At 62.2% G+C, this 55,235-nt stretch carries 54 protein-coding genes (1 of these 54 running past the window's edge); 34 read left to right on the top strand and 20 right to left on the bottom strand.

The features are described 5' to 3' along the window. The 5 genes from fecI to ydfG all read left to right on the top strand — a co-directional run. Positions 1–302: the 3' portion of a ferric citrate uptake sigma factor FecI gene (fecI, locus tag ACJ8IN_RS22435; protein ID WP_033638471.1), read on the top strand. It extends 223 nt beyond the left edge of the window; the window shows 302 of its 525 coding nt (coding positions 224–525); its start codon lies off the left edge, out of view; it ends in the stop codon at positions 300–302. Continuing rightward, on the top strand, positions 299–1,255 hold the full coding sequence (gene fecR, locus ACJ8IN_RS22430) for a ferric citrate uptake sigma factor regulator FecR (RefSeq protein ID WP_033638470.1): 957 nt from the start codon (positions 299–301) through the stop codon (positions 1,253–1,255). Before fecI ends, fecR begins: the two co-directional genes overlap by 4 nt. Positions 1,256–1,369: 114 nt before the next feature. Beyond that, positions 1,370–3,721 (top strand): TonB-dependent Fe(3+) dicitrate receptor FecA, encoded by a 2,352-nt coding sequence (gene fecA / locus ACJ8IN_RS22425; protein ID WP_308325698.1) that lies wholly within the window; start codon positions 1,370–1,372, stop codon positions 3,719–3,721. A gap of 200 nt (positions 3,722–3,921) precedes the next feature. Next, on the top strand, positions 3,922–4,443 hold the full coding sequence (locus ACJ8IN_RS22420) for a GNAT family N-acetyltransferase (protein ID WP_033638468.1): 522 nt from the start codon (positions 3,922–3,924) through the stop codon (positions 4,441–4,443). A gap of 125 nt (positions 4,444–4,568) precedes the next feature. After that, positions 4,569–5,318 (top strand): bifunctional NADP-dependent 3-hydroxy acid dehydrogenase/3-hydroxypropionate dehydrogenase YdfG, encoded by a 750-nt coding sequence (gene ydfG / locus ACJ8IN_RS22415; RefSeq protein ID WP_025302722.1) that lies wholly within the window; start codon positions 4,569–4,571, stop codon positions 5,316–5,318. A 36-nt stretch (positions 5,319–5,354) separates the two neighbouring features. Here the strand turns inward: ydfG and ACJ8IN_RS22410 are convergent, their stop codons facing one another. Then, entirely contained in the window at positions 5,355–5,681 is a 327-nt protein-coding gene (locus tag ACJ8IN_RS22410; protein WP_004938563.1) for a YnfA family protein, read from the bottom strand. A gap of 148 nt (positions 5,682–5,829) precedes the next feature. On the opposite strand from ACJ8IN_RS22410, the gene ACJ8IN_RS22405 reads away from it, so the two are divergent. Both ACJ8IN_RS22405 and ACJ8IN_RS22400 read left to right on the top strand, forming a co-directional pair. Further along, positions 5,830–6,198, top strand: coding sequence for a DUF1283 family protein (locus ACJ8IN_RS22405; protein ID WP_004938560.1), 369 nt, complete (start codon positions 5,830–5,832; stop codon positions 6,196–6,198). Positions 6,199–6,287: 89 nt separating this feature from the next. Further along, positions 6,288–6,587 carry a DUF1161 domain-containing protein gene (locus ACJ8IN_RS22400; RefSeq protein WP_049199199.1) on the top strand — a complete coding sequence of 100 codons (300 nt, stop codon included), beginning with the start codon at positions 6,288–6,290 and terminating at the stop codon, positions 6,585–6,587. Between the two features lie 56 nt (positions 6,588–6,643). Here the strand turns inward: ACJ8IN_RS22400 and ACJ8IN_RS22395 are convergent, their stop codons facing one another. Next, positions 6,644–8,131: an MDR family MFS transporter gene (locus ACJ8IN_RS22395; protein WP_308325697.1), complete on the bottom strand. Its 1,488-nt coding sequence runs from the start codon at positions 8,129–8,131 to the stop codon at positions 6,644–6,646. 508 nt (positions 8,132–8,639) lie between these two features. On the opposite strand from ACJ8IN_RS22395, the gene ACJ8IN_RS22390 reads away from it, so the two are divergent. The 5 genes from ACJ8IN_RS22390 to clcB all read left to right on the top strand — a co-directional run bounded on the left by ACJ8IN_RS22390 (position 8,640) and on the right by clcB (position 13,501). Continuing rightward, the gene (locus ACJ8IN_RS22390) at positions 8,640–9,356 is read left to right on the top strand and encodes an ABC transporter permease (RefSeq protein ID WP_033638459.1); all 717 of its coding nucleotides are present in this window, start codon (positions 8,640–8,642) and stop codon (positions 9,354–9,356) included. A 64-nt stretch (positions 9,357–9,420) separates the two neighbouring features. After that, positions 9,421–10,260: a glycine betaine ABC transporter substrate-binding protein gene (locus tag ACJ8IN_RS22385; RefSeq protein WP_442519525.1), complete on the top strand. Its 840-nt coding sequence runs from the start codon at positions 9,421–9,423 to the stop codon at positions 10,258–10,260. A gap of 27 nt (positions 10,261–10,287) precedes the next feature. After that, the gene (osmW, locus tag ACJ8IN_RS22380; RefSeq protein ID WP_049234456.1) at positions 10,288–10,938 is read left to right on the top strand and encodes an osmoprotectant ABC transporter permease OsmW; all 651 of its coding nucleotides are present in this window, start codon (positions 10,288–10,290) and stop codon (positions 10,936–10,938) included. Continuing rightward, a complete protein-coding gene (osmV, locus tag ACJ8IN_RS22375; protein ID WP_041034977.1) occupies positions 10,935–12,074 on the top strand; it encodes an osmoprotectant ABC transporter ATP-binding protein OsmV in 1,140 nt (379 codons plus the stop codon). The genes osmW and osmV overlap by 4 nt, the downstream gene beginning before the upstream one ends. 125 nt (positions 12,075–12,199) lie before the next feature. Further along, positions 12,200–13,501, top strand: coding sequence for a voltage-gated ClC-type chloride channel ClcB (clcB, locus tag ACJ8IN_RS22370; protein WP_197846396.1), 1,302 nt, complete (start codon positions 12,200–12,202; stop codon positions 13,499–13,501). Here the strand turns inward: clcB and ACJ8IN_RS22365 are convergent. Then, positions 13,498–13,890, bottom strand: a complete 393-nt coding sequence (locus ACJ8IN_RS22365; RefSeq protein WP_094860129.1) for a helix-turn-helix domain-containing protein — start codon at positions 13,888–13,890, stop codon at positions 13,498–13,500. The genes clcB and ACJ8IN_RS22365 overlap by 4 nt on opposite strands. A 68-nt stretch (positions 13,891–13,958) precedes the next feature. On the opposite strand from ACJ8IN_RS22365, the gene ACJ8IN_RS22360 reads away from it, so the two are divergent. Next, positions 13,959–14,453: a DUF2938 domain-containing protein gene (locus ACJ8IN_RS22360; RefSeq protein ID WP_197846397.1), complete on the top strand. Its 495-nt coding sequence runs from the start codon at positions 13,959–13,961 to the stop codon at positions 14,451–14,453. Between the two features lie 6 nt (positions 14,454–14,459). Here the strand turns inward: ACJ8IN_RS22360 and bioD are convergent, their stop codons facing one another. The 3 genes from bioD to ACJ8IN_RS22345 all read right to left on the bottom strand — a co-directional run bounded on the left by bioD (position 14,460) and on the right by ACJ8IN_RS22345 (position 17,537). After that, on the bottom strand, positions 14,460–15,125 hold the full coding sequence (gene bioD / locus ACJ8IN_RS22355; RefSeq protein WP_033648223.1) for a dethiobiotin synthase: 666 nt from the start codon (positions 15,123–15,125) through the stop codon (positions 14,460–14,462). Positions 15,126–15,269: 144 nt separating this feature from the next. Beyond that, positions 15,270–16,487, bottom strand: coding sequence for a sugar metabolism global transcriptional regulator Mlc (mlc, locus tag ACJ8IN_RS22350; RefSeq protein WP_004938526.1), 1,218 nt, complete (start codon positions 16,485–16,487; stop codon positions 15,270–15,272). A 159-nt stretch (positions 16,488–16,646) separates the two neighbouring features. Further along, positions 16,647–17,537: a LysR substrate-binding domain-containing protein gene (locus ACJ8IN_RS22345; protein ID WP_033638441.1), complete on the bottom strand. Its 891-nt coding sequence runs from the start codon at positions 17,535–17,537 to the stop codon at positions 16,647–16,649. Positions 17,538–17,684: 147 nt separating this feature from the next. Here ACJ8IN_RS22345 and ACJ8IN_RS22340 point away from each other — a divergent pair, with 147 nt between their 5' ends. Next, positions 17,685–18,953: an MFS transporter gene (locus ACJ8IN_RS22340; protein ID WP_308326148.1), complete on the top strand. Its 1,269-nt coding sequence runs from the start codon at positions 17,685–17,687 to the stop codon at positions 18,951–18,953. A 51-nt stretch (positions 18,954–19,004) separates the two neighbouring features. On the opposite strand, the gene ACJ8IN_RS22335 is transcribed toward ACJ8IN_RS22340, so the two are convergent. Further along, the gene (locus ACJ8IN_RS22335; RefSeq protein ID WP_047567644.1) at positions 19,005–20,291 is read right to left on the bottom strand and encodes a glycoside hydrolase family 10 protein; all 1,287 of its coding nucleotides are present in this window, start codon (positions 20,289–20,291) and stop codon (positions 19,005–19,007) included. 118 nt (positions 20,292–20,409) lie between these two features. After that, a complete protein-coding gene (locus ACJ8IN_RS22330) occupies positions 20,410–22,206 on the bottom strand; it encodes a glycoside hydrolase family 3 protein (protein ID WP_308325696.1) in 1,797 nt (598 codons plus the stop codon). 332 nt (positions 22,207–22,538) lie between these two features. Between ACJ8IN_RS22330 and tus the strand changes: the two genes are divergently transcribed. After that, a complete protein-coding gene (gene tus, locus ACJ8IN_RS22325) occupies positions 22,539–23,477 on the top strand; it encodes a DNA replication terminus site-binding protein (protein WP_033638437.1) in 939 nt (312 codons plus the stop codon). Here tus and ACJ8IN_RS22320 read toward each other — a convergent pair. From ACJ8IN_RS22320 to ACJ8IN_RS22305, 4 genes are all read right to left on the bottom strand, one after another. After that, the gene (locus ACJ8IN_RS22320; protein WP_060420514.1) at positions 23,467–23,835 is read right to left on the bottom strand and encodes a VOC family protein; all 369 of its coding nucleotides are present in this window, start codon (positions 23,833–23,835) and stop codon (positions 23,467–23,469) included. The two genes, tus and ACJ8IN_RS22320, sit on opposite strands and share 11 nt — an antisense overlap. Before the next feature lie 90 nt (positions 23,836–23,925). Further along, complete coding sequence (locus ACJ8IN_RS22315; protein ID WP_060420511.1) at positions 23,926–24,615, bottom strand: helix-turn-helix transcriptional regulator; 690 nt, start codon at positions 24,613–24,615, stop codon at positions 23,926–23,928. A gap of 60 nt (positions 24,616–24,675) precedes the next feature. Then, positions 24,676–26,073 (bottom strand): class II fumarate hydratase, encoded by a 1,398-nt coding sequence (gene fumC, locus ACJ8IN_RS22310; RefSeq protein WP_033638434.1) that lies wholly within the window; start codon positions 26,071–26,073, stop codon positions 24,676–24,678. 230 nt (positions 26,074–26,303) lie between these two features. Further along, positions 26,304–26,636 carry a hypothetical protein gene (locus ACJ8IN_RS22305; protein WP_033654745.1) on the bottom strand — a complete coding sequence of 111 codons (333 nt, stop codon included), beginning with the start codon at positions 26,634–26,636 and terminating at the stop codon, positions 26,304–26,306. Between the two features lie 476 nt (positions 26,637–27,112). Here ACJ8IN_RS22305 and manA point away from each other — a divergent pair, with 476 nt between their 5' ends. Together manA and ACJ8IN_RS22295 are read left to right on the top strand one after the other, a co-directional pair. Beyond that, positions 27,113–28,291 carry a mannose-6-phosphate isomerase gene (gene manA / locus ACJ8IN_RS22300; RefSeq protein WP_060420508.1) on the top strand — a complete coding sequence of 393 codons (1,179 nt, stop codon included), beginning with the start codon at positions 27,113–27,115 and terminating at the stop codon, positions 28,289–28,291. Positions 28,292–28,431: 140 nt separating this feature from the next. After that, on the top strand, positions 28,432–29,964 hold the full coding sequence (locus ACJ8IN_RS22295; protein ID WP_041034957.1) for a YdgA family protein: 1,533 nt from the start codon (positions 28,432–28,434) through the stop codon (positions 29,962–29,964). Positions 29,965–30,008: 44 nt separating this feature from the next. Here the strand turns inward: ACJ8IN_RS22295 and ACJ8IN_RS22290 are convergent, their stop codons facing one another. Next, positions 30,009–31,172 carry a serine hydrolase domain-containing protein gene (locus ACJ8IN_RS22290; protein WP_308325695.1) on the bottom strand — a complete coding sequence of 388 codons (1,164 nt, stop codon included), beginning with the start codon at positions 31,170–31,172 and terminating at the stop codon, positions 30,009–30,011. A 102-nt stretch (positions 31,173–31,274) separates the two neighbouring features. On the opposite strand from ACJ8IN_RS22290, the gene ACJ8IN_RS22285 reads away from it, so the two are divergent. Next, the gene (locus ACJ8IN_RS22285) at positions 31,275–32,183 is read left to right on the top strand and encodes a LysR family transcriptional regulator (protein ID WP_308325694.1); all 909 of its coding nucleotides are present in this window, start codon (positions 31,275–31,277) and stop codon (positions 32,181–32,183) included. A gap of 26 nt (positions 32,184–32,209) precedes the next feature. Here the strand turns inward: ACJ8IN_RS22285 and blaSRT are convergent, their stop codons facing one another. Next, positions 32,210–33,346, bottom strand: a complete 1,137-nt coding sequence (gene blaSRT / locus ACJ8IN_RS22280) for an SRT/SST family class C beta-lactamase (RefSeq protein ID WP_047567658.1) — start codon at positions 33,344–33,346, stop codon at positions 32,210–32,212. A gap of 206 nt (positions 33,347–33,552) precedes the next feature. Here blaSRT and ACJ8IN_RS22275 point away from each other — a divergent pair, with 206 nt between their 5' ends. After that, positions 33,553–34,434, top strand: coding sequence for a LysR family transcriptional regulator (locus tag ACJ8IN_RS22275; RefSeq protein ID WP_060435947.1), 882 nt, complete (start codon positions 33,553–33,555; stop codon positions 34,432–34,434). Here ACJ8IN_RS22275 and ACJ8IN_RS22270 read toward each other — a convergent pair. Beyond that, the gene (locus ACJ8IN_RS22270) at positions 34,431–35,462 is read right to left on the bottom strand and encodes a Mal regulon transcriptional regulator MalI (protein WP_197846403.1); all 1,032 of its coding nucleotides are present in this window, start codon (positions 35,460–35,462) and stop codon (positions 34,431–34,433) included. The two genes, ACJ8IN_RS22275 and ACJ8IN_RS22270, sit on opposite strands and share 4 nt — an antisense overlap. Positions 35,463–35,684: 222 nt before the next feature. On the opposite strand from ACJ8IN_RS22270, the gene malX reads away from it, so the two are divergent. Continuing rightward, positions 35,685–37,304 carry a maltose/glucose-specific PTS transporter subunit IIBC gene (gene malX / locus ACJ8IN_RS22265; protein ID WP_308325693.1) on the top strand — a complete coding sequence of 540 codons (1,620 nt, stop codon included), beginning with the start codon at positions 35,685–35,687 and terminating at the stop codon, positions 37,302–37,304. Continuing rightward, the gene (locus ACJ8IN_RS22260; RefSeq protein ID WP_308325692.1) at positions 37,297–38,478 is read left to right on the top strand and encodes a MalY/PatB family protein; all 1,182 of its coding nucleotides are present in this window, start codon (positions 37,297–37,299) and stop codon (positions 38,476–38,478) included. The genes malX and ACJ8IN_RS22260 overlap by 8 nt, the downstream gene beginning before the upstream one ends. A gap of 32 nt (positions 38,479–38,510) precedes the next feature. Here the strand turns inward: ACJ8IN_RS22260 and ACJ8IN_RS22255 are convergent, their stop codons facing one another. Further along, positions 38,511–38,879 carry a hypothetical protein gene (locus ACJ8IN_RS22255; protein WP_033638420.1) on the bottom strand — a complete coding sequence of 123 codons (369 nt, stop codon included), beginning with the start codon at positions 38,877–38,879 and terminating at the stop codon, positions 38,511–38,513. Then, positions 38,876–39,472, bottom strand: coding sequence for an NUDIX domain-containing protein (locus ACJ8IN_RS22250; protein ID WP_049196846.1), 597 nt, complete (start codon positions 39,470–39,472; stop codon positions 38,876–38,878). Before ACJ8IN_RS22250 ends, ACJ8IN_RS22255 begins: the two co-directional genes overlap by 4 nt. A gap of 97 nt (positions 39,473–39,569) precedes the next feature. On the opposite strand from ACJ8IN_RS22250, the gene ACJ8IN_RS22245 reads away from it, so the two are divergent. The 3 genes from ACJ8IN_RS22245 (at position 39,570) to ACJ8IN_RS22235 (ending at position 42,116) form a co-directional block, all read left to right on the top strand. Then, positions 39,570–40,325, top strand: a complete 756-nt coding sequence (locus ACJ8IN_RS22245) for a DeoR/GlpR family DNA-binding transcription regulator (protein WP_041034945.1) — start codon at positions 39,570–39,572, stop codon at positions 40,323–40,325. Positions 40,326–40,461: 136 nt separating this feature from the next. Beyond that, positions 40,462–41,460 carry an adenosine deaminase gene (add, locus tag ACJ8IN_RS22240; protein ID WP_033638417.1) on the top strand — a complete coding sequence of 333 codons (999 nt, stop codon included), beginning with the start codon at positions 40,462–40,464 and terminating at the stop codon, positions 41,458–41,460. 110 nt (positions 41,461–41,570) lie between these two features. After that, entirely contained in the window at positions 41,571–42,116 is a 546-nt protein-coding gene (locus ACJ8IN_RS22235; RefSeq protein WP_308325691.1) for an AAA family ATPase, read from the top strand. A gap of 11 nt (positions 42,117–42,127) precedes the next feature. Here the strand turns inward: ACJ8IN_RS22235 and ACJ8IN_RS22230 are convergent, their stop codons facing one another. Then, on the bottom strand, positions 42,128–43,132 hold the full coding sequence (locus tag ACJ8IN_RS22230) for a bile acid:sodium symporter family protein (RefSeq protein WP_060429981.1): 1,005 nt from the start codon (positions 43,130–43,132) through the stop codon (positions 42,128–42,130). 73 nt (positions 43,133–43,205) lie between these two features. Next, positions 43,206–44,246: an oxidoreductase gene (locus ACJ8IN_RS22225; RefSeq protein ID WP_060420879.1), complete on the bottom strand. Its 1,041-nt coding sequence runs from the start codon at positions 44,244–44,246 to the stop codon at positions 43,206–43,208. Positions 44,247–44,477: 231 nt separating this feature from the next. Here ACJ8IN_RS22225 and ACJ8IN_RS22220 point away from each other — a divergent pair, with 231 nt between their 5' ends. The 4 genes from ACJ8IN_RS22220 (at position 44,478) to rsxC (ending at position 48,629) form a co-directional block, all read left to right on the top strand. Then, the gene (locus ACJ8IN_RS22220; RefSeq protein WP_019455945.1) at positions 44,478–44,918 is read left to right on the top strand and encodes a DUF2569 domain-containing protein; all 441 of its coding nucleotides are present in this window, start codon (positions 44,478–44,480) and stop codon (positions 44,916–44,918) included. Positions 44,919–45,053: 135 nt separating this feature from the next. Beyond that, on the top strand, positions 45,054–45,635 hold the full coding sequence (gene rsxA / locus ACJ8IN_RS22215) for an electron transport complex subunit RsxA (RefSeq protein WP_004938443.1): 582 nt from the start codon (positions 45,054–45,056) through the stop codon (positions 45,633–45,635). Next, on the top strand, positions 45,635–46,207 hold the full coding sequence (rsxB, locus tag ACJ8IN_RS22210; RefSeq protein ID WP_004938428.1) for an electron transport complex subunit RsxB: 573 nt from the start codon (positions 45,635–45,637) through the stop codon (positions 46,205–46,207). The genes rsxA and rsxB overlap by 1 nt, the downstream gene beginning before the upstream one ends. Then, positions 46,200–48,629 (top strand): electron transport complex subunit RsxC, encoded by a 2,430-nt coding sequence (gene rsxC / locus ACJ8IN_RS22205; protein ID WP_060420485.1) that lies wholly within the window; start codon positions 46,200–46,202, stop codon positions 48,627–48,629. Before rsxB ends, rsxC begins: the two co-directional genes overlap by 8 nt. Positions 48,630–48,658: 29 nt before the next feature. On the opposite strand, the gene ACJ8IN_RS22200 is transcribed toward rsxC, so the two are convergent. Beyond that, positions 48,659–49,552 carry a helix-turn-helix domain-containing protein gene (locus ACJ8IN_RS22200; RefSeq protein ID WP_033654761.1) on the bottom strand — a complete coding sequence of 298 codons (894 nt, stop codon included), beginning with the start codon at positions 49,550–49,552 and terminating at the stop codon, positions 48,659–48,661. A gap of 24 nt (positions 49,553–49,576) precedes the next feature. Here ACJ8IN_RS22200 and ACJ8IN_RS22195 point away from each other — a divergent pair, with 24 nt between their 5' ends. The 6 genes from ACJ8IN_RS22195 (at position 49,577) to dtpA (ending at position 55,097) form a co-directional block, all read left to right on the top strand. Next, on the top strand, positions 49,577–49,921 hold the full coding sequence (locus tag ACJ8IN_RS22195) for a hypothetical protein (RefSeq protein WP_154610399.1): 345 nt from the start codon (positions 49,577–49,579) through the stop codon (positions 49,919–49,921). Further along, the gene (rsxD, locus tag ACJ8IN_RS22190; RefSeq protein ID WP_033638411.1) at positions 49,918–51,003 is read left to right on the top strand and encodes an electron transport complex subunit RsxD; all 1,086 of its coding nucleotides are present in this window, start codon (positions 49,918–49,920) and stop codon (positions 51,001–51,003) included. The genes ACJ8IN_RS22195 and rsxD overlap by 4 nt, the downstream gene beginning before the upstream one ends. 9 nt (positions 51,004–51,012) lie before the next feature. Continuing rightward, positions 51,013–51,642, top strand: a complete 630-nt coding sequence (gene rsxG, locus ACJ8IN_RS22185; RefSeq protein WP_060420482.1) for an electron transport complex subunit RsxG — start codon at positions 51,013–51,015, stop codon at positions 51,640–51,642. After that, positions 51,639–52,337 (top strand): electron transport complex subunit E, encoded by a 699-nt coding sequence (locus ACJ8IN_RS22180; protein WP_060420479.1) that lies wholly within the window; start codon positions 51,639–51,641, stop codon positions 52,335–52,337. Before rsxG ends, ACJ8IN_RS22180 begins: the two co-directional genes overlap by 4 nt. Beyond that, positions 52,337–52,978, top strand: a complete 642-nt coding sequence (nth, locus tag ACJ8IN_RS22175; RefSeq protein ID WP_019455952.1) for an endonuclease III — start codon at positions 52,337–52,339, stop codon at positions 52,976–52,978. Before ACJ8IN_RS22180 ends, nth begins: the two co-directional genes overlap by 1 nt. A 604-nt stretch (positions 52,979–53,582) precedes the next feature. After that, positions 53,583–55,097 (top strand): dipeptide/tripeptide permease DtpA, encoded by a 1,515-nt coding sequence (gene dtpA / locus ACJ8IN_RS22170; protein WP_033638407.1) that lies wholly within the window; start codon positions 53,583–53,585, stop codon positions 55,095–55,097. Positions 55,098–55,235: the final 138 nt, after the last annotated feature.

Here is a 55,235-nt window from a genome sequence, read left to right as displayed (position 1 = left end):
TGTTCCGCCGCAGAACGCTGGAGCGCGCCTATCTGGAGATGCTGACGCTGATCCCGGAAGGCTACGCCCCGTCGCCGGAACAGCGCCAGAGCCTGTTGGAAAGCCTGCAGCAGATCGATGCCATGCTCGACGGCCTGGGGCCAAAAGCGAAACAGGCCTTTCTGCTGTCGCAGCTCGAAGGCCTGGGCTATGCGGACATCGCCGTGCGCCTCGGCGTGTCGGTCAGTTCGGTTAAAAAATACATGGCCAAGGCCACCGAGCATTGCCTGCTGTTCAGCCTGGAAAACGACGTTTTCTCATGAGCAACGCCATTACCCCCGAGCAGCGCCAGGCGCTGAAGATGGCCGCACACTGGTATGCCCTGTTGTGCGATGAGCACGTCACCGACCGCCAGCGCCTACAGTGGCAAGCCTGGCACCAGCAGCACGCCGATCACCGCTGGGCCTGGCAGCGCGTCGAAGCGCTGCAGAGCCAGCTGCAGGGCGTGCCGGGCAAGTTCAGCTACCGCGCGCTCGATCGCGCCGGCCGCCAGTCGGCAATCGATCGCCGCACCCTACTGAAGAGCCTGCTGCTGTTGCTTGGCGTAGGCGGCGGCGGTTTCCTTTACCAATCGCCGTTCGGCCGGGAGCTGCGCGCCGACTACCGCACCGCCACCGGCGAAATCAAACCCATTGTGTTAAGCGACGGCACCCAACTGGTGCTGAACACCGCCAGTGCGGTGGACGTGCATTACGACGATCGTCAACGGTTGATCCGTTTGCACGCCGGAGAAATCAGCCTGATTACCGGGCGCGACCCCCGGCCGCTGTGGGTGCAAAGCCCACAGGGGGCGATGCGCGCGCTCGGCACCCGCTTTTTGGTGCGCGAGATCGGCGGTGAGACGCGCCTGACGGTGCTGGAGCATGCGGTCGAAGCGCAGCTGGCGCAGGATCCGCAGCAAACGCGCCGGGTGGACGCCGGGGAACAGATCGGCTTCAGCGCCTCGGCCTTCAGCGACAAGCAACCGGCTGCGGCGGAGGACGGCTGGCTGCGCGGCGTGCTGAGCGTCAGCCAATGGCGGCTGGACCGGGTGATCGCCGAACTGGCGCGCTACCGACGCGGCCACCTGAGCTGCGATCCGGCCGTCGCCGGCCTGCGCGTCAGCGGCAGTTTCCCGCTCAACGATACCGATCGCGCCCTCGCCCTGCTCAGCCAGACGCTGCCGGTGCGCCTGCAAAGCTTTACCCGCTATTGGCTGCAAATCGTTCCCGCCTGAATTTTTTAAATGAAAATGATAAAAAATCGCATTCTTGATTGTCCCTTTTGCTTCGCTCATCCGACTCCCAGGAAAACACTGCAGCAATAAATAAAAAATGATTCAGGAGAAGGTATGAACAACGCTTGGGGAAAGGTAGCGCCGGCTTCGCTTTGGGGAAAACGCGCCACGCCGCTGGCCGTGGCTATTGGCCTGGCCTTCGCCGCACCGCTGACGGCGAGCGCCGCCAGCGCTGCCGCAGCCTATCATATTCCGGCCGGTGAGTTGGACGGCGCGCTGAACGCTTTCGCCGCGCGCGCCGGCATCGCACTCTCGGTGGACGGCACGCTGACCGCCGGTAAACGTTCGCCGGGCCTGAGCGGCAGCTACGGCGTCGATGACGGCCTGAACGCCCTGCTGGCGGGCAGCGGCCTGCAGGCTAAAGCGCTCGGCAACAACGGTTACACGCTGGCCAAACTGCCTCAGCCGCAGAAGGAAGAAGACATCACCGTGGTCGGTGACTGGCTGGCGGAAGGCCGCCAGGTAGACGTGTTCGAACATCCCGGCGCGCGCGACGTGGTGCGCCGCGAAGAATTCGCCAAAACCGGCACCACCACCGTGCGCGAAGCGTTGAACCGGGTGCCGGGCGTGGTGGCGCCGGAGAACAACGGCACCGGCAGCCATGACATGGCGCTGAACTTCGGCATTCGCGGCCTCAACCCGCGCCTCGCCAGCCGCTCCACCGTACTGATGGACGGCATCCCGGTGCCCTTCGCTCCTTACGGCCAGCCGCAGCTGTCGCTGGCGCCGGTCTCGCTCGGCAATATGGACGCGATCGACGTGGTGCGCGGCGGCGGCGCGGTGCGCTACGGGCCGCAGAGCGTCGGCGGCGTCGTCAACTTCGTCACCCGCGCCATCCCGAAAACCTTCGGCATGGCGGCCGGCATGCAGGGGCAGCTCAGCCCGACTTCGCGCCAGGATCACCCGAAAGGCACCGGCAACCTGATGATCGGCGGCACCGCCGACAACGGCTTCGGCGCGGCGCTGCTCTACTCCGGCACCCGCGGCAGCGACTGGCGCGAACACAGCGCGACCAAGATTGACGACGTGATGCTGAAAAGCCGTTACGCCCCGAACGAGGTGCACACCTTCAACAGCCTGCTGCAATACTACGAAGGCGAGGCGGACATGCCGGGCGGCCTGAGCCGAGCGGACTACAACGCCAACCCGTTCCAGTCGACGCGTCCGTACGACAAGTTCTGGGGCCGCCGCCAGCTGGCGAACTTCGGCTATCAGTATCAGCCGGATCAACAGCACAAGTTCGACGTGCAGAGCTTCTACACTTACACCCTGCGCAGCGGCTATCTGGATCAGGGCAAGAACCTGACGCTGTCACCGCGCGAATACTGGGTGCGCGGCGTGGAACCGCGCTACAGCCAGAGCTTCCGCTGGGGAGACTCGGCGCATGAGGTCGGCGTCGGCTACCGCTACGTCAGCGAATCCACCCACGAGCTGCGCTACACCAGCAAGGCCAGCACCGGCCGGCTGCCGTCCAGCGCCAGCCCGTACGATCGCGATACCCAGTCCGGCACCGAGGCGCACGCCTTCTATATCGACGATCGCATCGACATCGGCGACTGGACCATCACGCCAGGCATGCGCTACGAGTACATCAAGTCGTATCAGAACAACTACATCAAGAACAACCGCCTCGACGTCAGCTATAACGCGCCGCTGCCGGCGTTGAACGTGATGTATCACCTTAACGAATACTGGAACCTGTACGCCAACACCGAAGGCTCCTTCGGCACCGTGCAATACAGCCAGATGGGCAAAGCGGTCGACAGCGGCAAGATTGAACCGGAGAAGGCGCGCACCTGGGAGCTGGGCACCCGCTACGCCGGCGATACGCTGACCGGCGAGATCGGGCTGTTCCTGATCAACTTCAACAACCAGTACGACTCCAACCAGGTGACCGACAGCGTGACCGCGCGCGGCAAAACTCGCCACGCCGGGCTGGAGGGCAGCCTGCGTTACGATCTGTCGCAGCTGACGCCGAAACTGGACGATCTGACCGCCTACGCCAGCTACGCCTACGTCAACGCCACTATCCGTGAAGACGGCGGCTACAAGGGCAACCAGGTGCCGTTCTCACCGAAGCATAAAGGCACGCTGGGGCTGGACTACACGCCGGGCAACTGGGCGTTTAACCTCAACGGCGAGTTCCAATCCAGCCAGTTCGCCGATAACGCCAACACCGTGGCGGAAAGCGCCGACGGCAGCACCGGCCGCATTCCCGGCTATATGCTGTGGGGCGTGCGCGCCGCCTATGATTTCGGCCCGGAAATGGCCGGCCTGAATCTGGGCGTCGGCGTGAAAAACCTGTTCAACCACGAGTATTTCACCCGCGCCTATGACGATAATAACAAAGGTCTGTACATCGGCCAGCCGCGTACGATCTATCTGCAAGGCTCGGTGAAGTTCTGATCCCCGGCGGCGGGCGCACCTCATCGCGCTCGCCGCTTCATTCATAGCGTGACATTGTCACCAATCCCGATCTTTCCATCTTGCCCAAGCGGCGAAAAATAAGTCGCTTCTGCCGTCAATGCGCGTAATATCGACGATCCGCCCTGATTTATGGGCGCGGATTTTTTGCCGTTCTGGCCTGAAAAGCGAGGGAAAATAAGATGAATCATAATGACCTTTCTCAGTGCCGCGTGGACACCGACCGTTTGTTGATTGCCCCCTTTACCGCAGCAGACGCCGACGATGTTTACCAGGCGATCACCCCCACTCTGACGCGCTTTATGGCCTTTGAGCCGGAGGCGTCGCCGGAAGATTTCGCCAACGTCTGGCAAGGTTGGCTGCCGCTGATGCGCGAAGGCGAAGAAGTGATCTTCGTCGCCCGTCGGCGCGAAGACCGGCAGTTTGTTGGCGTCGGCGGCGCGCACAACCTGCGCAGCCGCACCCCGGAGCTGGGCATCTGGGTGAAAGAGAGCCTGCACGGCCAGGGCTACGGGCGCGAAATCGTGCAGGGCATCGCGCGCTGGGTCAGCGAGCGCTTTCAGCCTCAGCACCTTATCTACCCGGTGGCCGAGCAAAATACCGCCAGCCGCCGCCTCGCCGAGTCGCTGGGCGGCGTGCTGGCCGGCAAGCGTGAAAACATCAAGTATGACGCCGTGGTCTACCACCTGCCGCCTCAGCATTGATCCGCGCCGGCCCGCCGGCCCGGTGCGGCCTTTTTTTCTCTGCGCCGCGATAACCGCTGCCACTGCCAGCGGGTTTGTGCTAATGATAGAGGCATGTAGGGTAAAAACAGTTGAGGAACAGCAACATGATTATTTTTGTTACCGGCGCCACCTCCGGTTTCGGCGAGGCAATCGCACGCCGTTTTATCCGTGAAGGCCATCAGGTGATCGCCGCCGGGCGCCGCCTTGAGCGTCTCGAAGAGCTGCAGGACGAATTAGGGCAAGCGCTGCACATCGTGCGGCTCGACGTGCGCAACCGCGCCGCCATTCAACAGGCGATCGAAGCACTGCCGGCCGAGCTGCGCCAGATCGACGTGCTGGTGAACAACGCCGGGCTGGCGCTGGGGCTGGAGCCGGCGCACAAGGCCAACGCCGATGACTGGGAAACCATGATCGACACCAACGCCAAGGGGCTGGTGAACATGACGCGCGCGCTGCTGCCGGCCATGGTCGAGCGCAACGTCGGCCATGTGATCAACATCGGCTCCACCGCCGCCAACTGGCCTTACGCCGGCGGCAACGTGTACGGCGCCACCAAGGCGTTCGTCAAACAGTTCAGCCTGGGCCTGCGCGCCGATCTGCACGGCACGCGCATCCGCGTGACCGATATCGAGCCGGGCCTGGTGGGCGGCACCGAGTTCTCCAACGTGCGCTTCAAGGGCGATGACGGCAAGGTCAACAAAACCTACGAAGGCGCCGATGCGCTGACGCCGGAAGACATTGCCGAGTCGGTGTTCTGGGTCGCGACGTTGCCGGCGCGCGTCAACATCAACACGCTGGAAATGATGCCGGTCAGCCAGTCCTTCGCCGGGCTGAACATCCACCGCGGCGCCTGATCTCCGGTGGCGGGAGGCGACTCCCGCCGTGTTTGCTCAGGCCGCGCGCCAGCCGGAAACGATGATCAACATGCCCGCCAGCGCCACCCCCGCGCCCACCCAGTCCAGCGCAGACAGCTTCACCCCGTCCACCACCCGCAGCCACAGCAACGCCGTCGCCACATACACGCCGCCGTAGGCCGCATAGACCCGCCCGCTGGCCGCCGGATGCAGCGTCAACAGCCAGACAAACAGCATCAGGCTCAATGCCGCCGGCAGCAATAGCCAGGCGCTGCCCTGCTTTTTGAGCCAGAGATAAGGCAAGAAACAGCCGATAATTTCGGCGAGCGCAGTGGCGAAAAACAACAGCGTGGTTTTTAACATCGGTCGCAGTTTTCTCTCGATAAAGTAAACGAATCGGCGCTTGGCTGGTGAATTTCAGAAGCGCGGTGGTATATTTGTCACCACGCCTGCGGGCGAAGTAACGCCAGTGCCGCCATCATCAGGCGCACTCACTCATAAGGATGAAACGATGAAAACATTTTCGACCCAACGACTGCTGCGCGGGATGCTGCCGGTCGCCATGCTGGCCGTCATGGGTGCCTGGCAGGCGCCGGCGCTGGCCGCCACCTGCACGCAGGGCAGCACCTGCGTCACCGTCGATGGCAAAGGCAGCGGCGCGATGAGCACCGAAGAAGCACGCCAGAGCAAAGAGCAGTGGAATGATACCAAATCCCTGCGCCACAAGGTTAACACTCGCGTCGAGAAAGAGTTCGACAAGGCCGATCGCGCGGCGGATGACGAAGATCGCTGCAACGACAGCAACAACGTCAACGCGTACTGGGAGCCGGACACCCGTAAATGTCTGGATCGTCAGACCGGGCGTCGGATTAATCCTTAATCCGCCTGCGGCGGGCGGGCAAGCGTGAAACCCGGCCGCCATTACTGCTATCCTGTTACAGGAAGTCCATTGTCTAAAAGGATGACGTGATGAAGAAAACGCTGATATTAACCGCTGTCTTGCTGGCCGGCGCGCCGTTGGCGGCTCTGGCCTCCTGCGAAAGCGTGAAAGCAGACATTTCGCAGAAAATCATCAATAACGGCGTTCCGGAGTCCGGCTTCAAACTGGAGATCGTGCCTAACGATCAGGCCGATCAAGCGGGCGGCCAAGTGGTCGGCCACTGCGAAAACGACACCCAGAAGATCGTCTATACCCGCCTGAACAATGGCGACGATCGCGGTGACGCGGCGCAGACCGGCACCAGCCAGGATACCTCCAACACGCAGTAAGCCGCATCGGCTATCCAGGGCGCAGTTCATTCACAGCCGCGCCCTTTACTTTTCCCTTACGCCTGCTCCGCCTCTTCTCCTTCGCCCTGCGGTCGACAACGCGCCGGGATCAGCATCGCCGCCGCCAGCGCCAGCAACGACACCAACGCCGACGCCAGGAACACCCAATGCAGCGAAGCCGCCACCTGCTGGATCAGCTGCGCCAGCGCTTCGCTTCCCATGCTCTGCCGCACCGCCGGCTCCATCAGCCGCTGCACCGGATCGTCAACCTCCGGCAAACGCCACTGCAGGTTGAGGTTCAGCGTGGCGCCCAAAATCGCGGTGCCGATGGCCGACCCCACCATGCGGGTAAACACCGTACAGGCGGTGGCGATGCCGCGAATGCTGTAATGCGCCGCATTCTGCACCGACACTAAAAACGTGGTGTTGCACAACCCCATGCCGGCGCCGATCATAAACGCCGCCACCCGGCCCCACAGCAGGCCGCCGGTCGGCTGCAGCATCAGCAGGATCAGGCCGCCCGCCACCAACAGCAGCGCACCCAGCAACGCCGTCGCGCGGTACGAGGTCATCAGCATCAAACGGCCGCTCAGCGTGCTGGCCAGCGGCCAACCGATCGACATCAGCGCCAGCGTGGTGCCCGCCTCCAGCGGCGAGCCGCCCATTACGCCCTGAATGAAAGTAGGCAGGAAGGCGCTGATGCCCATCATCGCCGCGCCGATCACCAGCCCGCCGATGTTGCCGGCGACGATCACCCGGCTTTGCCACAGCGCCAACGGGAACAGCGGTTCGACCGCGCGCCGCTCCTGGCGGACAAGCAGCGCCAGCGACGCCGCCGCCAGCGCGAGCAACGGCGCCACCCACCATCCCAGGCTTTCCATCTGCAACAGCGCCAGCAGCAGCGCCGAAACAAACAGCGTCAGCCAGGCGGTGCCCGCCAGATCCAGCGCGTGCCGCCGCAGCTGCTGATGCGCCGGCAGATAGCGCCAGAGGAAAAGCATCGCCAGCAGGCCGATCGGCAGATTGACCCAGAAAACCAGCGCCCACGGCAGGTGCTGCACGATAAACGCCCCCAGCAGCGGGCCGATGATCGCCGACACGCCCCACACGCTCGACAGATAGCCCATCACCTTCGGCCGCTCGGTGGCGCTGTAGATGTCGCCGATGATGGTGGAGGCGATCGGCATGATGGCGCCGGCGCCCAGCCCCTGCAGCAGACGAAAGCCGATCAGCCAATACATGTCGGGGGCGAAGCCGCACAGCACCGATCCCAGCAGGAACAGCGTGGCGCCGAAGAAGAACACCCGCTTGCGGCCGTAGAGATCCGCCAGCCGGCCGTAGATGGGAATGGTGATCGCCTGCGCCAGCAAATAGACCGCGAACACCCAGCCCAGCAGCGAAAAGCCGCCGAGATCGCCGATGATGGTCGGCATGGCGGTGGCGACGATGGTGGCTTCGATCGCCGACATGAACATCGCCAGCATGCAGGCGATCAGGATCAGCGGGCGGTGGGTGATGGGTGCGGGTGAAACGTTATTTGTCATGGCGTTATACAGGCTTCCTGGCGTTTTTATTTTCCTTGAGTATATCAGCAAGCGTCTGCGCCGAGTCTATCCGCCCTCACATCCTGCCTTTGCCGGCGGCGAATCGCACCATTTGGACTTATTGTTACGGCGTAACGTTTTGCGGCGGATTTTTTTTACTTTCCACGCATCCCAGCGCTGACGCGGTCTGCGGCGCCAATCTGGGCAAACTCAATCAGCTGATTTTGTTCATAAAACTTGGCACGCTCAACGTCAGGGTGCTATACCTTCCCTAGCCGGCGCCTTTGGGCTTCGTGCTTTCTCGGGTTTAAATATCAGTATCTTATGCTGATTAACTCACGTATTGAGCCTACGTTCAGCACGCTGTGCCGAACGCACCCTTCGCTCAATCTCGCTAACCTCATGCGAAACGCCCGTTTTGTACCGCCACGCCCGCCGGGCAGTGGGTAACAATCAGAGCGGAATGCGCCGCCTATCGGCCGCTCCGCGCAACGGAGGACGCAACATCATGCACAAGTCAGCGCCATACCGGCGCCTGCTCCTCGGGAGCCTGCTGTTTATCGCCGTCGTCGCGCTGCTGGTTTACGGCATCGGCTGGGAAACCCTCAAATCGCGCCGGGAAGATTTGATTTACCTCGGCCAGCAGCACATGTTCCTGGTGGCGTGCTCCATGCTGCTGTCGCTGCTGGTCGGCATTCCCAGCGGCATCCTGCTGAGCCGCCCTTTCGCCCGCCGCTGGGCGGAGCACGTGATGCAGATCTTTAACGTCGGCAACACCCTGCCGCCGCTGGCGGTGCTGGCGCTGGCGATGGTGATCATCGGCATCGGCGACCGGCCGGCGGTGGTGGCGCTGTTCCTCGCCTCGCTGCTGCCCATCGTGCGCAATACCTATGCCGGCCTGCGTTCGGTGCCGCCGGCGCTGGTCGAGGCCGCCAACGGTATTGGCATGACCGCCGGGCAGCGGCTGCGCCAGGTCGAACTGCCCAACGCCCTGCCGGTGATCTTCGCCGGGGTGCGCATCGCAATGGCGATCAACGTCGGCACCGCGCCGCTGGCATTTTTGATCGGCGCCAGCAGCTACGGCGAACTGATCTTCCCCGGCATCTACCTGAACGACTTCCCGACGCTGATCCTCGGCGCCGCCGCCACCGCGCTGATCGCCCTGCTGCTCGATCTGGCGCTGGCCGGTCTCGGCCGCCGGCTCAGCCCGCACACCGCATCCTGATGGGAGAAACGCGATGACTCGATGGTTACAACGCCTCCGCCACGCGCTGCTGTTCTCCTTGCTGATGACCGGCGCGGCCGCCTGGGCCGCCCCGCTGACGCTGGCGAGCAAGAACTTTACCGAACAGCGCATTCTGTCGGCGATCACCGTGCAATACCTGCGGGCCAAAGGTTTTCAGGTCGAACCCAAGACCAATCTGGCCACGGTGATCACCCGCAACGCCATGATCAACAAACAGATCGACATGACCTGGGAATACACCGGCACCTCGCTGATCATCTTTAACCACATCAATAAGCGCATGACGCCGCAGGAAACTTACGACACGGTGAAAAAGCTCGACGCCAAACTCGGCCTGGTGTGGCTGCAGCCGGCGGACATGAACAACACCTACGCCTTCGCCATGCAGCGCCAGCGCGCGGAAAAAGAGCAGATTCGCACCATGTCGCAGCTGGTGGCCAAAGTGGAACAGGTGCGTAAAACCGACCCGAAACACAACTGGCTGCTGGGGCTGGATCTGGAGTTTGCCGGCCGCTCGGACGGCCTGAAGCCGATGCAGGCGCTGTACGATATGCCGCTCGATCGTCCGCAAATCCGCCAGATGGATCCCGGCCTGGTCTACAACGCCATCCGCGACGGTTTCGTCGACGCCGGGCTGGTGTACACCACCGACGGCCGGGTGAAAGGCTTCGATCTGCAGGTGCTCGAAGACGACAAGGGTTACTTCCCGAGCTATGCGGTCACGCCGGTGGTGCGCGCCGACGTGTTGCAAAACACGCCGGGGCTGGAAGAGGCGCTGAACACGCTGTCGAAACAGTTCAACAATCAGGTGATCACCGAGCTTAACGCCAGGGTGGATATCGACTACCAGACGCCGCAACAGGTCGCCGATGCGTTCCTCTAGCAGCGCGGCCTGATATAGGGAGGCATGATGAATACCATACTTTACGCCTGGCAAAACTGGGCCTATATCGCCGGATTGACGCTGGAACATCTGCTGCTGGTCGGCGCCGCCGTCGGCCTGGCGATCCTGATCGGCGTGCCGCTCGGCGTGCTGATCGTCCGCCATAAATGGCTGGCGACGCCGGTGCTGAGCCTGGCCACGCTGGTGCTGACCGTGCCCTCCATCGCCCTGTTCGGGCTGATGATCCCGCTGTTTTCCTTAATCGGCCACGGCATCGGCTACGTGCCGGCGATCACCGCGGTGTTCCTTTACTCGCTGCTGCCAATCGTGCGCAACACCCACACCGCGCTCGACAACCTGCCCGGCGGGCTGCGCGAAGCCGGCCGCGGCATCGGCATGACGTTCTGGCAACGCCTGCGCTGGGTGGAGATCCCGGTGGCGCTGCCGGTGATCTTCGGCGGCATCCGCACCGCCGTGGTGATGAATATCGGCGTGATGGCGATCGCCGCGGTGATCGGCGCCGGCGGCCTCGGCCTGCTGCTGCTCAACGGCATCAGCAGCAGCGACATTCGCCAGTTGATTACCGGCGCCGTGATGATCAGCCTGCTGGCGATCGTCCTCGATTGGTTATTGCACCGCTTGCAAATTGCGCTAACGCCCAAGGGGATCCGCTCATGATTAAATTGGAAAATCTGACCAAACAGTTCATGCAAAAGAACGGCACGCCGTTCAACGCCGTCGACAACATCAATCTGGACGTGCCGGAAGGCGAAATCTGCGTGCTGCTCGGCCCTTCCGGCTGCGGCAAAACCACCACGCTCAAGATGATCAACCGCCTGATCGAACCCACCGGCGGCACCATTCTGGTCAACGGCGAAGACACCAGCGCGCTGGATACCGTCAGCCTGCGCCGCAAAATCGGCTACGTCATCCAGCAGATCGGCCTGTTTCCCAACATGACCATCGAGGAGAACATCACCGTGGTGCCGCGCATGCTGGGCTGGGACAAAAAACGCTGCCACGATCGCGCCGAGGAGCTGATGAGCATGGTGGCGCTGGATCCCAAACGTTTTTTGCACCGCTACCCGAAAGAGATGTCCGGCGGGCAGCAGCAGCGCATCGGCGTGATCCGCGCGCTGGCGGCCGATCCGCCGGTGCTGCTGATGGATGAACCCTTCGGCGCAGTGGATCCGATCAACCGCGAAACCATTCAGAACGAGTTTCTCGACATGCAGCGCCAGCTGAAAAAGACCGTGATGCTGGTGAGCCACGACATCGACGAAGCGCTGAAGCTCGGCGATCGCATCGCGGTGTTCCGCCAGGGCAAGATCGTGCAGAACGCCAGCGCCGATGAGCTGCTGGCGCGGCCGGCCAACGACTTCGTCGCTTCCTTTGTCGGCCAGGATCGCACGCTGAAGCGCCTGCTGCTGGTGCAGGCCGGCGACGTGGCCGATCAACAGGAAACGGTGACGGTGCGGCGGGAGACGCCGCTAGTGGAAGCGTTCGGGCTGATGGACGATATTGACGCCCGCTCGGTGACGGTGGTGGACGCCGACGGCAAGCCGCTGGGGTACGTCAAGCGCCGCGAGGCGCGCGGCGCGCCGGGCGTCTGCGCCGACAGCCTGCACCGTTTCCGCGTCACCGCCCGTGCGGAGGAGAACCTGCGCGTGGTGCTGTCGAAGCTGTACGAGCACAACACCTCCTGGATGCCGATCGTCGATGAAGACGGCCGCTACAGCGGCGAAATCTCGCAGGATTACATCGCCGACTACCTCAGCTCCGGCCGCACGCGCCGGGTGCTGACGCCGCAATAACCCACGCCGGGGCGCTCGCCGCCCCGCCCACGCCGCAGTTTGCTAAAGATTCACTGGTCATCGGCCGGAGCGCCAAGCACAATGCGCTGATGACCCTTTGATTTTTCTCTCGACGCCGCCCACGCATGAAAAGATTGGTCCACCTGCACCACTATCGCGCCCTGTTGCGCAGCCTGTTTATCGCCGTGTTCATCGGCGTCGCCGCCGCTCTGGCGGTGTGGCTGTTCCACCGTTCGATGATTGGCCTCGAGTGGCTGCTGCTCGGCAATGCCGACGGCAGCCTGGTGGCCGCCGCCGCCGCGCTGCCCGGCTGGCGGCGCGCCCTCACTCCGGCGCTGGGCGGGCTGGCGGCGGGCCTGCTGCTGTATATGCATCAGCGCTACCGCCACCAGCGCCCGGCGGCGCCCACCGACTATATGGAAGCGATCGAGACCGGCAACGGCAAGCTGGACACCGGCGCCAGCCTGGTGAAGTGCCTGGCGTCGCTGCTGGTGGTGTCGAGCGGCAGCGCCATCGGCCGCGAAGGCGCGATGATCCTGCTGGCGGCGCTGGTGGGCTCGCTGTTCGCCCAGCGCTTTACGCACGAGAAAGAATGGAAACTCTGGGTGGCCTGCGCCGCCGCCGCCGGGATGGCCAGCGCCTATCATGCGCCGCTGGCGGGCAGCCTGTTTATCGCCGAGATCCTGTTCGGCACCCTGATGCTGGCCTCGCTCGGCCCGGTGGTGATCGCCGCGGTCAGCGCCCTGCTGATGACCAACCTGCTCAACGGCGGCCAGGCGCCGCTCTATCTGGTGACGCCGCTCGCCGCCCCCTTGCCGACGCAATACCTGCTGATGGCGCTGGTCGGCGTGGTGGCCGGCGCCGCCGGGCCGCTGTTTTTATGGCTGATGACCGCCACCGGCCACGCCTTCCGCTCGCTGCGGTTGAAGCCGCCGTTGCAGCTGGCGCTGGGCGGCCTGATCGTCGGGCTGCTTTCGCTGCTGTTCCCGCAGGTATGGGGCAACGGTTACAGCGTGGTACAGGCGCTGCTGATCGCGCCGCCGGGGGTGCTGCTGCTGGGGGCGATCCTGGTGTGCAAACTGTTGGCGATCCTCGCCAGCAGCGGGTCGGGCGCGCCGGGCGGGGTCTTCACCCCGACGCTGTTCGTCGGCGCCGCGCTCGGTTCGATCATCGGTCAGCTGTTTGGCCTGTGGCCGGGCATGGATGCGGCGGTGCCGCTGCTGCTGGCGCTGACCGGCATGGCCACCCTGCTGGCCGCCACCACCCATGCGCCAATCATGGCGGCGCTGATGGTGTTTGAAATGACCGGCGAATACGCGCTGCTGCCCGGCATTCTGCTCTCGTGCGTGATCGCCACCACCGTGTCGCGCGGCCTGCGGCCGGTGTCGGTGTATCACTCGGCGCCGCCGCCCAAACGCGAGGCTTAGAACTCGCCCTGCTGCAGGATTTTCCTGAACTGCGGGCACTGCAGGTGCTCGGGTTCAGGGCAATTGACCATGTGGCGCAGCCCGTCGCGCACCTGCATCAGGCGTTGGATATGGCGATCCAGTTCATCCGCCCGCGCCGCCAGCAGCCCGCGATCGAGCGCTATCTTGCCCCGTTCGTCAAACAAGGCGCTCATCTCGTCCAGCGTAAAACCGGCCAGGCGCGCCAGCGCGATCAGCCGCAGTTGGTCAAGCACGCCGGCGGCGTATTGGCGGCGCAAACCGTGGCGGCCCGTCGACGCGATCAGCCCCTTTTTCTCGTAATGCCGCAGCGCGGAAGGCGCGACTCCGCTCAGGCGCGCCACCGCGCCGATATCCAGTTCTTTTGCCATTGACTTGAAGCCGACTTTAAGTTGCACACTGTGCGCACATTATCACGTCACTGAGCCAAGGACACCCTATGACCCCCGATCTGTTAGTGCGCATCCTGTTAACCGGCGCCGGCGCCACCCTCTGCATGGATCTGTGGGCGCTGCTGCTGAAGCGGCGCTTCGGCATCCCTTCTCTCGATTATGCGCTGGTGGGCCGTTGGTTTCTCGGCATGTTCGACGGCCGCTGGTTTCACGCCACCATCGTTACGGCGCCGCCGCGCCGGGGGGAGAGAGAAATCGGCTGGATATTGCATTACGCCATCGGCATCGCGTTTGCCTTTATCCCGCTCGGGTTGGCGGGCAGCGAGTGGTATGCGACGCCGGAGCCGCTCATCGCGCTGTTGAGCGGCTGGCTGAGCCTGGCGGCGCCGTTTCTGGTGATGCAGCCCGCGCTGGGCTTTGGCGTGGCGGCGGCGAAAACCGCCTACCCACGAAAAGCGCGGCTCCTCAGCCTGCTCACCCACACGGTATATGGGCTGGGCCTGCTGATCGCCGCCCGGCTGTTGGCGACGCTCTGCGTCTGAACGGACTTACAGCAGCGTGGAAATATCGAGGTAGTGCGCCAGTTCGCGCTGCTCCGCGCGCGGTAGATACGGAATTTCACCCAGCAGCGGCGCGGGAATGCGCTGCTGCAGCGCCGTGATGGTTTCGGCATAGTGCGCCAACCCCGGGTTGATGCGGTTGGCGACCCAGCCCAGCAGCGGCAGACCGTCGTTGATGATCGACTGCGCGGTCAGCAGCGCGTGGCTGACGCAGCCCAGTTTGATGCCCACCACCAGCACCACCGGCAGCTGTTCCTGCACCACCCACTCGGCGTAAGGCCGCAGATCGTTCATCAGCACCCGCCAACCGCCGCTGCCTTCCACCACCACCGTGTCGGCTTTGGCGGACAGATCGCGCAGACCGCTGCTCATCACGCCATAGTTGATGTCCTCGGTTGCATGCGCGTGAAACACCTCATCCAGGCAGGTGATGGGATTGATCTCCTCGTAGGACAGCGGCAGGGTTGAGGTGGCCTGCAACACCAAAGCGTCTTTATTGCGGATGCCCTCACTGGTTTCCTGGCAGCGCGCGGCGATCGGCTTGTAGCCGGCCACCGAACGGCCATCGGCGGCCAGCGCCTGCATCAACCCGCGGGAAACCACGGTTTTACCGACGTCGGTATCCGTGCCTGTCACAAATAAACGCTTCAACATGAATAAAATGCCCCAGAATGCCCCGTTAACAATGTGTCGCCGCACCGGCGGCGAAGAAGTCTTGCGGAAAAATTCTAGGGGATGCGCCCTCATAGGGGCTTGAGGTAGCTCAATCTTTTGCGGAATTAATAAGAAGTTCTGATGTTAGCCCTGCAGCAGCTGCACCAGCAATGAACCGTTGTACAGCGCCTCTTTCACCAGCGCCGCGCCGGGCATGGTGCCCTGATTGAAGAACTGCGTGGATTCGACCTTGACCTGCTCGCTGTAGGCCGGCAGCGCCTGCTGACGAATGCAGGAGGCGATGGCCGGATGCAGGATCTCCGCCGCGCGGTTGAGCGGCGAGCCCACCAGGATCTTCTCCGGATTGAACAGGTTGACCATGATAGCCAGAATGCGCCCCACGCTGTGGCCGACGCCGAGGATAATGTCCCGCGCCAGCTGATCCCCCGCCAGCGCGGCGTCGCACAGTGATTCGACGGTCAGCGGCGCGCCGTGCAGGCTGGAGCTCATCGAGCCGCTCAGCCGCTGCTGGGCGATCTCCAGCATGTTCTCGATGCTGGCCACGGTCTCGAGACAGCCGTGGTTGCCGCAGTAGCAGCGTTTGCCGTAAGGATCGACCTGGGTGTGGCCGATCTCCACCACGCTGTGGCTGCCGGCGTGCAGCACATGGCCGCCGGTGATCACCCCGGCGCCGACGTTATGGTCGATCACCACCTGAATGACGTTCTGGCTGCCGCGTGAGGCGCCGTACAGCGCCTCGGCCATGGTCCAGGCGCTGATGTCGTGCTGCAGGTAAACCGGCAGGCCGGTGCGGGTTTCCAGCGCCGGGCCGAGCGGCATCTCCAGCACGTCGTAAAACGGCATGCGATGCACCACGCCGGACTGCACGTCGATCATGCCCGGCAGCGTGATGGCGATCGCCGTCAGCCGCTCCAGCTTGCTTTGGTGGCGGATAAAGAATTGGTCGACTTCGGTCAGGATGCGTTTCAGCAGCGGTTCGGGGTGTTCGGCCGCCAGCGGCAGCTGTTCCTCCACCACCAGTTTGCTGCTGAGATCGCGCAGCGCCAGCGTGATGCTGCCGCGGCTGATGCGGGCGGACAGGTAATGCCAGGCTTCGGTGTCCAGCACCAGGCCCACCGCCGGGCGGCCCCGGCTGCCGATTTCCTGGTACTCGGTTTCCTTGACCAGATGGGCTTCCAGCAGTTCGCGCACGATCTTGGTGATGCTGGCGGGCGCCAGCTGCGCGCGTTTTGACAGTTCGATGCGCGAAATCGGGCCCAGTTGATCGATTAGCCGATAAACCGCCCCCGCATTAGTCTGCTTGATTTGATCGATATGCCCAGGCTGCCCAACCGCAATCACAAACCTGCTCCTACTATTTTTCGCGCTTCTAAATAAAGACTAGGGGTTATGGTGGGGCTTTTGTCATACAGCGTCAACTATTTGATTCGTTATGTGATTTGCTGCACAAATTCCTCGCAATTTCAGCGTGAATCGAGTTTTATTTACCCGGTTTCGGCGTCATTTGAGCATCAACGCCATCAGCGCCTGCGCCGCAGCGGTCAGCGGCCGCCGGCGGTGATGCACCAGCCACACTTCGGTGGTGGCGTCCGGTTCCGCCAGCGGCAGATAGCGCACGCCGTCCACCCGCACCCGGGCGAAAGAGGCTGGCAGAATCGACACCCCCAACCCGGCGGAAACCAGCCCGATAATGGTCATCGCTTCGCCCACTTCCTGGGTGATGTACGGAGTTATGCCGGCCTTGCCGAGCAGCAGCAGAATTTCGTCGTACAGCGCGGTGCCCACTTCGCGCGAGAAAAACACGAACGGCTCCTGCGCCAGATGTTGGAAACGCAGTGCGCCGCCGGGCGTTTCCGCCAGCGGATGCCCTTGCGGCACCACCGCCACCAGCGGTTCGCGCAGCAGCAGCTGATAGTGAAGCGCTTCCGGCAGCCGCGTGTTGCGCATCACCCCCAGATCCAGCTCACCGTTCAGCAGCGGTTCGATCTGCTGTTTGGTGTTGATTTCGCGCATTTTGATATGCACCTGCGGCGAGTGCTGACGAAAGGCGCGCAGGCTGCGCGACACCACGCCGATAAAGGGCGCGGAAGAGGTAAAGCCGATGGTCATTTCCCCCAGTTCGCCGCGATCCAGACGCGCCGCCTTTTCCGCCGCGCGCCCGACCTGATCGAGCACCTGATAGGCTTCTTTGAGGAACATCTCCCCGGCCTGGGTCAAACTGACGTTGCGGTTGTTGCGCGCCAGCAGCCGCGCGCCGACCATCTCCTCCAGCGCCTGGATTTGCTGGCTGAGCGGCGGCTGGGAGATGCGCAGCCGCTCGGCGGCGCGGCCAAAATGCAGCTCTTCCGCCACGGCGATAAAGTAACGCAGGTGCCTCAATTCGATATTCATATTTAAAACGTCTTAATTTTAATTATTAATATATTAGACAAAAAAATCGCCGCTCCCTATCATTTTGTTATCTGCAAAGTGTCTGTTTATCTCCCCGAAGTTCGGTAAGGAAACGCTGTGACAACCCCTGTGCGTTCTGCGGCCGCGATGCCGTCGACGCTGGCCGCCAACGATGACGCGGCCGCTGCGCCAAAAGTAAAACGCTCCACCCTCAACAACAAACTCCCCTACATCGAACGCGGCACGCCGCAGTTTATGCGTGTGACGCTGGCGCTGTTTTCCGCCGGGCTGGCGACCTTCGCGTTGCTTTACTGCGTGCAGCCGATCCTGCCGGTGCTGTCGCAAGATTTCGGCGTCTCGCCGGCGGAAAGCAGCCTGTCGCTCTCGGTCTCCACCGGTATGCTGGCGATCGGCCTGATGTTCACCGGGCCGCTGTCCGACGCCATCGGCCGCAAATCGGTGATGGTGGTGGCGTTGCTGCTGGCGGCGGTCTGCACGCTGATCTGCGCCTTTATGACCAGCTGGCACGGCATTTTGCTGATGCGCGCGCTGATCGGCCTGTCGCTGAGCGGCGTGGCGGCGGTCGGCATGACCTATCTCAGCGAAGAGATCCATCCCAGCTTCGTCGCCTTCTCGATGGGGCTGTACATCAGCGGCAACTCGATCGGCGGCATGAGCGGCCGCCTGGTGACCGGGGTGTTGACCGACTTCTTCTCCTGGCGCGTATCGCTCGGGGTCATCGGCCTGTTCGCCCTCGCCGCCGCCTGCATGTTCTGGCGCATCCTGCCCGCCTCGCGGCATTTTCGCGCCAGCTCGCTGCGCCCGCGTACCCTGCTGATCAATTTCAAACTGCATTGGCACGATAAGGGCCTGCCGCTGCTGTTCGCGGAAGGTTTCCTGCTGATGGGCAGCTTCGTCACCCTGTTCAACTACATCGGCTATCGCCTGCTGGCGGATCCTTACCACCTGAGCCAGGCGATCGTCGGCCTGCTGTCGGTGGTGTACCTCACCGGCTCCTACAGCTCGCCCAAGGCCGGTGCGCTCACCTCTCGCTTTGGGCGCGGCCCGGTGCTGCTGGCCTCAATCGTGATTATGCTGATCGGGATCCTGATTACCGCGCTGCCGCAGGTGCCGGCGATCTTTATCGGCATGATGCTGTTTACCGCCGGTTTCTTCGCCGCCCACTCGGTGGCCAGCAGCTGGATCGGCCGCCGCGCGCGCCGCGCCAAAGGCCAGGCGTCGTCACTGTATCTGTTCTGCTATTACGTCGGCTCGAGCGTGGCCGGCACCCTCGGCGGCGTGTTCTGGCACAGTTTCGGCTGGAATGGCGTGGCGGCGTTCATCAGCCTGATGCTGCTGCTGGCGCTGCTGGTAGTGCATTACCTGAAACGCCTGCCGGAAGCGGCGCGCCTTTGAAGAGAAAAAGCCGCGGTGGTTTGCCGCGGCTTGTCATGCCAGTGCCTGTGATTATTGACCGGTTTTCCAGCGGGTGCGCAGGTACTCCACCGCCTTATCCGTTTGCGGCTCAGTCAGATAGCGTTGCCGGAACAGGATGGTTCCCCCCATTCCCGGCAGGCTTTCGTTGAGATCGAGCTGCCTTTTCAGTTCGGGAACGCCGCCCTCGACGGCCCAGGCCGGCTCACCGGCGGCAGGCGTGCCTACTTTATACAGCGCCACCCCGGCATAGAGCCGAACCGACGTGCCTTTCACCACCTCGGCCCACCAGTTGGCCAGCACGTCGTAGCGGACAATTTCGCGATCAAAAGGCCAATACAGCTGCGGTGCGATGTAATCGAGCAGCCCCAGTTTTACCCACTGGCGCGTATCGGCATAGGCCGTATCGTACGATGGCGCGCCTGCCCGCGTCGCCGAACCGTCAGGATCGTCCGCTTTGTTTCGCCATACGCCCGCCGGGCTGACGCCAAACGCAACCTCGGGCTTCAATGCTTTGACGGCGGCTGACACCTGTTTTATCAATTGCAGCGTGTTGTCTCTGCGCCAGGCGGCTTTGTCTGCAAATCCTTTGCCGTATGCGCGATACGTTCGTTCATCATCCAGCGGCGATTGCGGCGTTTCGTAATAGAAATAATCGTCAAACTGAATGCCGTCGACCTCATAGTTTTTGACGATTTCAGCCACCACGCCGGTGATCCAGTTGCGCACGTCGGGCAGGCCGGGATCGAGCACGAAGCGCTCGTTGGCGGTGCGTATCCAGTCGGGATGCAGCGCATAGACGCTGGCCGGCGGCGACTGCAGCGTATGATTGAGTGCCTCAATCGTCTGTGGGCGGGTATTCATGGAAACCCGATAAGGGTTCAGCCAGGCATGCACCTTGATGCCGCGCCGGTGCGCTTCTTGCAGCATAAAGGCCAGCGGATCATAGCCGGGATCCTGGCCAACGGTGCCGGTCAACACCTCAGACCAAGGCAAGATGTTTGAGCGCCACAGGGCCGTGCCGTCCGGTTTAACCTGAAAATAGACCGTGTTAATCCCGGTTTTCACCATCTCGTCCAGCGCGTCCGTCAGCCCCTGTTTCTGCTGGCAAACCCGCTCTTGCGCGGTTTCCGCCTTCAGGGAGGCCGCCGGCGGCCAGTCCAGGCCAATGACCGTGGCCAGCCAGATGCCCCGCATCGGTGTTATCGGCGGTGTCGGCCGCGGAGGCTTCTCCGGTTCGGGTGGCTTGGCGCATCCGCTCACGCCCAGCATGGCGGCCATCAACAGCCATCCGCCTAATTTTGTTGCGCCTGTCGGCATCCTGATTCTCCTTCCGTGAGTGACGGTTATCCCATGTCGTTGCGTGCAGAGCAAGAAACTGACCGCTTTCAAGCTGCCGGCGTCGCCTTTTTCAGACGACGCCGGTGTCCTTATCCCATCACCAGCTCAGCCCAGTCCCGCGAGGGAACGCCACCTTGCCCGTATTGGTTTCCGCATCGTAGTCATGCCAGGTGTTGACCGGCAATTTGCCCTGCGGTTTGATTTTGCCCGTCAGCACCTGCGCCAAAGAGACCATCGAAGGGCCGCGCCACACGCCGCTGTCATAACCGTAGTAGGCGTAGGTGGCGACAGCCGCCTCCACCTCTGCGGCATAGTTCACGATATCGTAAGGGGCGCGCAGTGAGAGGTGAACACGTTTTTTCCCCTGCTCGGCGGCGTATTTCAACCAGCCCGGATAAGGGCTGCCGTCATTGCCCGCTCCGGTTGCGGAAGTCACCACCCCATCCTGCTCGGCAGGCGTAAAGCGGGTTGACAGCGTTCCGAGCAGGAACACGTCGCAGCCGGCAATATGCTCTCTGATCTGGGCATCGCTCAGTTCCGTTTCCTTCGCGGCAACGACGTTCTGATACCCCTCCTGCGCCATCACGCGCGCAATGCCGTTGGCCTGCTCGCCCCACGGGGTCAAAATAAAGTAGCGCAGCGTTTTGTCCTTCAACGGCAACAGGCTGTGGCGATTGATCACCACGGTAATGGAGCGATCGGCGATGCGTTTTTCCAGCTTGTGCGCTGAGGACGAAGCGTCGTTGGAACAGGGGTGATCGCGATGCCCCATCAGGTTATGGCGTAATTTGAGGCGCAAAATTCGCTCGACCGAGGCATCGATATCGGCTTCGTTGAGATAGCCCGTTTTCACCCTGTCCGCAAGGTAACGGATCAGATCCGGCAGCAAGCGCGCCTGGGCCGGCGAGGCGATGCTGACAGGCATCAGGGCAATATCCACCCCGGCGGCAAAGACGTTTTCAGCGGCCGCTTGCTGGCTGAAATGCTCGGCAATCGCGCCCATATCCAGCGCGTCTGAAATCGTTACGCCGGCATACCCCAATTCATTGCGCAGGATCTGGGTCTGAATTTCATGCGACATGGTGGCCGGCACCGTGATTTTTTCACCGCTGCGGGTGTCTATCTGGCGGTTATCCAGTGCCGGATACTGAATATGGGCGGTCATGACCATGTCCGGCGCCGCGCAGCGATCGATGGCCTGCTTGTAAGGGGCGATATCGATGGCAAAAGCCTCTTCCCGCGTGCGATCGACGCGCGGCAAACCGGTATGCGAGTCGGTCGAGGTGCTGCCATGGCCGGGGAAGTGCTTGTAAGCGGTGATCAGCCCCTGCTGTTTCATGCCCGCCACCATTTTCTCTGCCAGACGGGAAACGGTGTTCTTATCATCGCTGAAGGCGCGAACGTTAATCACCGGGTTGAACGGGTTGGTGTTGACGTCCACGACCGGGGCAAAGTTGGTATTGATATGCAACGCGCGCATATCCTGGGCCATCAGTTTGCCTTGTTCAACGGCGAGATGTTTATCCGCACCGCCCTCAATCGCCGCCGCGAGCGCCATATTGCCGGGAAATGAGGCATAGTCGCCGCGCGGCAGCCGGAAAACGTTACCGCCTTCGTTGTCGGTGCCAATAAACAAACGAATGCCCGCGTGGGTTTTCATCGCGGCATACCAGGCCGTCAACGTGTTGATCTGCTGCTTGTCTTTCAGATTATTGGCAAACAGGATCACCCCACCCACGTGGTTATCGGCGATCAGCTTGCCAATGGCTTCATCGGGAACGGTCATATCCTGATTGCTGTTACCGCTCCGATCCCAGTAGCGAAAATCCAGCATGATTTTTTGCCCGATTTTCTCTTCCAGCGTCATGTTTTTGACTTTCTGTTTAATATCCACAGTGAACCTCCGTTTAAAGCGCCCGTTAATGACAGAAGAAAAGATAACCCCAAGGGCTCATCGCGTCCTGCCATTCCGTTTGTTCCAGCGTTTGGACAACGGCGAGCGGAAAATGGATTAAACAAAACACAAACGAACAGGATAAAATCCATAAATTAATCAAAACACTACGCATACAGAGTGTATTGCGTGCCCTGCCGCCAAAGACCGTTATGGCGTATTTTCCGCTGATAAGCCGGGTGGCCAATGAAGCCGCCTTTTCCCCGGTGGCCTATGTTGCCCCCAGTCTGCTACTCTTCTATAGTATGTTGTAACTAAAACAGGAAGGTGCGATGAGCAGATACGATGTGATAGGCCGGATGAACGCCTGCTTTAGCGAACTGGAGCAGGCGCTCGGCGCGCTGCAGCAGCAGATCGCCCCGCTGCGGTTGCTGGCGGCGCGGGTGTTCAGCCTGCCGGAGGTTGAAAAAGGCCAGGAACATCAGGCCATCTCACATATCGCGGTCGAACAGCATGTGGGGCAAGCGGCGCGCGATCTGGCGCTGGAGCACTATCAGCGGCTGTTTATCCACCATAACCGGGAGAATGTCAGCAGCAAGGCCGCCGTTCGCCTGCCCGGCGTCATCTGTCTGGCGGTGGAGCAGCCGGAGTATCAGGCGCTGCAAACGCAGCTGGCGCTGATCAATCGCCTGAAGGGCGAGCTGGAACAGATTATCACCGTCGATTCCGGCCTGGCGCCGGAGCAGCGTTTCGAGTTCGTGCACACCCATCTGCACGGGCTGATTACCCTCAGCGCCTATCGCACCCTCACCGCCCTGACCAATCCCGACTCCGTGCGCTTCGGCTGGGCCAACAAGCACATCATCAAAAACGTCAAGCGGGACGACATCCTGGCGCAGCTGGAGAAAAGCCTGAAAGCCGGCCGCGCGGTGCCGCCGCACAGCCGTGAACAGTGGGCTGCCCTGGTCAGCCGCGAGATAGACGACGTCAGCCGCCTGCCGCAGCACGCGACGCTGAAAATCAAGCGGCCGGTCAAAGTGCAGCCGATCGCCCGGGTGTGGTATCAGCAGCAGCAAAAACAGGTGCAACACCCCTGCCCGCTGCCGCTGATCGCCCTGTGTCAGGTTGAAAACGGCGCCGCGGTGCCGAAGATTGGCGAGCTGCTCAACTACGACGTCGACGCGGTGAAACACCGCTACAAACCCGACGCCCGGCCGCTGCGGCTGCTGGTACCACGCCTGCACCTGTATACCGACGACGCTACTCGCTGAGGGCATACACCCGCAGGCGATGGCCGTCCGGATCCCGCGCCACGAAGGTGTAACCGAACGCCATCTCGGTCGGCGTTTGTTCAATCGGCAGCCCGAGTTCGCGCCACTGGTTATAGTGCGCTTCGACCTCTTGCGGATCCTGGCACAAAAAGCCCAGTTCACCGCCGCCGCCGGTCAGGGTCGCCGCAGGTTTTACCCCCTGTTTGGCCCACATCCCCAGCTTAAAGCCGTTGTTGAGCACGAACAGGGCGAAGCCGGGAGAAAGTTCCATCGGCGCCTGTCCCAGTAAGCGTTGATAAAAGGCGGCGCTGTTCAGCGGGTTATCGACGTAAAGCAGGGCCATGCTGGGAAGGGTCATCGGTCTGTCCTCTGGGTGATGGGAACCGGCCGGTTCCCGATAGGCACAGACTAAAGCGCGCTACTGACAGTTTATGGCAGCAGCGTGCCGCTATTGCTCCGCAATGCCCTCGCTGAGGCGCCACTCTTTCAGCAGCCGCCGCCGGCCGCGCGGATAGCGCTGTTCCAACGGCATGGCGGCCTGAATGCGATCGAGGCGAAAATGGCGAAACGCCTGGCGCAGCTCGCACCAGGCGACCAGCACCTGGAGCTGGTCGAAAAAGCCCAGCGCAAAGGGCCACAGCAGGCGTTCGCTGCGCTGCCCCGCCAGATCGAGATAGCCGATATGCAGCTTGCGCTCGCGGCGGATGGCGTCACGGATCAGCACCCGCAGCTCATCCGCCACCGGCGGTGCCTGAACCGGCGCGATCAATAGCGTATTGGCCTCCAGCTCCTCCCGCAGCGCCGGCGGCAGCACGGCGGCGATCTTGGCCAGCGCCTGGCCCGCCGCACTCGCCAGTTGGCTGTCGCCGCGGCGGCTGACCCAGCGCATCCCCAGCACCAACGCTTCTGTCTCCGCCTGCGAGAACATCAGCGGCGGCAGCATAAAGCCAGGGCGCAGCACATAGCCGACGCCCGCCTCGCCGGCGATCTCCGCCCCCTGCTGCTGCAGCGTGGCGATATCGCGGTACAGCGTGCGCATGCTGATGCCCAGCGTCTGCGCCAGCGCATGGCCCGCCACCGGATAACGGTGACTGCGCAGCAGCTGCATCAGATCGAGTAAACGTTGTGCGCGCGACATCTTGATTTCTCCACAAAAAAGGGCTTACCTCAGTAAGCCCCCGGTTGCCTCACAGATCAATCATTTCTGCATGCTGCCGACCATCGCTTCCGGCCGCACCCACTCGTCGAACTGCGCTTCGGTCAGGTAGCCCAGCTTCAGCGCCGCGGCTTTCAGCGTCAGCCCTTCCTTGTGCGCTTTCTTGGCGATTTCCGCCGCCTTGTCGTAACCGATGTGGGTGTTGAGCGCCGTCACCAGCATCAGCGATTCGTTCAGCAACTGGGTGATGCGATCGCGGTTCGGTTCGATGCCCACCGCGCAGTGCTCGTTGAAGCCCTGCATGCCGTCGGCCAGCAGGCGGATCGACTGCAGGTAGTTGTGGATCACCATCGGGCGGAACACGTTCAGCTCGAAGTTGCCGGAAGCGCCGCCAATGTTTACCGCCACGTCGTTGCCCAGCACCTGGGCGCACAGCATGGTCATCGCCTCACACTGGGTCGGGTTGACCTTGCCCGGCATGATGGAACTGCCCGGTTCGTTCTCCGGGATCGAAATCTCGCCGATGCCGCAGCGCGGGCCGGAAGCCAGCCAGCGCACGTCGTTGGCGATCTTCATCAGCGAGGCCGCCAGCCCTTTCAGCGCGCCATGTCCTTGCACCAGCGCGTCGCAGGTCGCCAGCGCTTCGAACTTGTTCGGGGCGGTGACGAACGGCTGATGGGTCAACTCCGCCAGCGCTTTAGCCACGCGCACCGCGTACTCCGGATGGGTGTTCAGCCCGGTGCCGACCGCCGTGCCGCCAAGCGCCAGCTCGGCGATGTGCGGAATACTGTCCTCGATGTGTTTCAGATTGTGCGCCAGCATCGCCGCCCAACCGGAGATCTCCTGCCCCAGGGTCAGCGGCGTGGCGTCCTGCAGATGGGTGCGGCCGATTTTGACGATGTCGCGGTAGGCTTCAGCCTTGTCGCTCAGCGTCTTGTGCAGCACTTTCAGCTCGGGGATCAGATGTTCGCGCAGCGCAATCACCGCCGCCACGTGCATCGCGGTGGGAAACACGTCGTTGGAGCTCTGGCTTTTATTGACGTCGTCGTTCGGGTGCACCTTGCGCTCTTCACCGCGCACGCCGCCCAGCAGCTCGCTGGCGCGGTTGGCCAACACTTCGTTCATGTTCATGTTGGTCTGGGTGCCGGAACCGGTTTGCCAGATCGACAGCGGGAACTGGTCGGCATGGCTGTCCGCCAGCACTTCGTCGGCGGCGCTGATGATGGCGGCGCCCCGTTCGGCCGGCAGCAGCCCCAGATCCACGTTCACCTGCGCGGCGGCGCGCTTGGTCAACGCCAGCGCGTGGATCAGCGCGGTCGGCATCTTTTCGGAGGAAATGCGGAAATGCGCCAACGAACGCTGGGTTTGCGCGCCCCACAGCTTGTCGGCCGGTACTTCGATGGGGCCCATAGAGTCTTTTTCGATACGAACGCCTGCCATCATTATCTCCTTAGCATAATTCCTAAAATCGTAGGGTTGAGCCGACGCGCTACCCCCCGTCGGCATGCACTCCCAGTATAGTGACATAATAACTATTCGCATTAAGAGAGTTATCTCACAGCACGTTTCATCTTTTTTACCCATTAACGACGCGGTTATTTTCCATCGGTTAACCCGCGGCGAAATAAACGGCCGGGAATGAGCCAGGAGAATAAAAGTGTGGCTAATCATTAACGCGGATGACGCGAATTAAAATTATTGATGCGCTGCGCCTGTAAATGATTGAGCTCATCGATACGTTGTTGCTGCAGATGATTGATCTCGTCGTAGGCGTCCTGCCGTTCATGATGCCGATAGGCCCCGGTCGCCACCGCGCCGGCGGTGAGCGCCAACGGGTGCGCCACGGGCACGATCGCGGCGGGAACCGCGACCGGCGCGGGTGCAACGACGATCGGCGCCGGCGCGATCGCCACGGCGCGCGGCGCCGCGTAGGGATAGGTGACAATCACCGCCGCCTGGGCTGCGCCGGCGCAAAGCCCCAACAGCAACAACAGTTTTTTCATGCAACAGACCTCTGGTTTTGTTAAATCGACTCGTTAGCCGTTACGGTAAAGGGGTCTGACGCGCAGGTTTAAGCTCGGCGTGTGATCGCCCGGCGCAGCGCGAAAATAATAATAAGGGAATGGCTCAGACGGTAAAAAATAAATTCAGCAGTCATATTTTGACATGCTGAATAATAAATAATGCGGCAAGATGAGCGGACTATCGGCAATAATCCCGCCGGTTCAAAAAATAATCGAACGGCGGGTTTTCCGGGCCGCCTTGAGGCCTGCGCGCCAATTGAGGCGCCGATCGTTATCACGCTATACTTTGGCCCCGTTGCCGGGCGCGACGTTATTCGGCGTTGTTTTGATCGCGCCCATGATTTTTCCTGCCGACGCGGGCGTATGATGGTTGTCGGCACAGATTTAACTAACCGTATAAAATCAGTAAGTTATTGCCATCCGGTACGGCAATGACGCTAAGGACGTTTATCGACATGCAAAAAATGACCAACGCGGTACAGAATTACGCCTGGGGCAGCCACGATGCGCTGACCCGTCTTTACGGCATCGCCAACCCTGATAATCTGCCGATGGCCGAACTGTGGATGGGCGCCCATCCCAAGAGCCCTTCCCGCGTGCCGGGCGCCGACGGCGAGCTGCGTTCGCTGCGCGATCTGATCGATGAAGACCAGCCAAAACAGCTGGGCGCCAACGTCGCCAGCCGCTTTGGCGAGTTGCCGTTCCTGTTTAAAGTACTCTGCGCCGATCAGCCACTGTCGATCCAGGTCCACCCGAGCAAAGCGGCGGCCGAAATCGGCTTCGCGAAAGAGAATGCCGCCGGCATCCCCCTGAGCGCCGCCGAACGCAACTATAAAGATCCCAACCACAAGCCCGAGCTGGTGTTCGCCCTCACGCCGTTCCTGGCGATGAACGGCTTTCGCGAACTGGCCGATATCGTTTCCCTGCTGCAACCGATCGCCGGCGCACACCACGACATCGCCGCCTTCCTGCAACAGCCGGACACCGCGCATCTCGCAACCCTGTTCGCCAGTCTGTTGACGATGAGCGGCGAGCAAAAGTCGCTGGCGCTCGGCGTATTGAAAGCCGCGCTCAACAACCAGCAGGGGGAACCCTGGGATACCGTACGCTTTATCGCCGGCTTCTATCCGGACGACAGCGGCCTGTTCTCACCGCTGCTGCTGAACGTGGTGCAGCTCGCGCCGGGCGAAGCGATGTTCCTGTATGCCGAAACGCCGCACGCCTACCTGAAAGGCGTGGCGCTGGAGGTGATGGCCAACTCGGACAACGTGCTGCGCGCGGGCCTGACGCCGAAATTCATCGACGTGCCCGAGCTGCTGGCCAATCTGCAGTTCCGCCCGCAGCCGGCTTCCGGCCTGCTGACCCAGCCGGAGCCACGCGGCAACGAGCTGTTCTTCCCGATTCCGGTGGAGGATTTCGCCTTCTCGCTGCACGATTTGACCGCCGCCCCGCAGGCGCTGGCGCAGCAAAGCGCCGCCATCGTGTTCTGCGTCACCGGCGAAGCGACGCTGGAAAAATCCGGGCAACGCCTGACGCTCAAACCGGGCGAATCCTGCTTTATCGGGGCTTTCGAATCCCCGGTCAACGTCAGCGGCAGCGGCCGCATCGCCAGGGTTTATAACCAGCTGGCCTAACCGTTGATAAATTTCAGCAAATTGCTTGCTGAAAGCGAGAGCTACCCCCACAATTAAACGCCTGCGGGCGTTTATTTTCGGCCCCTATTTGCCCCTCCCGCGCAACGGAGGGTGATAAGAAAAAAGGATGAAACAGAGCTATGAAAAAATCGTTAGTCGCTGTCAGCGTCATTGTGGTTCTTGGCGCAGCATGGACCGGGGCATCCTGGTACACCGGGAAACTGATCGAGCAGCACATGGGCGAAGTCGTCGACAACGCCAACGGCCAGCTGAAAGCTTACCTGCCGAAAGCCGGCGTGAAGCTGAGCTATGAAAATTACCAGCGCGGCCTGTTCAGCAGTAAAGTGCGTTATGTGCTGCGCTCCGACGGCACGGATACCAGTGAAGACGCGGCGCTGAAAGCCGGTGAAGAAGTGGCGTTCCTGGAAACCATCGATCACGGCCCGTTCCCCTTCGCCCAGCTGAAAAAATTCAATCTGCTGCCGAGCATGGCGTCGGTGCATACCGAGCTGGAAAATACCCCGGCGGTGAAAGGTCTGTTTGACACCACCAAAGGCAAATCGCTGTTTACCGCCGATTCGCGCATCTCTTACAGCGGGGACACCTCGTCCGCCATCGACATCATCCCGCTGGACTACCAGAAGGATAAGTCTTCGCTGAAATTCAGCGGCGCCACCATTAACGCCGATGTGTCCAGCGATCTGAAAAAATTCGTGCTGGACGCCAATAGCGACAATATCGTGTTCGCCAGCCCGAACGAATTCGGTCAAAACGAGCAGATCACCTTCCAGGGCTTCAACCTGAAAGGCAACAGCAACGAGAGCAAATTCGGCGTGAAGCTCGGCGATCAGACGATGACGCTCAAGCAGTTCAAACTGACGATCGACGGTAAAGATACCGTGGCGTTGGACGGTTTCAACCTGGTGAGCAAGTTCGGCGAGCAAGGCAGCAGCAACATCGGCGGCCAGATCGACTACACCATGGACGCGCTCAAGGTGCAGGGCAACGATTTCGGCGCCGGCAAGCTGGCGCTGAAAATCGACAACGTCGACGGCAAGGCGCTGAAAGACTTCGCCGACAGCTACAACCGCCAGACCATGGCGCTGCTGCAACAGGGCGAGAACCTGGATCCGGCCGTGTATGAGCAGCAAAACGCCGAGCTGTTGCAAAAGAACCTGCCGCTGCTGCTGAAAGGCAACCCGAGCCTCAGCATCGCGCCGCTGAGCTGGAAAAACAGCAAGGGCGAGAGCACCTTCACGCTGGATCTGGCGCTGACCGATCCGAGCAAGGCCGCCTCCCCGGCGCAATCGCCGGATCAGCTGATCGCGCAGGCGGTTAAAAAGCTGGATATCAACCTGACCATTCCGGAAGCGATGGCCACCGAAGTGACCGCGAAAACCGCGCTGTTGCAGGGTTACAATGCGGAAGACGCGCAGAAACTGGCGCAGCAGCAAGTGCAGGGCCTGGCGGCCATGGGCCAGATGTTCAAGCTGACCACCCAGAAAGACGGCGTGATCGCGAGCACGTTCCACTATGCCGACAACCAGGTTGACCTCAACGGCAACAAGATGTCGCTGCAAGAGTTCATCGGCCAGTTCGCCATGCTGGGCGCCCCGGCGGAAGACGCTGAACCTGCGCAGGAAGCGGAACCCGCTCCGGCACCGGCGCAGTAATCGACTGACAGCCGGATCAAGGGCCCCCTGCGGGCCCTTTTTATTTACCCCATTTCCGCGGCGTAAACCGCATCGCGGATCTGCTGCGGATAGCGGCCGCACATGCCTTCAAACGCGGTGTTGGTCAGTATCACCACGCTCAGCTGCGCCTGTGGATCAAAGAACCAGCTGTGGCCGTAAACGCCGCCCCAGGTCAGCGTGCCGGCCTGCTGCGGCGTCTGCGCGGCATCTGCGTCCACCAGCAGCGCCCCGCCGAAACCGAATCCCCAGCCCGGCCCTTGCGTTTGCGCCTGCGCCCCCACGTGCGGGCTGCGCAGCAACGCCACCGTGTCCGGCCGCAACATGTCCTGCCCGCCGCTGCGCAACGCCTCCACCAGGCGCAGCACATCGTCGGCATCGCCGACCATGCCCGCGCCGCCGGAAGGATAGGCCCCGGCGTTAAGCGCCCGCGCGGGTGAAAACAGTACCTCGCCCCCCGCCATCTCCTCCGGCAGCGCCAGCCGCAGGCCTTCATGCATGCGCTGCGGCCCTTGCGGCGTGTTGTAATACGGCGTCGCCAGGTTCGCGGCGTCCGCCGCATAAAACGCGGTATTGCCGAGCCCCAGCGGCCGCGCCACCCATTCGACAAACAGCTGCGGCAGCGGCATGCCCGTCACCCGTTCCAGCACCGCGCCAAGCACGTCGATCGCCAGCGAATAATTGAAGCGCTCCCCCGGCGCCGACAGCAACGGTGCCTGTGCCAACAGCCGCAGGTTTTGCTCTAGCGTCAGCGTCGACAGCTCCACGCCGTCCTGGATCCCCAGCTGATGATAAACGCCCGCCGGCGGCTGGTTCAGCCGATAGTCCAGCCCGGCGGTGTGGCTCAGCAAATGACGAATCTTGATCGCCGGGCGCCGGCCGTCCGCCAACGCCGGAGTGAACCACGGCAGCCAGTCGCTGACCGCGTCATCCAGGCTCAGCTTGCCCTGCTCTATCAGGCGCAGCGCCGCCAGCGTGGTATAGGGTTTGGAGACCGACGACAGCCGGAACTGCGTTTCTCGCCGCATCGGCCGCCGCGCTTCGCGATCGGCATAGCCGGCCGCCCCGGCGTAGCAAATCTCGCCCCGCCGCGCCACCAGCACTACGCTACCCACGATGCGCCCTTCGGCCATCGCCTGTTGATCGATCGCCGCGATCCGTTCTGTTAACGCCCGTTGTTCTGCCGACATGATTTTCATCTCTCTGATGGAAAGTTAAATCAGTCTAAAACCTTCGTCATAAATTAAAATAAGGCATAATTTAATGAATCATTAAGCACAGGTTATTGATAGATGAGTTCACTCCTGCAGCTATTGCCCTATTTCGAAGCCGTCGCGCGCCTGGGCAACTTTACCCGCGCGGCCAGCCAACTGGGCGTCACGCCGCCGGCGGTGTCACAAAACATTCAGGCGCTGGAGAATCAGCTGGGAGTGCGGTTATTTCATCGCACCAGCCGCTCGGTGCGCCTCAGTGACGAGGGCCGGTTGTTCTATCAGAAGGTATCGCCGGCGATGAGCCAGATCGACGTGGCGGCGGACGACGTGCGCGCTCTGGGCGCGCAGCCGGCGGGCCTGCTGCGCATTACGCTGCCGCAGCTGGCCGCCTCGCTGCTGGTGATGCCGCACCTGGCGGCGTTTCAGCGGCGCTATCCCGAGGTGCAGCTGGAACTGTTTACCGAAGACCGCTTTTCCGATCTGGTGCTGGGCAGTTTCGATGCCGGCATTCGCATGCATGCCATGCTGCAAAAGGACATGATCGCCGTGCCGATCGACAACGGCCAGCGCCGGGTGCTGGTCGCCTCGCCCGACTATCTGGCGCGCTGCGGCGTACCGACCACGCCGGACGATCTGCCCGCTCACCACTGCCTGCGCTACCGTTTTCCCGGCAGCGGCAAACTGGAACCCTGGTATTTCAGCCTGGGCGACGATGAACGCGCGCTGGACGTCAGCGGCAGTTTGATTTTTAACGAAGATCGGCTACTCAAGGATGCGGCGTTGGCGGGCCTGGGTATCGCACAGCGTTTTCAGGGCACGGTGTTGCAGGAGCTGGCGCAGGGGCAACTGGTGGAAGTGCTGCCGGATTACGCCAGCGAAGCGTCGGGGTTTTTCATCTACTTTCCCGCCGGCCGGCATCTGCCGCTCAAGCTGCGCGCCTTTATCGATTTCATGCGCGAGCAACGTGAACGGCAGCATCGCTGGTAGGGGCGCCTCGTCGGCGCCCCTGGCCGTCAGCGCTTCTCCAGCGCCTGGACGATGTGGTAAGCCGCCTCGACGCGATCGTCGTTCGGGAACCACTTGTTGGCCAGCATCACCACGGCGATATTTTTCGCCGGGATAAATACCGCGTAGGTGGAGAAGCCGCCGGTGGAGCCGGTTTTGTTATACCAGCCGGCGCGCAATTCCGGCTGCGGCGGCGTGATGGCGGTGGCCGGCGTGCCGTTCATGATCATCCCGGCGTTGTTGCCTTCAATCAAACGCGACAGTTTCACCGGATACGGGTAGTTCTCCCACATCAGATCCTGCGTGAACGCGCCCGCCTTGTAATAACCGACGTGCGTCGCGGCCAGCGCGTCGCGCCACGGCTGCGCCACCTTCACCTGCTGCAGGTTGGCGTCCAGATAGCGAATCAGATCGCGAGCGTTGGATTTGATGCCGTAAGATTCGGCGTCCAGCGGGCCGGGATTGACCCGCACCGGCTTATCGTCCTTGCTGTAACCCTGCGCATAGTTAGCCATCTGCGCCGCCGGCACCTGAACGTAGGTGTGGCTCATGCCCAGCGCCGGCAGCATCCCCTGTTCCATCGCCTGGATAAACGGCTGGTCGAGGCTCTTGGCGGCGATCATGCCCAGCATGCCGATGCCGAGGTTGGAATAGACCCGATAGCTGCCCGCCGGGTGTTTCGGCTGCCAGGCCCGGTAGTAGGCCATCAGCTGGGCGTTGTTGGTGACGTCGTCCGGCACGAACAGCGGCAGGCCGGAGGTATGCGTCGCCAGATTCAGCAGGCTGACGCCGTCGAAGGCGCTGCCGCGCAGCTCGGGCAGGTAGCGGCTGGCCGGATCGTTGAACGACAGCTTGCCCTGCTGCTGCGCATAGACCGCCAGCGTCGCGGTGAAGGTTTTGCTCAGCGAGCCCACTTCGAACAGCGTCTCCTCGGTGATCGGTTTGCCGGTCTGCTTCGAGGCGACGCCATATGGGTAAATCTGCTGTTTGCCGTCGACCGACACGGCGATCGCCATGCCCGGTACGCCATATTTTTTCATCAGCGGCTGAATAACGGCGTCGATATCCTGCTGCTGCGCGGCCTGAGCGGTCGGCAAGATCAGTGCGGCGATCAGCGCTGCCGCCAGGCGGTTCATTTTCGTCATGATAGAAGCTCTTAGGTTGCAGGGTATCAGCCGCGGCCAAAAGTTTTTATTGGCGTTATGCACGGCGCTTTCCCTGATTGATGATGTCATTCCTTTACGGCTGCCGCGACGCTCACAGCAGCCGCGCCAAATATCGGATTTTGCCGCCGGGTTGACAAGCGATAATAATTTCAGCCAGCATAAAGAAAAACTTATGGCTATCGACAATGCGCAATCGACTTCCCCTCAACGCCCTGCGGGCGTTCGAATCCTCCGCTCGCCACCTGAACTTCACCCGCGCCGGTCTGGAGCTGCGCGTCACCCAGGCCGCCGTCAGCCAGCAGGTGCGCATGCTGGAAGAACAGCTGGGCATTCAGCTGTTCCGCCGCCTGCCGCGCGGGCTGGATCTGACCGAAGAGGGCCAGGCGCTGCTGCCGGTATTGAGCGACGCCTTCGACCGCATCGAAGCGGTGCTGCAGCAGTTCGAAGGCGGGCATTTCCACGAGGTGCTGACGGTGGCGGTGGTCGGCACCTTCGCCGTCGGCTGGCTGATGCCGCGGCTGGCGGCATTCCGCACGGCGCACCCGTTTATCGATCTACGGGTGCTGACCCACAACAACCTGGTCAATCTGTCGGCCGACGGCATGGATTTCGCCATCCGCTTCGGCGAAGGCCTCTGGCCCGCCACCTGCAATATCAAGCTGTTCGACGCGCCGCTGACGGTGCTCTGCCCGCCGGCGGTCGCCGCGCGCCTGCGCACGCCGCAGGATCTGCAGCACGAGCAGCTGATGCGCACCTACCGCAAGGATGAATGGGAGCACTGGTTCGCGGCGGCACAGGTGACGCCGTGGCGGATCAATGGCCCGGTGTTCGACTCGTCAAGGCTGATGGTGGAAGGCGCGATCCAGTGCGATGGCGTGGCGCTGGCGCCGGTCAGCATGTTCCGCCGCGAACTGGCCGCCGGCGCGCTGCAGCGGCCGTTCGCCGCCGAGGCCGCGCTCGGCGCCTATTGGCTGACCCATTTGAAATCGCGAGATCTGACGCCGGCGATGAAAACCTTTATCGGCTGGATCCGCCGGGAGGCGGAGGAGGAACAGCAGCAGGGCTAGGCAGAACCGCGCCGGATCAACGTCGGCGGCAGAATGACGTTCTGCGCCGGCAGCTCGGCGTCACCGATGCGCTGCAGCAGGCGCGCGGCGGCGCTGCGCCCCACTTCCCGCGCCGAACTGGAGACGAAGGTCAGCGGCGGCTCGGTCAGTTCGGCCTCCGGCACGTCGCCAAAGCCGATCAGCGCCACCTGCCGCCCGTAGTAGGCGTCGACCCCGTCCGAACCGATGCTGCGGCCGCTGCGCGCCAGGCCAAAATAGGCGCCGAGCGCCACCGACGCCTTATGGCAGACGATGGCGGTAATATTCGGGTAATGGCGCAGCAGTTGCTCCGCCGCTTCCGCCGCCTGGCGCTGCCGGCAATCGCACTCGACGATCCATTCGCTGCGAAACGGCAGGCCATACTGCACCAGCGTGGCGCAAAAGCCGCCCAGCCGCTCGGCGCGCGTCAACGAGTTGCTCTGCCCGCCGAGGTAGGCGATTTGGCTGTGGCCCCGCGAGATCAGAAATTCGGTGGCCAGCTTGGCGGCCTGCATGTTGTCCGGCCGCACCACGTCCACGCCGTCGAGACCGCTGGAGCGCGCCACGCAGACCAGCGGCACGCCCTGCTCGGCCGCCTTCTCCTTCAGGCCCGCCGCCGCGCGAATGCCGCCCGCCAGCACGATGCCGTCGACGCCCTGCGCCAGCAGCGCGTCAAACGCCCGCTGCAAGCCCTGGCCGTCGCGCCCGCTCTGCGTCAAAAACAGCAGCTTGTCGTGCGCCTCCAGCGCTTCGCTCAGCCCGGCGGTCATTTCGGCATAGAAGGGTTCGCAGATGTCGCGCAGAATAAGGCCGATCACCCCGGATTCCCCGCCGCGCAGCGTCGCCGCCTGGCGATTGCGCACGTAGCCCAGCTGCTCTATCGCCTGGTTGACCTTCTCGACGGTGGTCGGCGAAATGCGCCCCTTGCCGCTCAACACCAGGGAAACCGTGGTGACCGACACGCCCGCCTGTTGCGCCACATCGGTGATGGTGATCTTTTTGATGCTCATAGTCTCTGCGAACCCGTTCCTGGGCAACCCGCGCCGTAATGATCAAGGGTATACCGAATCCGTTATCTCAGTAAAACGTTTTACTGCCTGCCGCATTGTCGCCAAAAACCGGGCGGCAGATTTGTGATTGGCGGCGCATTTTTGCTAGGTAAAACGTTTTATCTTCTTTTTACCTAATCTGCAGTCCTCTTTTGCTCGTCTTTTCGCCAGGAGAAGTCGGTTATGTCAGCAGCCAACAAACCCAAAATCACGCTCTGGGAGTTCTTCCAGAGCCTGGGCAAAACCTTCATGTTGCCCGTCGCCTTGCTCTCTTTCTGCGGCATCATGCTGGGGATCGGCAGCTCGCTGAGCAGCCGCGACGTGATCACCCTGATGCCGTTTATCGGCCACCCGATCTTCCAGCTGATCTTTACCTGGATGAGCAAGGTAGGCTCCTTCGCCTTCAGCTTCCTGCCGGTGATGTTCGCCATCGCCATTCCGCTGGGTATGGCGCGCGAGAACAAGGGCGTCGCCGCCTTCTCCGGCTTCGTCGGCTTCGCCGTGCTGAATCTGGGCACCAATTTCTACCTGACCGCCGCCGGCGTGCTGGCCACCGGCGATCCGCTGGTGCTGAAAGCCAACAATATCCAGAACATCCTCGGCATTCAGTCGATCGATACCGGCATCCTCGGCGCGGTGATCGTCGGCATCATCGTCTATCGCCTGCATGAACGCTTCCACACCATCCGCCTGCCGGACGCGCTGGCGTTCTTCGGCGGCACGCGCTTCGTGCCGATAGTCACCACCGTGGTGCTGGGCCTGTGCGGCCTGGTGATCCCGCTGATCTGGCCGTGGTTCGCCGCCGGCATCACCGGGCTGGGCTGGGTGATCAACAGCGCCGGCGCCTTTGGCCCGATGCTGTTCGGCACCGGCGAACGCCTGCTGCTGCCGTTCGGCCTGCAGCACATTCTGGTGGCGCTGATCCGCTTTACCGAGGCGGGCGGCACCATGGAAGTGTGCGGCCACAGCGTCAGCGGCGCCCTGACCATCTTCCAGGCGCAGCTTTCCTGCCCAACCACCACCGGCTTCGCCGAAAGCGCCACCCGCTTCCTGTCGCAGGGTAAAATGCCGGCGTTCCTCGGCGGCCTGCCGGGCGCGGCGCTGGCGATGTACCACTGCGCCAAACCGGAGAACCGTCATAAAATCAAAGGGCTGTTGATTTCCGGCGTGGTAGCCTGCGTGGTCGGCGGCACCACCGAGCCGATCGAGTTCCTGTTCCTGTTCGTCGCGCCGTTCCTCTACCTGATCCACGCGCTGCTCACCGGGTTGGGCTTTACCGTGATGGCGCTGCTGGGCGTGACCATCGGCAATACCGACGGCAATATCATCGACTTCGTGGTGTTCGGCATTCTGCACGGCACCGCCACCAAGTGGTATCTGGTGCCGGTGGTGGCCGCCGTCTGGTTCGTCGGCTATTACGCCATTTTCCGCTTCGCCATCCAGCGCTTTAACATCAAAACGCCGGGCCGCGAGAGCGACGGTGCCAGCAGCCAAAGCGCACCGAGCGGCGCGGTGGGCAAATCCGGCTACAACGTGCCGGCGATTTTGGCGGCGCTCGGCGGCCCGGACAACATCATCACGCTGGACAACTGCATCACCCGCCTGCGCCTGTCGGTCAACGACATGAGCCGGGTGGACGACGCGGCGCTGAAGGCCAACCGCGCTATCGGCGTGGTGCATCTCAACGACCATAATCTGCAGGTGGTGATCGGCCCGCAGGTGCAATCGGTGAAGGATGAATTAGACTCACTGATAGCCACGGCGCAACCTGCCGCGGCGCTGCAGGGAGCCACCCATGTTTGATTTCTCCACCCCGATCGACCGCCACGGCACCTGGTGCACCCAGTGGGACTATATCGCCGATCGTTTCGGCAGCGACGACCTGCTGCCGTTCACCATCTCCGATATGGATTTCGCCACCGCGCCGTGCATTCTCGACGCATTGCAGCAGCGCCTGCAGCACGGCGTGTTGGGCTACAGCCGCTGGCAGCACGAGGATTTTCTCGGCGCGCTGCGCCACTGGTATCAGCAACGTTTCAACGTCGCCATCGACACCGCGACGGCGGTGTACGGCCCTTCCGTTATCTACATGGCGGCGCAGCTGATCCGCCAGTGGTCGGTGCCGGGCGATTACGTGGTGACCCATACCCCGGCCTACGACGCTTTCTACAAGGTGATCCTCGCCAACCAGCGCCAGCTGTTGGCCTGCCCGCTGCAAAAAGCCGGCGACGACTGGCGCTGCGATATGGCGCACCTCGAAGCGTTGCTGGCGCGGCCGCAGACCAAGATCCTGCTGCTGTGCAGCCCGCATAACCCCACCGGCAAAGTGTGGCGCCGCGACGAGCTGCAGCAGATGGCCGAACTGTGTGAACGCCACGACGTGCGCGTCATCAGCGACGAGATCCATATGGACATGGTCTGGGGGCAAAACCGCCATACGCCGTGGAGCCAGGTGGCGAGCGGCGCCTGGGCCCTGCTGACCTCCGGCTCCAAGAGTTTCAACATTCCGGCGCTGACCGGCGCCTATGGCTTCATCAGCGACGCCGCCAGCCGCGAAGCCTACTTCCAGCAGCTCAAAGCCCGCGACGGCCTCTCTTCGCCGGCGGTGCTGGCGGTGGCGGCGCACGTGGCCGCCTATCGCCACGGCGAACCCTGGCTGGACGCCCTGCGCGACTACCTGCAGGATAATCTGACCTACGTCGCCGAGCGGCTGGAGCAGGCTTTTCCCGCGCTGGGCTGGCGCCCGCCGCAGGCCACCTACCTGGCCTGGATCGATCTGCGGCCGCTGGCCGTAGACGATCGGGCGCTGCAGCAGGTGCTGATCGAGCGCGAAAAGGTGGCGATCATGCCGGGCTTTACCTACGGCGAGGAAGGCCGCGGGTTCCTGCGCCTCAACGTCGGCTGCCCGCGCAGCAAGCTGGAGGCCGGCATGGACAAGCTGATCGCCGGATTGAGGTTGGTGCTGGACGAGCAATAGCGCGAGGGGGCGAGCCTCTGCCCGCCCCTTCGTTACCCCTGAACAGGCGGGATCTCCTCCAGGCGGCGATAGACCGTCAGGCCCCACTCGTTGGCCAACCGCACGTCGTTATCGGCCCCCGCAGATGCCCCTTCGATGCGATACACCGCCTGACACTGCGCAATCAGCCGATGGGCCACCGGGTAGAGAAACGCCTCGCTCACCGCATCGCCAACCTGCGTGGAACCCGCCGCGGCCGCCAAAGGCAGCGCCAACCACTCGCCGATCACCGGCACGTGCCCCCGCTGGTAAACCGCCAGCGCCGCCTGTTCCAGGCGCGCCAGATTGGCAGCGATACGCTGCGGATCGCCATCGGTGCCGCTGCGATAGGGGCCGGCGATCAGGATTTGTTGCGCTTTCATCGTTCTTCCTCCAATGTCCGGTTCAAGGCGACAAACTGCAGCAGCATGATGGTCTTGGCGTCAACGATCGTGCCCTGGCGAACCGCCTGCAGGGCTTGCGCCAGCGGCAGCTCGAGCACCTCCAGATCTTCCCCCTCCGCCACCACCCCGCCACCCTCGTTGACGCGGTCGCCCGCCTGATATTCGCCGACGAAAAAGTGCAGCTTCTCGGTGACCGAGCCAGGGCTCATGTAGGCTTCGAACACCTTCTCCACGTTCTGCACGAAATAGCCGGTTTCCTCTTCCGCTTCGGCGCGGATGCGCGCCTCCGGCGACGCGTTGTCCAGCAAGCCGGCGGCGGCCTCAATTAACATGCCGTCATGGCCGTTGACGAACACCGGAAAGCGGAACTGGCGCGTCAGGATCACCGTTTGCGCCCGCCGGTTGAACAGCAAAATCACCGCGCCGTCGCCGCGATCGTAGGTCTCGCGACTCTGCCGCTGCCAAACGCCGTCGCGCCGCAGAAAATCAAAGGTGGTTTTTTTCAGCAGGTACCAGTCATCGGACAACACCCGGGTTTCGACAATGCGAACCCTGTCTTTGGTGGCTATCATCGGTTTACTCCGCCAGAGGAAGGAAATTGATACTATCGTGCAATTTCGTGTATGATCAAGATATTTCGTGCAAACCAAATTTGAGAGGAAAATGGCCATGTTGACCAGCCAGCGCAAGAAAATCATCCTGGAAAAACTGGCCCAGGATGGCCAGGTGTTGGCCAAGCAGCTCAGCGAAATGTTCGGGCTGTCGGAAGACACTGTCCGGCGCGATCTGCGCGAACTGGACGCCGAGGGGTTGCTGCAACGGGTACATGGCGGCGCCCTGCCGGTTTCCTCTGCCATTGCCAGCTTCGCCGAGCGCAATCAGTTGGAATCCGGCGCCAAACGCGCGATCGCCAAAGCGGCGGCGGCGCTGATCGCTCCCGGCCAGGTAGTGATTATCGATGGCGGCACCACCTCCGCCGAGCTGGTCAGGCAGCTGCCGCCCAACCTGAACGCCACCATCGTCACCCACAGCCCCAGCGTTGCCGTAGGCCTGGTCGATCACCCCACGGTGGAGGTGATCCTGATCGGCGGCCGGCTGTACAAGCATTCGATCGTCAGCGTCGGCGCCGCCGCGGTGGAGGCGATGTCGCATATTCGCGCCGATATCTATTTTATGGGCGTAACCGGCGTGCACCCCACCGCGGGGCTGAGCACCGGCGATCTGGAAGAGGCCTACATCAAGCGGGCGCTGGCGGCCCGCGCGGCGGAAACCGTGGTGCTGGCCTCCGCCGCCAAGCTTAACGCCGCCTCGCAGTATGCGATCGGCGATATTACGCTGGCGCATACCATCATCGTTGAACGCGCCACCGACGACGCATTGATCGCGCCGTTGCAGCAGGCGGGCGTCAGCGTGTTGAAGGCCTGATTCACAGCGATAATGCGATAGATCTCGCATTATTTGTGATTCAAGTCACTTTTTTATGCAACGAGATGGCAAGTTTCATTCATTTGTTTTTATACTGTTCTGCACTTTACCTACGATAAATTAGCGAGTGCCCAGCATGATCGATCCCCGCCTACCGCTTACCGACATTCACCGCCATCTCGACGGCAACATCCGCGCGCAGACCATTCTCGACCTCGGTCGCCAATTCAATCTCGCCCTGCCGGCCAACGATTTGGAGAGCCTGCGCCCGCACGTGCAGATCACCCACGCCGAACCGGATCTGGTCAGCTTCCTGCAGAAACTGGACTGGGGCGTGGCGGTGCTGGGCGATCTGGACGCCTGCCGCCGTGTGGCCTACGAAAACGTCGAAGACGCCGCCAACGCCGGCCTGCACTACGCCGAGCTGCGTTTTTCCCCTTACTACATGGCGATGAAGCACCAGCTGCCGGTCGCCGGCGTGGTGGAAGCGGTGATCGACGGGATCCGTTCGGGCTGCCGCGATCGCGACATCGACATTCGCCTGATCGGCATCATGAGCCGCACCTTTGGCGAGGCCGCCTGTCTGCAGGAATTGGAAGGGTTGCTGGCGCACCGCGACGGCATTACCGCGCTGGATTTGGCGGGCGATGAGCTGGGCTTCCCCGGCAGCCTGTTCCTCAACCACTTCAACCGCGCGCGCGACGCCGGCCTGCGCATCACCGTGCACGCGGGCGAAGCCGCCGGCCCGGAAAGTATCTGGCAGGCGATCCGCGAGCTGGGCGCCGAGCGTATCGGCCACGGGGTGAAAGCGGTCGAAGATCCGGCACTGATGGACTTCCTGGCGGAACACGGCATCGGCATCGAGTCCTGCCTGACCTCCAACATCCAGACCAGCACCGTGCCTTCGCTGGCACAGCATCCGCTGGCCACCTTCCTGCGCCACGGCGTGCTGGCATCGATCAACACCGACGATCCGGCGGTTCAGGGCATCGAGATCGAGCACGAATACCGCGTCGCCGCGCCGCAGGCCGGGCTGACTCCGCAGGAAATCCGCACCGCGCAGGAAAACGGCCTGAAGCTGGCCTTCCTCAGCGAGCAGGAAAAACAGGCGCTGCGCGCCAAAGTGCAAGGTTAAATTCCCCCAAGGCGCCACACGGCGCCTTCTTCTCATCCCCCGTTTTCTTCCGCCTGCTCGTCTTTATCGCTGTTTTCACCCATAACTCTGCCGCACTAGAGGAATTTCTTATGTCTGACAAACTACGCCGCATCGTGCTGACCGGCGGCCCGGGTTCGGGCAAAAGCACGCTCATCGAGGTTCTTCATCGCCGTGGCTACCCGCATTCGCAGGAGGCGGGCCGGGCGATTATTCAGGAGCAGGTGAGTATTGGCGGCAATGCGCTGCCGTGGGGCGATCGCCAGGCTTTCGCCGAGCGGATGCTGGATTGGGAACTGCGCTCATGGCGGGAAGCGACGGGCGCAACATGCTGGTTCTTCGATCGCGGCCTGCCGGATATCGCCGGTTACCTGACGCTGTGCGGGTTGCCGATCCCCGCGCCCTTAACCGTGGCGATCGGCGCTTTTCGCTATGCCGATACGGTGTTCATCGCCCCACCGTGGCGAGCGATCTACGCGCAGGACAGCGAGAGAAAACAATCTTTCGCCGAAGCCGAGCAGACCTATCGAGCGATGCTGGCCGCCTATCGCCAACATGGCTATCAGCTGCAGGAACTGCCGCGCGCCTCGCCCGACGAGCGCGCCGACTTTCTGCTCGACGCGCTGGGCTGCCGTTAGCGGCCTGCGGTCTATTTGGCCGCCAGCGTTTCCGCCTCGGCCCGCTGTTTGGCGGTTTTACGCGCATAGCGCTGCGCCAGCACCGCGCATACCATCAGCTGCACCTGGTGGAAAATCATCAGCGGCAGCACCATGGCGCCCACCGCCGCGGCCGGGAACAGCACGTTGGCCATCGGGATGCCGTTCGCCAGGCTTTTTTTCGAGCCGCAGAAGACGATAGTGATCTCATCGGCGGTATTGAAGCCCAGCCAGCGCGCCGCGTAGGTGTTGATCACCAACACCACCGTCAGCAGCACCAGCGACATCACCAGGATGGTCAGCAGCGACCAGCCGTCGATGCGATGCCAAATCCCTTCCACCACCGCCGCGCTGAACGCAGTATACACCACCAGCAGGATCGACGAGCGGTCGGTCAGGTTGATCAGCTTACGATGGCGATCGACCCACTTGCCGATCAGCGGCCGCGCCAGATGGCCAACCACAAATGGCACCATCAATTGCAGAATGATTGAACCGATGGCATGCAGCACATCGGTATTGCCGCCCTGGGTATGCATCAACGCGCCCACCAGCAGCGGCGACAGGAACACGCCGAGAATGCTCGACGCCGAGGCGCTGCAGATCGCCGCCGCCACGTTGCCGCCCGCCGCCGAGGTAAAGGCGATGGCCGATTGCACCGTGGCCGGCAGCGCGCACAGATAGAGGAAGCCGAGATAGACCGTCGGCGTCATGATGCCCGGCACCAGCAGATTCATCGCCAGCCCAAGCAGCGGGAACAGCGCAAAGGTGCTGAGGAACACCAGCAGGTGCAGCTTCCAGTGGCTCATGCCGGCGACGATCGCCTCGCGCGACAGCTTGGCGCCGTGCATAAAGAACAGCAGCGCGATGGCGGCGGTGGTCAGGTGTTCAAAGAAGGTTTTCCAGATGCCTTCGCAAGGGAACAGCGAGGCGACGATCACCACCAAAATCAGAACCAGCAAAAATTTATCAATGCGCAAACGCTGCAACCAGGACATGAAACGGATTTCCTTGCACGTAAAGTCGTAAAAAGGCCCGACGTTGCGCCGGGCCACAGAGAAATGGACGGGCTCAGACCACCGGCAGCGCCTGCTGCAGCCGGGCCGATTCCAGCCCCAGTTCGATCAATGCCATCACCGCGATGGCGTCGGCGGCCGGCACCGGGTTTTCGCCGATGCCGGCGATCGCGTCGCGCACCGCGGCGTAATAGGCCGGGTAGTTGCCGGGAATGTTGAGCAGCGGTTGCTCCGCCAGCAGATCGCCACGTGACAGCGTCACCACGCCGTCGCGCATGTCATAACCCCAATCGGCCTGCGGCAGGCGCTCGCCGGCCTTCAGCCGGTCTTCCTGCGGGTCCAGGCCGTATTTGATATAGCTGCCGCGGGTGCCGTGCACCACGTAGCGCGGGCTCTCCGCCGCCGCCAGCATGCTGGCGTGCAGCACCACGCGGCGATTGCCATAGCTCAGCAAGGCGTGGAAATAGTCCACCGCCTGCGCCCCCGGCCGCAATTCCCCCAGATCGACGAACAGCCGCTCGGGCTTGCCGAAGAGTTGCAGCGCCTGATCGAGCAAGTGCGGCGCCAAATCGTACCAGATACCGCTGCCGACGCCGCCCTGTTCACGCCAGCGCTGGCGCACCTGCGGCCGGTAGCGATCGAAATGCGACTCGAAATACACCACCTCGCCCAGCGCACCCTCATTCAGCAGCGCTTTCAAAGTAAGGAAGTCGCTGTCCCAGCGGCGGTTGTGGAACACCGACAGCAGTAAACCGCTCTGCTGCGCCTGCTGTTGCAGCGCCTGCGCTTGTGACAATGTCACGGTAAACGGTTTATCCACCACCACATGCTTGCCGGCGGCCAGCGCCTGCTGCGCCAGCGGGAAGTGGGTGTCGTTGGGAGTGGGAATCACGATCAGATCGAGGGTGGGATCGGCGAACAGCGCCTGCGCATCGCCCACCACCGCCATCGACGGCCAGTCGGCGTGCACTTTGCCGGCATCGCTGCTGGCGACGGCAGCCAGCTCGAGCCCCGGCGTACCGGCGATCAGCGGCGCATGAAAGGTTTTGCCGGCGTAGCCGTAACCGACCAGCCCGACACGAATTTTCTCAGCCATGGGATTTCCTCTTGCAGGCTCACGACAGACCTTTCGATTTGACACCATGCGGCCGGATGGAACAAGAAGTAAATGAGATGTTAATTTGAAGCGGGCTTAATACGGCGTCGAGTAGCCAAACGTGCTGCCACCCGCCGCGATGCCGAGCTATCCGGTTGATTGAGATGACGAAGCCGGTATTACCCGCTAAGCTATGCCGCCTGTGATCCCCGTTTCAATCAGGAAGCCTTTATGTCTCAAGCTGAATACTCTCGTATCGGCGGTTGGTTGCTGGCCCCGATGGCCTATCTGATCGTCACCCTGCTCAGCGCCAGCCTGATGCTGCTCCTGTACGCCATGGCGATCTTCATGCCCGAATCGCGCGACTACCTGCTGACCAACGCCCAGGCGTTTACCCTGCAATGGTACTTTTCGGTGCTGACCACGCTCTTGATGTGGTGCTTCACCCTGTGGCTGCTGTGGCTGTTTTGCCAGCGCTCGCAGCGCTTTCCCAAACTGTTCTTGCTGTGGCTGCTGATCACGGTGCTCCTGGCGGTGAAAGCCTTCGCCTTCGCGCCGGTGCCGGATGAAGTGGCGGTGCGCAGCCTCGGCTGGCCGCTGCTGATGGCGGCGCTGCTGGTGCCTTACATCAAGCGCTCGCAGCGGGTCAAAGGCACCTTTACCGAACGTTAAGGGCGGTTGCAGCACGTTTTATCGGGTATTTTGTGTAAATTTTCGCCAAAAAAGGCAATACCCCTGCGATTCATATGTTGTCGTCCGGCCGCCGATTCCCGATAATAGGCGGCTTTTATTTTTTTAGGCATCGCAATGACCGAATACCTGCTCCTGTTTGTCGGCACCGTACTGGTGAACAACTTCGTTCTGGTGAAGTTTCTTGGCCTGTGCCCGTTCCTCGGCGTTTCCAAGAAGCTGGAAAGCGCCATCGGCATGGGAATGGCCACCACCTTCGTCATGACGCTGGCCTCCGTCAGCGCCTGGGTGATCAACACCTTTATTCTGGTTCCGCTGGATCTGGTGTACCTGCGCACGCTCTCCTTCATTCTGGTGATCGCCGTCGTCGTGCAGTTCACCGAGATGGTGGTGCGCAAGACCAGCCCGGCGCTCTACCGCCTGCTGGGCATCTTCCTGCCGCTGATCACCACCAACTGCGCGGTGCTGGGCGTGGCGTTGCTTAACGTTAACCTCGGCTACAACTTCCTGCAGTCCGCCGTGTACGGCTTCAGCGCCGCCGCCGGTTTCTCGCTGGTCATGGTGCTGTTTGCCGCCATTCGCGAACGTCTGGCGGTCGCCGACGTGCCGGCGCCGTTCCGCGGCTCCTCGATCGCGCTGATCACCGCCGGGCTGATGTCGCTGGCCTTTATGGGCTTTACCGGGCTGGTGAAATTCTAATGACTGCGTTGTGGATAGCTATCGCGGCTTTAAGCGCGCTCGGGCTGCTGTTCGGACTGGTGCTGGGCTACGCCGCGCGCCGTTTTGAGGTGGAGGAGGATCCGGTCGCCGAGCAGGTCGACGCGATCCTGCCGCAGAGCCAGTGCGGCCAGTGCGGCTACCCCGGTTGCCGCCCCTACGCCGAGGCGGTGGCCAACGGCGAGATGATCAACAAATGCGCGCCGGGTGGCGAACAGGTGATGTTGAAACTGGCGGAGCTGCTCAACGTCGAGCCGCAGCCGCTGGGCAGCGAAGCCGCCGCCGAGCCGGAGCGTAAAGTGGCCTATATCGACGAGGCCAACTGCATCGGCTGCACCAAGTGCATTCAGGCCTGCCCGGTGGACGCCATCGTCGGTGCCACCCGCGCCATGCACACCGTCATCACCGACCTCTGCACCGGCTGCGACCTGTGCGTCGCCCCTTGCCCTACCGACTGTATTGAAATGAGACCGGTCGCCACCACCACCGCCAACTGGAAGTGGGACATGAAGACGATCCCGGTGCAAGTGATCCACGTGGAGCAACATGCTTAATCTGTTCGCCGCCTTTAAAAAAGACCGGATCTGGGATTTCGACGGCGGGATCCATCCACCGGAAATGAAAACGCAGTCCAGCGGTGCGCCGCTGCGTGTCGCTCCCCTGCCCAAGACCTTTATCATTCCGCTGCAGCAGCATCTGGGGCCGGAAGGCGAGCTGTGCGTCAACGCCGGCGATCGGGTGTTGAAAGGCCAGCCGCTGACCGTCGGCCGTGGCCGCACCGTGCCGGTTCACGCCCCGACCTCGGGCACCGTCAGCGCCATCACGCCGCACATCACCGCGCACCCTTCCGGGCTGACGGAGCTGTGCGTGATTATCGAGGCGGACGGCGAAGACCGCTGGTGCGAGCGCGATCCGGTGGCTGACTACCGCCAAGCGCCCGCCGCGGATCTGATTCAACGTATTCATCAGGCCGGCATCGCCGGTCTGGGCGGCGCCGGTTTCCCGACCGCCAGCAAGCTGCAGGGCGGCATGAGCGGCGTGGAAACGCTGATCCTCAACGCCGCCGAGTGCGAGCCTTACATCACCGCCGACGATCGCCTGATGCAGGAACATGCCGATCAGATCGTTGAAGGCACGCAGATCCTGCAACATATTCTGCAGCCCAAGGTCACGCTGATCGGCATCGAAGACAACAAACCGGAGGCGATCGCGGCGCTGAAACAGGCGCTGCGCGACCAGTCCGGCATTGGGCTGCGCGTTATCCCCACCAAATACCCGTCCGGCGGCGCCAAGCAGCTGACCAAGATCCTGACCGGCAAGGAAGTGCCGCACGGCAAGCACTCTTCCGCCATCGGCGTATTGATGCAAAACGTCGGCACCGCCTTCGCCATCAAGCGAGCGATCGTCGACGGCGAACCACTGATTGAGCGCGTAGTGACCCTGACCGGCGACGCGATCAAGCGCCCGGGCAACCTGTGGGCGCGCATCGGCACGCCGGTGCAGCACCTGCTTGACTTCGCCGGTTTCCGCCCGCAGGCGCAGCAGATGGTGGTCATGGGCGGCCCGCTGATGGGCTTCACCCTGCCTGCGCTGAATGTGCCGATCGTCAAGATCAGCAACTGCATTCTGGCGCCGACGGTCGATGAAATGACACCGCAGGAGCCGGAGCAGTCCTGCATCCGCTGCGGCCTGTGCGTAGACGCTTGCCCTGCCGGGCTGCTGCCGCAGCAGCTGTACTGGTTCAGCCGTGGGCAGGAGCACGACAAGGCGCGCAACCATAACCTGTTCGACTGCATTGAATGCGGCGCCTGCGCGTTCGTCTGCCCCAGCAACATCCCGCTGGTGCAGTACTACCGTCAGGAAAAGGCCGAGATCAAGGCTATCGATCTGGAAGCGGCGCGCGCCGCCGAGGCCAAGGCGCGTTACGAAGCCAAGCTGGCCCGCCTGGAGCGCGAGAAGCTGGCGCGCGAAGAGCGGCACAAAAAAGCCGCCGTCAAACTGACCGACGACGATCAGGGTGCGGTGCAGGCCGCGTTGGCGCGCGTGCGCAGCAAAAATGCCGAAGCGGCGGTCACGCCGGTCGACGGCCAGCAGCCGGATAACAGCGAAATGATCGCCGCCCGCGAAGCGCGTAAAGCGCAGGCGCGTGAACGCCGCGCCCAGTTGGCGGCCGAGGCGGAAAAAGAGGCGCCACCGGCGGCCTCCGGCGACGACGCGCGCAAAGCCGCCGTGGCCGCGGCGCTGGCCCGCGTGAAAGCGCGTAAGGAAGCGCCGGCCGCAGACAACGCCGCCCCGGCGGCAACAGAGGACGATCCGCGTAAAGCGGCCGTTGCTGCCGCCCTGGCGCGCGTCAAAGCCAAGAAAGCGGCGCAGCAGGCGGACGCCCCTGCACCGGCCGAAACGGCGCCGGCAACCGCCGTAGAAGATCCGCGTAAGGCGGCGGTCGCGGCGGCTATCGCCCGCGCCAAAGCCAAGAAAGCGGCGCAGCAGGCGGACGCCCCTGCAGCGGCGGAAACGGCGGCGGCAAGCGCCGAAGAAGATCCGCGCAAGGCGGCGGTCGCGGCTGCACTGGCGCGTGTCAAAGCCAAGAAAGCGGCGCAGCAGACGGATGCCCCTGCAGCGGCGGAAACGGCGGCGGCAGCCACCGAGGAAGATCCGCGCAAGGCCGCGGTCGCGGCGGCACTGGCGCGTGTCAAAGCCAAGAAAGCGGCTCAGCAGGCGGATGCCCCTGCAGCGGCGGAAACGGCGCCGGCAACCGCCGAAGAAGATCCGCGTAAGGCGGCGGTCGCGGCGGCTATCGCCCGCGCCAAAGCCAAGAAAGCGGCGCAGCAGGCGGACGCCCCTGCACCGGCCGAAACGGCGCCGGTAACCGCCGAGGAAGATCCGCGCAAGGCGGCGGTCGCGGCGGCTATCGCCCGCGCCAAAGCCAAGAAAGCCGCCAGGGAATCGCTGGCGGCGGAAACGGAAGACAAATGATGACAGCGGCGCCTGGCTGACGGCGCCGTTTAATCGATAGAGATCAGGTAGGTGTAATCCACATCAATCTGGCGCAGTTTGGATTCCGGATTCCACTCTTTGGTTTGAATGATCTCCATTTCCATACTGCCGCGCACTTCATCCTTCAGCCCCGGCATTACATGCGACATCAGATAGCCGAAAAACTGCAAACACTCTTTCGCCGAACCCTTATGGTTGATGGAGATAAACTCGCGGCTCGGCAGATGGAAAGTGTCGATTTGATAGTTGGAAAGAATATCCTTTTTGTGTTCAGGATCGACCGCCATCACCAGCGTGGATGAGAGCTCGTCGCCCTCCCCGGCATGAGGGGAGTAGATGCTGTAAATCCGCCGACAGTCGACGTGCAGCCCCTTGAAGAAGTCGTTGAAAATCTCGTCCTTCATCGCCATGCAGGAAGAGTACTCCAGCTCCTGTTCGGAGGCGAAATCCAGCCGGCGCGTGAAACCGACCAACTGCATCTCGGGCAGCGTCAGCCGCTTCACTTCCGGGTAATAACCGGCGCCGTAGCTGGCTTCGAAGTTAAAGCGCGGCATCAGGTTTTTCACGTCCCAGTGCGTCATCGATCGGTAGCGATTGGGCGTGGTGCCGAAGCGCTGCTTGAACATGCGGGTAAAGGTCTGCTGAGAGTCGAAGCCCAGCTCATCGGAAATGTCGATGATCGAGCGACGAGTAATGCGCAGCGCCACCGCGGCGCGCGTCAGGATGCGCGAACGGATGTAGGTAGCGAGTTGAATGCCGGTAATACGCTTGAATTTACGCTGCAGATGCCACTTGGAATAGCCCGAAATACGCGCGACTTCATCCAGGTTTGGCCGTTTCTCCAGATGTATCTCCACCCACTCAATTAGCTCTTCAATAAAAAAAATGTCTTCATTTGTCATTATTATGGGTTCACTGACTCAATAATGTTCGCGATAGTAACCTACACGGATTATGTGAAAGTTGTTATTTTGTGCGGAAATCTGGTGAAAAATGATATTTCATTCATACGGTTAACCCATTTATTGCGGTCGATGGCGGCACAAGTTCCACTGACAATTCCTCACGTTAGCCCATTTTCCGGCCAAAAAAAAATCAAATCGCGCCGTCCCGATCGCCAGATGCGCGGAAAGCTGAATACCCCTATCATTAAGGCGTATTACCCTCGCATCGAATCAGGTAGAATGCTCGGCTATTATTTTTGCCGCGCCCGCAATTCGGCGCATCGAAACTGCCGCAGGCGCGGCGCAGAAGGTATCGTTACTCTATGAAGTTCAGGCCGGTATCACCCACAGCCGCCAAAGGCTTACACATCGCCAGCTCGCCGTTCACCCACAACCAGCAAAGCACCAGCCGCATCATGCTGTGGGTGATGTTGGCGTGCATTCCCGGCATCGCGGCGCAGATTTGGTTCTTCGGCTACGGCGTATTGATTCAGGTGGCGCTGGCGGCGATCGTCGCGCTGGCCGCAGAAGGCGCGATCCTCAGGCTACGCAAGCTGCCGGTGCGCAGCCGGCTGGCAGATAACTCCGCTTTGCTGACCGCCCTGCTGCTCGGCATCAGCCTGCCGCCGCTGGCCCCGTGGTGGATGATCGTTATCGGTACCTTCTTCGCCATCGTCATCGCCAAGCAGCTGTACGGCGGCCTCGGGCAGAACCCGTTCAACCCGGCGATGGTCGGTTACGTGGTGCTGCTGATCTCCTTCCCGGTACAGATGACCAGCTGGCTGCCGCCGGATGAGCTGCGCGCCACCGCGCTGTCGCTCCACGACACGCTGCTGGCCATTTTCAGCGGCCATACCTCGCAAGGCGCGACGCTGCACGAACTGCAGATGGGCGTGGACGGCATCAGTCAGGCCACGCCGCTCGACGGCTTCAAAACCGGCCTGCGGAGCGGCCACAGCGTGGAACAGGTGTTGCAGCAGCCGCTGTTCGGCGGCGCGCTGGCCGGCATCGGCTGGCAATGGGTCAACCTCGGCTTCCTGGCCGGCGGCCTGTTTATGCTGGCGCGCCGCCTGATCCATTGGCAGATCCCGTTCAGCATGTTGGCCGCCATCGCCTTCTGTTCCGGCCTGGCCTGGTGGATCGATCCGGCGCATCAGGCTTCGCCGCTGATCCACCTGTTCTCCGGCGCCAGCATGCTGGGCGCGTTCTTTATCGCCACCGATCCGGTCAGCGCCTCCACCACGCCGAAGGGCCGCCTGATCTACGGCGCGCTGATCGGCGTGCTGGTGTGGCTGATCCGCGTCTATGGCGGCTATCCCGACGGCGTGGCTTTCGCCGTGCTGTTGGCCAATATCACCGTCCCGTTAATCGACCACTACACGCAGCCGCGCGTGTACGGCCATCGCTAAGGAGCCGCCATGCTGAATTCCATGAGAAAGCACGGCACCACGCTGGCGGTGTTCGCGGCGGTCACCACCGGCCTGACCGCCGTGGTCTATACCTTGACGAAAGGCACCATCGCCCATCAGGCGGCGCTGCAGCAAAAAGCGTTGCTCGATCAGGTGGTGCCGCCGGAAAACTACGACAACATTATGCAGAACGAATGCCTCCTGGTCAGCGATCCGGCGCTGGGCGACGGCGCGCCGCACCGCTTGTACCTGGCGCGCAAAAACGGGCAACCGACCGCCGCCGCGCTGGAAACCACCGCGTCGGACGGCTACTCCGGCGCCATCAAGCTGCTGGTCGGCGCCGATTTCAACGGCACGGTGCTCGGCACCCGCGTGATTGAACACCACGAAACCCCGGGGCTGGGGGACAAAATCGAACTGCGCATTTCCGGCTGGATTTCCTTCTTCAGCGGCAAGAAAATCGAAGGCCCGGACGATAAGCGCTGGGCGGTGAAGAAAGACGGCGGTATGTTCGATCAGTTCACCGGCGCCACCATTACACCGCGTGCGGTGGTCAATGCAGTGCGCCGCACGGCGTTGTATATGGAAACGCTGCCGCCTAAACTTGAAAGCTTACCTGCGTGTGGAGCCGCCGAATGAGTGAAGCCAAAGAATTGATCGTCCAGGGGTTGTGGAAGAACAACTCCGCCCTGGTGCAGCTGCTGGGCATGTGCCCGCTGCTGGCGGTGACCTCCACCGTCACCAACGCGCTCGGCCTGGGGTTGGCCACCACCCTGGTTTTGGTCTTGACCAACGCTTCGATTTCCGCGGTGCGCCGCTGGGTGCCGAGCGAAGTGCGTATTCCGATCTACGTGATGATCATCGCCGCGGTGGTGAGCATCGTGCAGATGCTGATCAACGCCTATGCCTTCGGTTTGTATCAGTCGCTCGGGATCTTTATTCCGTTGATCGTGACCAACTGCATCGTGGTCGGCCGTGCCGAAGCGGTGGCGGCGCGAAAACCGGTCGGCCTCTCGGCGCTGGACGGTCTGGCCATCGGCCTCGGCGCCACCGGCGTGATGGTGACACTGGGCTCGATGCGAGAACTGTTGGGCAACGGCACGCTGTTCGATGGCGCCGACCAGCTGCTGGGCGGCTGGGCCAAGTCGCTGCGCATCGAAGTGGTGCATTTCGACAGCCCCTTCCTGCTGGCCATGTTGCCGCCGGGCGCCTTTATCGGCCTGGGGCTGCTGCTGGCGGTCAAATATCTGATCGACGAAAAAATGAAGGCGCGCAAAGCCTGCGCCGTGGCGGTGGAACCGCTGCTGGAACAAGGACGTGCTGAGAAGGCCTGATGAACAAGCAGAAGCGACTGGAAATTCTGACCCGGCTGCGCGACAACAACCCGCACCCGACCACCGAGCTGGTGTACACCACGCCGTTTGAACTGCTGATCGCGGTATTGCTGTCCGCACAGGCCACCGACGTCAGCGTCAACAAGGCGACCGCCAAGCTTTATCCGGTCGCCAACACCCCTGCCGCCATGCTGGCGCTGGGGGTTGATGGCGTCAAGGAGTACATCAAGACCATTGGCCTGTTCAACAGCAAGGCCGAAAACGTGATCAAAACCTGCCGCATGCTGCTGGAGCTGCACGGCGGCGAAGTGCCGGAAGATCGCGCCGCGCTGGAAGCGCTGCCAGGCGTTGGCCGCAAGACCGCCAACGTGGTGCTCAATACCGCCTTCGGCTGGGCGACCATCGCCGTGGACACCCACATCTTCCGGGTGTGCAACCGCACTCACTTCGCGCCAGGCAAGAACGTCGATCAGGTGGAAGAGAAGCTGTTGAAGGTGGTGCCCGCCGAATTCAAGGTCGATTGCCACCACTGGCTGATCCTGCACGGACGCTACACCTGCATCGCGCGCAAACCGCGCTGTGGCTCCTGCATTATCGAAGACCTGTGCGAGTATAAAGAAAAGGTTTATCCGGAATCCTGAGTCTGTTGGGTGCGGCAAACCGCACCCGTCGCCACCTCTCCCCCCGCCAGCGCCTCTTTTTTATCGGAAATGTGATATCGCACAGCAGTAACCCCGGCAATTTCGAGGTTTTCAGTGAAAAACTCAGTGCCGTGTTATTTTCAAGCGAAAAATTAGTCGAAAATTGCGGTGAACGTCACGCTTTCAGGATCACAAGGCGTTCACAAATGCCAGTACCGTTTTCCCAAATTCCTATAATTTTACAAAACGCGCCATGTACACAACATTCCAACGGATTAATAACCTCACCTACACTGATGCGCTAAAAAATAGCAATTCAGCAGAATATATCCCTGTTTAAAATTCGTATAGCTTTTAATCAAAACAAAAAATCGGCAAACCATTAAAACCCGAAAGTTAATACTGCATAACATTTGCAACATCGTGGCATAATCCTGTGGGTGTTAAATGTAACCGAATATGACAAACTGCTTGCCTCGTTGACAAAGATAGTGAACATTAACCGCCGTCCCCATCCTATAACAACGCAAAAGGATGCCGTTCCGCATCAACTTTTGTACTTTCCCGTCCTCCAAAGACGGGCTGCGAAAAAACAGAGGTACCAGTGTCAACAGCAAACAACCAACATCCGGAGAGCGTGAGCCTTAACGCGTTCAAACAACCGAAAGCGTTCTATCTGATCTTCTCAATCGAACTGTGGGAGCGTTTCGGCTACTACGGCCTGCAGGGCATCATGGCGGTTTATCTGGTCAAGATGCTCGGCATGAGCGAAGCCGACTCCATCACCCTGTTCTCTTCCTTCAGCGCCCTGGTATACGGTTTCGTCGCCATCGGCGGCTGGCTGGGCGACAAAGTGCTGGGCGCCAAACGCGTGATCGTGCTCGGCGCGCTGGTGCTGGCCGCCGGTTACGCCATGGTGGCTTACTCCGGCCACGACATCTTCTGGGTCTACATGGGCATGGCGACCATCGCCGTGGGCAGCGGTCTGTTCAAGGCCAACCCGTCCTCCCTGTTGTCCACCTGCTATGAGAAAGACGATCCGCGTCTCGACGGTGCCTTCACCATGTATTACATGTCGGTGAACATCGGTTCCTTCTTCTCTATGCTGGCCACTCCGTGGCTGGCGGCGAAATACGGCTGGAGCGTGGCGTTCTCGCTGAGCGTGGTCGGCATGCTGATCACCCTGGTCAACTTTATGATGTGCCGCAAGTGGGTGAAGGAAAACGGTTCCAAGCCTGACTTCAAGCCGCTGCATCTGCCGAAACTGCTGATGGTGCTGGTCGGCATCGTGGCGTTGATCGCCGTGTCCAGCTGGCTGCTGCACAACCAGGTGATCGCGCGCTGGGCGCTGGCCCTGGTTTCCGCCGGCATCGTTCTGGTGTTCGCCAAGGAAACCTTCGCCCTGCACGGCGCTGCTCGCCGCAAGATGATCGTCGCCTTCCTGCTGATGCTGGAAGCGGTGGTGTTCTTCGTGCTGTACAGCCAGATGCCAACCTCGCTGAACTTCTTCGCCATCCACAACGTGGAACACAGCATCTTCGGCGTCGCCTTCGAGCCGGAGCAGTATCAGGCGTTGAACCCGTTCTGGATCATGCTCGCCAGCCCGATTCTGGCGGCGCTGTATAACAAAATGGGCGATCGCCTGCCGATGCCGCACAAGTTCGCGTTCGGCATGATCCTCTGCTCCTGCGCCTTCCTGGTGCTGCCGTGGGGCGCCAGCTTCGCCAACGAACAGGGCATCGTGTCGGTCAACTGGCTGATCCTGAGCTACGCGCTGCAGAGCATCGGCGAGCTGATGATTTCCGGCCTGGGCCTGGCGATGGTGGCGCAGCTGGTGCCGCAGCGTCTGATGGGCTTCATCATGGGCTCCTGGTTCCTGACTACCGCCGCCGCCGCGCTGATCGCCGGTAAGGTTGCCGGTCTGACCGCCGTCCCGAGCGACATCAACGACGCGCACGCTTCGCTGGCCATCTACAGCCATGTGTTTATGCAGATCGGTATCGTCACCGCCGTCATCGCTATCCTGATGATGCTGACCGCGCCGAAGCTGTACCGCATGACGCTGGACACCACCGAAGACGCCAATCAGAAAGCGCAGGAAGCCACCGCGGCTCGCTGATCGCCGGCAGATTGAGCGTAAGTAAAAGACCACCTCCTGAGGAGGTGGCTTTACACGACGCCCCCTAAAAGGGGGCCATTTTCGAGTTAATCCTGCAACAGCTCCATCTGCTGTTCGATCTCTTGGTCCTTCTTATCC

This window comes from Serratia sp. CY31944, assembly GCF_052169175.1.
Lineage (GTDB): Bacteria > Pseudomonadota > Gammaproteobacteria > Enterobacterales > Enterobacteriaceae > Serratia > Serratia sarumanii.
This window is presented reverse-complemented; position numbering and strand designations above follow the sequence as displayed.

Excerpts from the sequence above, each read along its gene's own strand:
- ACJ8IN_RS22305 (WP_033654745.1), bottom strand. The coding sequence starts at position 26,636 with ATGAAAAAACTGTTGTTGCTGTTGGGGCTTTGCGCCGGCGCAGCCCAG.
- fecA (WP_308325698.1), top strand. The coding sequence starts at position 1,370 with ATGAACAACGCTTGGGGAAAGGTAGCGCCGGCTTCGCTTTGGGGAAAA.
- ACJ8IN_RS22290 (WP_308325695.1), bottom strand. The coding sequence starts at position 31,172 with ATGTCGGCAGAACAACGGGCGTTAACAGAACGGATCGCGGCGATCGAT.
- rsxA (WP_004938443.1), top strand. The coding sequence starts at position 45,054 with ATGACCGAATACCTGCTCCTGTTTGTCGGCACCGTACTGGTGAACAAC.
- ACJ8IN_RS22295 (WP_041034957.1), top strand. The coding sequence starts at position 28,432 with ATGAAAAAATCGTTAGTCGCTGTCAGCGTCATTGTGGTTCTTGGCGCA.
- ACJ8IN_RS22390 (WP_033638459.1), top strand. The coding sequence starts at position 8,640 with ATGCACAAGTCAGCGCCATACCGGCGCCTGCTCCTCGGGAGCCTGCTG.
- malX (WP_308325693.1), top strand. The coding sequence starts at position 35,685 with ATGTCAGCAGCCAACAAACCCAAAATCACGCTCTGGGAGTTCTTCCAG.
- rsxG (WP_060420482.1), top strand. The coding sequence starts at position 51,013 with ATGCTGAATTCCATGAGAAAGCACGGCACCACGCTGGCGGTGTTCGCG.
- ACJ8IN_RS22250 (WP_049196846.1), bottom strand. The coding sequence starts at position 39,472 with ATGATAGCCACCAAAGACAGGGTTCGCATTGTCGAAACCCGGGTGTTG.
- add (WP_033638417.1), top strand. The coding sequence starts at position 40,462 with ATGATCGATCCCCGCCTACCGCTTACCGACATTCACCGCCATCTCGAC.
- osmW (WP_049234456.1), top strand. The coding sequence starts at position 10,288 with ATGAATACCATACTTTACGCCTGGCAAAACTGGGCCTATATCGCCGGA.
- tus (WP_033638437.1), top strand. The coding sequence starts at position 22,539 with ATGAGCAGATACGATGTGATAGGCCGGATGAACGCCTGCTTTAGCGAA.
- ACJ8IN_RS22395 (WP_308325697.1), bottom strand. The coding sequence starts at position 8,131 with ATGACAAATAACGTTTCACCCGCACCCATCACCCACCGCCCGCTGATC.
- ACJ8IN_RS22400 (WP_049199199.1), top strand. The coding sequence starts at position 6,288 with ATGAAGAAAACGCTGATATTAACCGCTGTCTTGCTGGCCGGCGCGCCG.
- rsxC (WP_060420485.1), top strand. The coding sequence starts at position 46,200 with ATGCTTAATCTGTTCGCCGCCTTTAAAAAAGACCGGATCTGGGATTTC.
- manA (WP_060420508.1), top strand. The coding sequence starts at position 27,113 with ATGCAAAAAATGACCAACGCGGTACAGAATTACGCCTGGGGCAGCCAC.
- ACJ8IN_RS22200 (WP_033654761.1), bottom strand. The coding sequence starts at position 49,552 with ATGACAAATGAAGACATTTTTTTTATTGAAGAGCTAATTGAGTGGGTG.
- ACJ8IN_RS22255 (WP_033638420.1), bottom strand. The coding sequence starts at position 38,879 with ATGAAAGCGCAACAAATCCTGATCGCCGGCCCCTATCGCAGCGGCACC.
- blaSRT (WP_047567658.1), bottom strand. The coding sequence starts at position 33,346 with ATGACGAAAATGAACCGCCTGGCGGCAGCGCTGATCGCCGCACTGATC.
- rsxB (WP_004938428.1), top strand. The coding sequence starts at position 45,635 with ATGACTGCGTTGTGGATAGCTATCGCGGCTTTAAGCGCGCTCGGGCTG.
- clcB (WP_197846396.1), top strand. The coding sequence starts at position 12,200 with ATGAAAAGATTGGTCCACCTGCACCACTATCGCGCCCTGTTGCGCAGC.
- ACJ8IN_RS22360 (WP_197846397.1), top strand. The coding sequence starts at position 13,959 with ATGACCCCCGATCTGTTAGTGCGCATCCTGTTAACCGGCGCCGGCGCC.
- ACJ8IN_RS22410 (WP_004938563.1), bottom strand. The coding sequence starts at position 5,681 with ATGTTAAAAACCACGCTGTTGTTTTTCGCCACTGCGCTCGCCGAAATT.
- ACJ8IN_RS22315 (WP_060420511.1), bottom strand. The coding sequence starts at position 24,615 with ATGTCGCGCGCACAACGTTTACTCGATCTGATGCAGCTGCTGCGCAGT.
- ACJ8IN_RS22245 (WP_041034945.1), top strand. The coding sequence starts at position 39,570 with ATGTTGACCAGCCAGCGCAAGAAAATCATCCTGGAAAAACTGGCCCAG.
- ACJ8IN_RS22385 (WP_442519525.1), top strand. The coding sequence starts at position 9,421 with ATGACCGGCGCGGCCGCCTGGGCCGCCCCGCTGACGCTGGCGAGCAAG.
- fumC (WP_033638434.1), bottom strand. The coding sequence starts at position 26,073 with ATGGCAGGCGTTCGTATCGAAAAAGACTCTATGGGCCCCATCGAAGTA.
- fecR (WP_033638470.1), top strand. The coding sequence starts at position 299 with ATGAGCAACGCCATTACCCCCGAGCAGCGCCAGGCGCTGAAGATGGCC.
- ACJ8IN_RS22270 (WP_197846403.1), bottom strand. The coding sequence starts at position 35,462 with ATGAGCATCAAAAAGATCACCATCACCGATGTGGCGCAACAGGCGGGC.
- ACJ8IN_RS22405 (WP_004938560.1), top strand. The coding sequence starts at position 5,830 with ATGAAAACATTTTCGACCCAACGACTGCTGCGCGGGATGCTGCCGGTC.
- ACJ8IN_RS22180 (WP_060420479.1), top strand. The coding sequence starts at position 51,639 with ATGAGTGAAGCCAAAGAATTGATCGTCCAGGGGTTGTGGAAGAACAAC.
- ACJ8IN_RS22275 (WP_060435947.1), top strand. The coding sequence starts at position 33,553 with ATGCGCAATCGACTTCCCCTCAACGCCCTGCGGGCGTTCGAATCCTCC.
- ACJ8IN_RS22285 (WP_308325694.1), top strand. The coding sequence starts at position 31,275 with ATGAGTTCACTCCTGCAGCTATTGCCCTATTTCGAAGCCGTCGCGCGC.
- ACJ8IN_RS22335 (WP_047567644.1), bottom strand. The coding sequence starts at position 20,291 with ATGCCGACAGGCGCAACAAAATTAGGCGGATGGCTGTTGATGGCCGCC.
- rsxD (WP_033638411.1), top strand. The coding sequence starts at position 49,918 with ATGAAGTTCAGGCCGGTATCACCCACAGCCGCCAAAGGCTTACACATC.
- ACJ8IN_RS22260 (WP_308325692.1), top strand. The coding sequence starts at position 37,297 with ATGTTTGATTTCTCCACCCCGATCGACCGCCACGGCACCTGGTGCACC.
- ACJ8IN_RS22195 (WP_154610399.1), top strand. The coding sequence starts at position 49,577 with ATGTTCGCGATAGTAACCTACACGGATTATGTGAAAGTTGTTATTTTG.
- nth (WP_019455952.1), top strand. The coding sequence starts at position 52,337 with ATGAACAAGCAGAAGCGACTGGAAATTCTGACCCGGCTGCGCGACAAC.
- osmV (WP_041034977.1), top strand. The coding sequence starts at position 10,935 with ATGATTAAATTGGAAAATCTGACCAAACAGTTCATGCAAAAGAACGGC.
- ACJ8IN_RS22345 (WP_033638441.1), bottom strand. The coding sequence starts at position 17,537 with ATGAATATCGAATTGAGGCACCTGCGTTACTTTATCGCCGTGGCGGAA.
- ACJ8IN_RS22230 (WP_060429981.1), bottom strand. The coding sequence starts at position 43,132 with ATGTCCTGGTTGCAGCGTTTGCGCATTGATAAATTTTTGCTGGTTCTG.
- ACJ8IN_RS22235 (WP_308325691.1), top strand. The coding sequence starts at position 41,571 with ATGTCTGACAAACTACGCCGCATCGTGCTGACCGGCGGCCCGGGTTCG.
- ACJ8IN_RS22420 (WP_033638468.1), top strand. The coding sequence starts at position 3,922 with ATGAATCATAATGACCTTTCTCAGTGCCGCGTGGACACCGACCGTTTG.
- ACJ8IN_RS22220 (WP_019455945.1), top strand. The coding sequence starts at position 44,478 with ATGTCTCAAGCTGAATACTCTCGTATCGGCGGTTGGTTGCTGGCCCCG.
- ydfG (WP_025302722.1), top strand. The coding sequence starts at position 4,569 with ATGATTATTTTTGTTACCGGCGCCACCTCCGGTTTCGGCGAGGCAATC.
- bioD (WP_033648223.1), bottom strand. The coding sequence starts at position 15,125 with ATGTTGAAGCGTTTATTTGTGACAGGCACGGATACCGACGTCGGTAAA.
- ACJ8IN_RS22225 (WP_060420879.1), bottom strand. The coding sequence starts at position 44,246 with ATGGCTGAGAAAATTCGTGTCGGGCTGGTCGGTTACGGCTACGCCGGC.
- ACJ8IN_RS22365 (WP_094860129.1), bottom strand. The coding sequence starts at position 13,890 with ATGGCAAAAGAACTGGATATCGGCGCGGTGGCGCGCCTGAGCGGAGTC.
- ACJ8IN_RS22320 (WP_060420514.1), bottom strand. The coding sequence starts at position 23,835 with ATGACCCTTCCCAGCATGGCCCTGCTTTACGTCGATAACCCGCTGAAC.
- ACJ8IN_RS22340 (WP_308326148.1), top strand. The coding sequence starts at position 17,685 with ATGCCGTCGACGCTGGCCGCCAACGATGACGCGGCCGCTGCGCCAAAA.